The sequence below is a fragment of the Arenibaculum sp. genome, assembly GCF_035998295.1.
Lineage (GTDB): Bacteria > Pseudomonadota > Alphaproteobacteria > Azospirillales > Azospirillaceae > DASYHS01.
Map to the genome: position 1 here is coordinate 1 of NZ_DASYHS010000145.1, position 54,789 is coordinate 54,789.

Here is a 54,789-nt window from a genome sequence, read left to right on the forward strand (position 1 = left end):
AGGGTCGCGGCGGCGAGCAGGCTGCGGCGGATCGTCATGGTCTGGGTCTCCTTGCTTGTCCCGGGCCGGGGCACCTCGCCCCGACCTCGTGACCAGACCTTAGGACCTCCCCCCATCCCGCCGCTGTGAACCGCTCAACACTCCCACGTCGTTTTTCCGGCCGCACGGACCGGATCGCAAATCGGATCACGCGTCGGCGAGCGCGATCTCCTCGAGCGCCGCCCGGTCGCGGATCGTGACGTATCCGCCGTTCACCGCGACCAGCCCGCCGCGCTGCCAGTCCCCCATATGCTTGTTGATGCTCTCGCGCGAGATCCCGACCAGGTTGCCGATCTGCTGCTGCGACAGCTTGAGGTCCAGGACGAAGCCGCCGTCGGCCGCAGGCCGCCCGAAGGCTTCGCCCAGGCGCAGCAGAGCTCTCGCGAGGCGGGACGGCGCGTCCAGGAACAGCGTGTCCTCGAGATGCGCGCTCGTCTGCCGCAGCCGCTTGCACAGGACGGCGATCAGGCGCAGCGCGAGGTCGGGGCGTTCGGAGAGGAAGGGCAGGAACTGGGCGCGCCTCAGCACGAGCAGGTCCGCCTCCTCCAGCGCGACCGCGTCCGCGGTCCGGGGCTCGCCGTCGAGCAGCGCGATCTCGCCGAACAGGCCGCCCTTGTTGACGATGTTGAGGACGAGTTCCTTGCCGTCCGCGGAATGCGAGCAGATCTTCACCCGTCCCCGGATCACGGCCATCATCCCGTCGCCGGGATCGCCCTTCTGGAAGATCACCGACCCCGGCGCGTGGTGCGACAGCGCCGCCGATTGGGCCAAGCCGCGCAGCTCCTCCCGGCTCAGATGCCTGAGCAGGAAATGGCCGGCCAGTACGAGTTCCTTGTCGAAGGCAATGCGGACCATCGTTCATCTCCGTCGCATCCACTCTAAACCCTGGCGGACGCCCCGGCCCCTCGGGGAAAAGCGGTAGCTCCCTACGCCGGTGCCTTCAGGCCGGCAGCGAGAAAAAGGCGCGCAGCCGCGACAGGAAATCCTGGCGGGAAGCCGCAGGCTCATCGAGGCGGCGCTCGCCCTCCGCCGAGGCGCGGGCACGGTTGCGCCCCTGCCGCCGCGCCATCAGTTCGCACAGCCGTTCGGCGAGTTCCGGCCGTCTCCGCATGATCGGGTCGAGATGGCGGCTGTCGATCTCGAAGACCACCGCGTCCGTCGCCGCCTCGACGGTCGCGCTCCGGCGCTCCCCCGTCAGCAGCGACATCTCGCCGAACACGTCGCCCTGCCCCATGCGGTCAAGGGCCAGCGACACGCCGTCGGCCACCCGGCGGACGTCCAGGATGCCTTCCGCGACGACGAACAGCGACGATCCGTCTTCGCCCTGGCGGACGACCGCCTGCCCTTCCGGAACGAAGCGCTCGCGCGCCGAGGCGGCGATCTCGTCCAGTTCGGCCAGCTCGAAGGCCGAGAAGATCTCGACCTCCCCCAGCAGGCGGCAGGCCGGCCGGATGCCGGCATCCCCGCTCCCGCGCCGGCCCATGCGGCCCAGCCTGCGCTTCGGCACGGCGGGCTCGACGCCCGCACGCGCCAGGCGGTCGAGCACGCTCGCCAGCACCGCGTCGCGGCACATGATCTCGCCGCCGTGATCCGGCACCCAGAAACGGACGAGATAGCAGACGCCGCGCTCGTCTACCGCCTCGACCAGCACGTCGGGCCGGGGATGGCTCAGGATGCGCGGCGCGAGCAGGGCCCCGGAGAGGAGCAGCCGCTTCGCCCGTGTCACCGGGACCGCCGCGTCGAGACTGACGCGCACCGCGCACCGGTACCACGGGTCGGGCCGCGAATGGTTGATCAGCCTTTCGCCGGCCAGCAGCCCGTTCGGGACCACGAGCTGGCGCCCGTCGTTCGTGGCCAGCGTCGTCGCGCGCCAGTTGATCTCCACGACCTTGCCGCTCATCCCGGGCGCGGCCTCGATCCAGTCGCCGAGGTGATAGGGTCCCTCGATGCCGAGCGCGATGCCCGAGAACACGTCGGCGATGATGTTGCGCAGCGCGAAGCCCAGCACGGCGATCAGCACGCTCGACGTCGCCAGGACGCCGGTCGCCGACGGGCCGAGGACCGACGTCAGGATTCCGAGGACCGCCAGGCCGAAGATGCAGGCCCGGATCAGGTCCGACGCCAGCCGAGGCAGCGCGCGCGGGCCGCGCTGCGCGGCCCGGGCCAGCGCCAGGTCCGCCAGCCGCGACAGGAGCCAGGCCGCCGACAGCCATGCCATGACCACGGCCGCGACCCGCAGGCCGCGCGCCGCGGCCGCGCCGGCGGCGCGCGCGACCTCGGGCGCGATGCCCGGATGCGCCAGGAGCATCAGCAGCGCGCCCGCCAGCGCCGCCGCCGGGAGGATCAGCCGGGTCGCCCGCATCGCCCTCTGCCCGGACGAAGTGCCGGCGCCACTGGGAACCGCCGGTCGCGCCAGTGTCCGACAGCGGTGACGCCGCCGCAAGCCCGATCCCGTTCCGGGGACCGGCATGGCGGACGAACACCAAAGATCTCTTTGGCCGGGGCCCGCGAGGGCCGATCATCCCGGCAGCCGGGGTGAACCGCTTCACATCGCGCGGCCGGAAGACCCGGCATGCTTCGCGACGTCGACAACCGCTGCCGATGAGGAGGTCCGGGCCATGGATGCAGCTCGACGAGACCGGCGCGCACGCGCGTCATTCCGCTGGCTTGCCGCAGGCGTCGCCCTCGCCCTGGCAGGCTGCATGACCCCGCCCGAGAAGGCGACCGTCGTCCAGCAGCCCGGCACGGCGCCCGTGCGCACCGTCAGCAGCTTCACCGAAGCCCTGAACTGCATGGACACGCTGCTCTGGGACCACGGCAAGCGCGACATCTTCATCACCAGCAACGGCGTCCCCGACGCCACCGGCCGGGTCGCCGGCGGCACGAAGGAGATGCTCATCACCGCCGTGTCGCGCATGTCCGCGCGCAGCAACGCGTTCCGCTTCGTCGACTTCGAACCGGCCATGGACGACGTCAACGCGCTGTACTGGCTCGTGGGCGTCCAGCCCGACTTCAGGGCGCCGTCCTACTATATCCGCGGCGCGGTGACGCAGCTGGACGACAACGTGCTCAGCGAGGCCGCCGGCGCCGGCATCTCCCTGCCCGCGATCGACATCGGCGTCTCGCGCGACCAGATCGTCTCCGTGATCACCGTCGACCTCAATGTCGGCGAACTGGTCACGCGCCAGATCCTGCCCGGCATGTCTGCCAGCAACTCGATCGCGGTCGTCGCGTCGGGCGCCGGCGGCAGCACGGGCGGCATCATCAACAAGGCCGGGCTGTCCTTCAACGTCTCCCTGAACCGGTCGGAAGGCTTCCATCAGGCCCTGCGCACGCTGATCGAGCTGAGCGTGATCGAGGTGCTGGGCAAGCTGACGCGGACCCCCTACTGGCAATGCCTCGGGATCGAGCAGACCAACCCCGCCTTCATGGCCCAGGCGCGGGACTGGTACGACGCGATGCCGGCCGGGGAGCGGGACCGGTTCGTCGGGCGCGTGCTCGCCGCCGAAGGCTATCTCGACGCGGCGCCCGGCGCCGGCGGCGAACCGCTGCGCTCGGCGATCGGCCGCTACCAGGCCGACAACGGACTGATCGCGTCGGGGCGGGTCGACTTCGACCTCTACTACCACATGCTGGGTGCGCCGAAGACGACGGCGCTCGCACCGGAACAATCCGGTCCCGGTACGGCGGTCCCGGCTCCGCGGGCGGCACCCGCCGTCCCCGATCTGATCCTGGCGTCCGACCGCGGCCCGAGGCCGCGCTACCGCGTCGGCGAGACCGTCGCGATCACGGTGCAGCCGACGGGCGACGGCTACGTCTACTGCTTCTACGAGGACGGGCGCCAGCAGGTCGCCCGGATCTTCCCGAACCGCTTCCAGCCCGATCCCTTCGTCGAGGCCCGGCGCCGGGTCGAGATCCCGCCCGCCAACCAGACGGCCTTCAACATCAGGATGGATGCCCCGGGCGCGACCGAGAGGGTCGCCTGCATCGTCTCGCCGCAGGAACTCGGCCTCCATCTGCCCGAGCCGCTCAAGGCCGGCGATCTGGAGGCGATCCCGGGCGTGCGCCTGTCGGACGTGCTGACCGCCTTCGGCGGCCTGCCGGGGGCGACCCTGCGCAGCCGCGAGCTGCCGATCGCGGTCCTGCCCGCCGTCGGCGGCTGAGCGGGGCCGGAAAACCCGATCCGTTAAAACCCCGTCCGTTGTGGAGCGGTTCACAGCGGACGGGAGCGCGCGCGGACTAGGCTGCCTCCATCGACACCTCACCCGGAGACCAGCCATGACCAAGACGATGCGCTCCTTCCTCGGCCTCGCGCTGCCCGTCTTCGCGGCGCTCTGCGCCGGCGATGCCGCCGCCGACGGCGGCCCGGTCACGATCTTCGACCGCCCGCCCTCCGTCCAGGAACTGCGCAGCGTGGTCCGGCCCGACCGGCCGATCCTGACGCGCGGCATCGAGATCCTGGGCAAGGCCGTCGGCGCGGCCCAGCAGGCGGCGCCCGCCCGCCAGAGCGTGCCGGCCGCCTATGTGCCGCAGGAGCCGGAGGTCCAGCCGCAGGCCCCCCGGCCGCCGGCACCCACGGCCGCCGCCATGCCGCAGCCCGGGCCGCAGCCCGAACCCCGGCCCGAACCCCGGCCCGAATCCCGGCCGACGGCGACGCCCGAGGCAACTCCCACCCCTGCGGGCATCTTCGGGTTCCGCATCAACTTCGCGTTCAACTCCGCTGTTATTCCAAGTGAATTCTATCCCTTCATGGATTCCGTCGGCGAGCTGATGGCCCAGGAACCGGAGCTCGCGCTGCTGATCGAGGGGCATACGGACGCGGTCGGCAGCGACGCCTACAACCAGGCGCTCTCGGCCCTTCGGGCCCAGGCCGCGCAGGCCTATCTCGTCACCGTCCACGGCGTCGCGCCGGAGCGCCTCGTCGTCAGGGGCCGCGGCGAGGCGGAACCGATCCAGTCCGATCCCCATGACGGGAAGAACCGGCGCGTCGAGTTCGAGCGCGTCCGCTGAACGGGAGGGCATCACGATGCGCATCGCTTTCGTTGCCGCGACCCTGGCCGCCCTGGCCACCGGCCGGGCCGACGCCGCGGTGATCGAGGGCTCCGGCGACCCGCCGCCCGGTCCCGCGACCGGCGGCGAGGGCGTCCGGGTCCCGGAAGGACAGGTCCGCCTGGAATGCTGGCAGCACGGCCGGAAGATCATCGACGTGCCGGAACTCGTGATCAGCTCCATGAGCATCGCGAGCCAGGCGAACTCCGTCGGCTTCCTCGGCTCCGAGGACGGGAACGGACGAGGCGTGCTGTTCACCCAGGTCTGGACCGCCTGCCTGCTGACCCCGACCGACTGACGCCCCCGGCCGGGCACCACCGCCGGCATGACCGGACCCGGCATGCCCCAATTCTGGAGGACACGGACATGGTTTCGAGATTGATCGTTCCCGCGCTGCTCGCTCTGGTCCTCGGCGCCCCGGCCGCTTCCGCCCAGCAGCCCGGAGGGCTGTCCCCGGCCGGCTCGCCCGCCGCCGCGATGGCCATCTCCCGCGCCGTGGCGCCCGCCCGCCCCGTGCTCAGGGGGCCGCTGCCCTCGCGGGTGCCGACCAGCGTCGCGAGCCGCAACCCCGCCCGCGCCCGGCAGGCGGCCGATCAGGCCGCCGTCGCGCAGGTTCGCGGCGACCCCGGGTTCCTCGCCGGCTTCTTCCGCGGACAGCCGATCGCGCCGAGCCGGCGGCCGCCGCCGCCGCGCATCGTGCCCAACTTCACCTTCGTGAACGCGCCTTTCATCGTGAACACGTTCTCCAGCGACGTCGACATCCAGATCGGCGACGGCAGCGTCACCCGGCAGGAGGGCGACGAAGGCGAGCCGGCCCGCAACGAGGCTGCCCAGCCGCCGGTGCTTTCGGGCGGCATCCAGGTCAACAATGTCGCGAGCACCGTGAACGCCGCGATCGGCTCCGGGAACACGGCCGTCCAGCAGATCGTCACCGGCCGCTGACCGTGCCCCAGGGCACGGCGGAGCGCGCCGCGGCCGCCGCGCTCCGCCGCTCCGGCCGCGGCCGGCTGCCGATCACCTCGGCCGCCCGCAACGCCCACCAGATCGCCACCGGCTGGAACGCGAGGCGGACCCAGTAGTACCAGGCGGCGGCGGGCAGCCCGTCGACTGACAGGCCGTCGAGCGCGTTCTTGACGTTCGCCGGGAAGACGCAGACGAAATAGACCGCGAGCATGATGCCCGCCAGCCGGCGCGTCCGGCGCGCAAGCAGCCCCGCCGCCCCCGCCAGCTCGCACAGCCCGGTCAGGAACACGATCTGCTCGTGAAGCGGCAGGAAGGTCGGGATCATCGGCAGGTACCGCTCCGGCGTCAGCAGATGGTCGGTGCCGAAGAAGACCAGCGCGGCCGCCATGCCCCAGCGCATGCAGGCCGCCCGGCCCGCCATGCCAGGGATGCCGAGGCGGCCGGCCAGGCCGGCCGCGGCGCTGGCGACCAGAAGAAAGGCGAAGAACATCATGGCCCGTCGCTCCATGCTTGACGGCTCCGGCGCCGTCGTTACGTTGGCACCGTCAACATGAGCGGAGATGTGGGCATTGTCAACATCACCACGGGGACCGAACGCGCCGTTCCACCACGGCGACCTGCGGCAGGCGCTGGTCGAGGCGACGACCGGCCTGATCGAGCGCGACGGCCCCGCGTCGGTCAGCCTGCGCGAGGCGGCGCGGATCACCGGCGTGTCCCATAACGCGCCCTATCGCCATTTCCCGACCCGCGAAGCCCTGCTGGCCGCCGTCGCCGAGAACGGATTCCGGAGGCTGCGCGCGGCGTTCGAGGAGGCGGCCGCGGCGCCGGACGACCGGCTCCTCGCCCTCGGCCAAGCCTATGTCCGTTTCGCCTCCGCCAATCCCGGGCTGTTCCGCCTGATGTTCGGCGGCGACGTCGGGAAGGACGCGCATCCCGATCTCCGCCGGGCCGCCGGCGAGGCCTTCGCCCTGCTGCGGGAGGCCGGCGCGCAGGGCGGTTCGGACGCGCCTCGCGAGGCGGCGCTCGGCGCCTGGGCGCTCGTCCACGGCCTCGCCCATCTCGTCGTCGACGACCAGCTGTCCGACGACCTGCGCGAGGATGCCGCCGACGGCCGCCTGCTCGAGCGGATCGTGCAGGTCTTCGGCCCGCGGACCGCCGGAGTGCGGCGCCGGCCGTGACGGGACACGCCAAGGCCGGCACGCGCTCCCGATACCCGCGTCAGTCCCGGTCGCCGCCTTCCTCCCGGCCGTCGTCCCTGGCCTCCTCGTGCCCGTCCTCGACCGGCACCGTCGCATCCTCGTCCGGCTTCGCCGAGCCCGGCGGAAAGCGCTCGATGCGGCAGGACGACTTCCCGTTGATCGTCACGCAGGAAATGCTGCCGTTGCCTTCCAGGCAATGGGTCACGCCGTTGACGGTCTGGCAGGCGATGCTCTCCGCGCGCGCCGGGGCGGCGGCCAGCGCGATCATCAGGGACGCGGCGGCCGCCGCGACGGCGTACCGCAGGCATGCGTTGGGAATGCAGGGGATGGCGGTCATGATCCTCTCCATGGACGTTGGTGGCATCCGACGCTAACCTCCCGGCCGGTTCCGCCGCTGTTGACCGGCCGACACTTCTGCACCCGCTGCCGCAGGGGCGGAACGCGGCCAGACCGCCCGCTGTTGCCCCGCCAGCGCTGCAGGCGCCGCAGGATCGGGGAACGACCATGAACGCTCCGGACAACGCGCGCGACAAGGTCGATCGCCCGGCCTCGGACTGGCGGGCCTCCGCCCGCCGCTGGACCGGGCTCGTGCTCGGCCTCGCCGCCTTCGCGCTCCTGCTGTGGCTGCCGGGGCCCGCCGGCATGACGGACGCGGCATGGCGCGTCACGGCCGTCGCCTCGCTGATGGCGATCTGGTGGGTCACGGAGGCGCTGCCGCTCCCCGCCACGGCCCTGGTCCCGATCGTCCTGTTCCCCGTGCTGGGCATCGCCGGCGTCGGGGACGCCACGGCGCCCTATGCCAACCCCCTGATCTTCCTCTTCCTCGGCGGCTTCGTGCTGGGCCTGGCGCTCCAGCGCTGGAACCTCCACCGGCGGATCGCGCTCGGGATCGTGGCGCGGATCGGCACGCGGCCGGACAGCCTCGTCGGCGGCTTCATGGTCGCGACCGCCTTCCTCAGCATGTGGGTCAGCAACACCGCGACCGCGGTGATGATGCTGCCCGTCGCCCTCTCGGTGATCGGCCTGGTGGAGCAGCGCGCGCCCGACCGGGTGGACGGGCGCGCGCGCAACGCCTTCGCCGTCTCTCTGCTGCTGGCCGTCGCCTACGCCGCCAGCATCGGCGGCCTCGGCACGCTGATCGGGACGCCGCCGAACGCGCTCCTGGCCGGCTATTTCAGCCAGACCTACGGCGTGACGATCGGCTTCGCGCAGTGGATGGTCCTGGGCGTGCCCCTCGTCGTGCTGATGCTGGCGCTCGCATGGTGGCTGCTGACACGGGTGCTGTTCCGCGTCGAGGAGACGGCCCTCGCCGGGGCCGGGGACATCGTCCGCGCCGAACTGTCGGCGCTCGGCCCGATGTCGACGCCCGAGCGGCTCGTCGCGATCGTCTTCGCGGGCACCGCCGCCGCCTGGATCCTGCGCCCGCTGCTGGAGGGATGGGTTCCCGGGCTCGACGACACCGTGATCGCCATCGCGGCCGCCCTCGTCCTGTTCATCGTCCCGTCCGGCCGCGGCGGCGGGCTGATGGACTGGGACACGGCGCGCGAGCTGCCCTGGGGCGTGCTGCTGCTGTTCGGCGGCGGCCTGACCCTGGCGGCCGCGATCGCGGACAGCGGTCTGGCGACCTGGCTCGGCGACGCTCTCGGCGGCCTCGGCGCCTATCACGGCATCCTCATCGTCCTCGTGGCCACGCTCGGCGTCATCTTCCTGACCGAGCTGACGAGCAACACGGCGACGGCGGCCGCCTTCATCCCGATCGTCGGCTCGGTCGCGGTCGGGATCGGCATGAACCCGTTCCTGCTGACGGTGCCGGTGGCGCTCGCCGCGTCCTGCGCCTTCATGCTCCCGGTCGCGACCCCGCCGAACGCGATCGTGTACGCCAGCGGCCATCTCCACATCGCCCACATGGTCCGCGCCGGCCTGTGGCTCAATCTCGCCGCCACGGCGCTGATCGTTGCCCTGGCCTATGCGATCGCGGGCTGGCTGTTCTCCGCGCCGGAGATGCCGGGGCCGGTGACCCCGGCGACATGAGCATGTCCCGTTTTCCCATTGACCGGCACCCGAGAACCCGGAATGCTGGCGTAGCCGTCTCGCGCCGGATTCGGGTGTTATCATAACGGGTTATTAGTCTGGCCCCTCCGTCGACGCGCCGAGTTCGGGAAACCAGGAAAGCCAGCCGGGAGCCACGATGTCCGTCCCCCCCGACCACGACGCCGACCGGCGATTCGTGGACGCGAACAGAGACTTCATCGTCCAGGAGATGACGGAGCATGCGTCTCAGGAGGGCGTGTCGCCGCGCGCGGCGCTTCTGACGCTGGTGGGAGCCGCGGTCGGCTTCGCGCAGAAGCACCACATGGAGGCCCGGCTCGATGCCCTGGTGGCCGCGCTGCACGGCGACGGGCCGGCCCTGCCGGCGGAGCGCCGGAATTGAGGACACATCGCGCAGGAGGTGCCGGATGACCGTTCCGCCGGACCGCGAGCACGAGCATCTGTTCGTCGAAGCCAACGCGGGGCTCCTAATCGACGAGGTGACCGCGCGCGTCGCCAAGGAGGGGGCGTCCCTCGACGCCGGGCTGCTGACCCTGTTCGGCGCCGCCGTCGGCTTCGCCCGGCGGCACGAGCTGGAAACCGAGCTCGACGTGATGATAGAGCTGTTGCGCGACGGCGGCCTCACGATCGAAGAGGAAAGCGCCCACTGACCCGGGACGGCTAGGAACGGGAATAGCACCATGCGGGTGACGATATTCGGCGCCGGCGCCATCGGCGGTCTGCTCGCGGCCCGGTTCGCGGCGGCAGGCGCCGATGTCCGCCTGGTCGCTCGCGGCGCCCAGCTCGCGGCCCTGCGCTCGCGCGGGCTGACCCTGGTCACGTCGGCGGGGCGTTTCCGGCACGATCTGCCCGCGACGGACGACACCGCCGCGCTCGGCCCGCAGGACTGCGTGATCCTGGCGACGAAGGCCCATTCGATCCCGCTGGCGGTCCCTGCGATCCAGCCGCTTCTCGGCCCCGACACGGTCGTGGTGCCCGCCATCAACGGCATCCCGTGGTGGTACAATCACGCCGCCGACGGCACGCCGGGCCGCCCGCTGGAAAGCGTCGACCCCGGCGGCGCCGCATGGCACGGCATCGGCCCCGCCCGCGTCGTCGGCTGCGTCGTCCATGCCGCCGCGAGCGTGCCGGAGCCGGGCGTCGTCCAGCACGCCTTCGGCGACCGCTTCTTCCTCGGCGAGCCGGACGGCACGGACACGCCGCGCCTCGCCGCCCTCGTGGCGCTGTTCCGCGCCGCCGGGCTCGATGCCGTCGCGACGCCGCGCATCCGCGAGGAAGTCTGGCTCAAGGTATGGGGGAACCTGTCCTTCAACCCCTTGAGCGTCCTCACGGGCGCCACCATGGCGGCGATGCACGACGACCCCGCGATGCACGGCGTCCTCGTGCGCATGATGGAGGAAGGTGCGCGCGTCGCCGAAGCCCACGGCATACATCTGCCGATGAGCCTCGCGGACCGCCTCGCGCTGGCACGCAAGCTCGGCCATTTCAAGACATCCACGCTCCAGGACTTCGAGGCGGGCCGGAAGCTGGAGCTGGACGCGATCCTGGGCGTCGTCCTCGAACTGGCGCGGCTCCGGTCCGTGCCCACGCCGCTGCTGGACGCGATCGACGCGATCGTGCGCCAGCGCGCCGCCGTCGCCGGCTGCCTCTGACCCGCGGCGAAGGAACGCTCATGCATCGGGAAGGCACGCTCCTCGCCCGCATCCGCGCCGGCTTCCCGCGTCTGCGCAAGGCGGAAGCGAAGGTCGCGGCCGCCGTCCTGGCCGAGCCCGAAGCCACGATACGCTCCAGCCTCGCGACGCTGGCGGCCGCGGCCGGGGTCAGCGAGCCGACCGTCATCCGCTTCTGCCGCAGCCTCGACCTCGACGGCTTTCCCGACTTCAAGATCCGGCTCGCCCAGGACCTCGCGACCGGCGTCCCCTATGTCAGCCCCCACGTCGCCGCCGGGGACGACGCCGCCGCCTGCGCGCGCAAGATCTTCTCTTCGACCATAGCCGCCGTCCAGGCGACGGCGGCGACCCTGGACGCGGGCGCGCTGGAAGCCGCGGTCGCGGCCCTGGCGGCGGCACGACGGATCGTCGTCTTCGGGATGGGCGGCTCCGCCGCGGTCGCGCTGGACGCGTACCACAAGTTCGTCCGCCTGCGGTTCGAATGCCAGTGGGCGTCCGACCCGGTCATCGCCCGCATGCTGCTGCCCGCCATGGGCCGCGGCGACGTCCTGCTCGCCGCCTCCTACACCGGCCGGACCTCCGCGGTGCTCGACCTCGCCCGCGCGGCGCGCGAGCGGGGGATCGGGGTGCTGGCGCTCGCCGCTTCCGGCAGTCCCCTCGCCCGCCTCGCGGACGTCCCGCTTCCGGTCCCGCAGGCCGAGGACGGCGACGTGTTCACCCCGATGGCGGCGCGCATAGCGATGCTGGCGCTGGTCGACGTGCTGGCGACCGGCATGGCGCTCGACCGCGCCCCGCAATCCCTGGAGCACCTGGCCGAGGTCAAGCGCTCCCTGCGGCCGACCCGCGTCCCCGAGGAATGACCGGATTGCCGGCCCGGGCGAAATGTTGTAAAACTACCTGAACGCCCTCCGCGGAGGCGACATAAAGTAGGAAAGCTAGATTCAGCGCCACCTTTCCGTGCCGCATTTGTCATTCGCGCCGGCCCGCCGTCTGCCCTAGCTTTCCACCGCCCGCCCCCGCCCCGCACCGGAACCGCCTCCATGAGCCCGTCCATCCTCCCGGTCGACCCTTTCGACTATGTCGTCTTCGGCGGCACCGGGGACCTCTCGCTGCGCAAGCTCCTGCCGGCGCTCTACCAGCGCGACCGCGACGGCCAGCTGCCGTCCGCCGGCCGCATCATCGCGGTGTCGCGCACGCCGCTGACCTCCTCCGACTTCCGCGCGATGGTCGGGGACGCGCTGCGCCGCCACGTCCCCGCGAACGAGATCGATCCCGCCGTCTGGCAGCGCTTCAGCGCCAGGATCGAGCATGCCTCGCTCGACGCGACCGGCGCCGCCGGCTGGCCGGACCTCGCCGGGCTTCTGGCCGAGGGGGCGGACCGGGTCCGCGTCTTCTATCTCGCGACTTCGCCGGAGCTGTTCGGCCCGATCTGCAAGCGCCTCCAGGAGGCGGGGCTCGTCAGCGAGCGTTCGCGTGTCGTCCTCGAGAAGCCGATCGGCCGCGACCTCGCCTCGGCGCGGCGGATCAACGACGAGGTCGGCGGCGTGTTCGCCGAGCGCCAGATCTTCCGCATCGACCACTATCTCGGCAAGGAGACGGTCCAGAACCTGCTGGCGCTGCGCTTCGCCAACTCCCTGTTCGAGCCGCTGTGGCGCAGCGGCTCGATCGACCACGTCCAGATCACCGTGGCGGAGACGATCGGGATCGAGAACCGCGGCAGCTACTACGACCGCTCCGGCGCGCTGCGCGACATGGTGCAGAACCACCTGCTCCAGCTCCTGTGCCTCGTCGCGATGGAACCGCCGCTCTCGCTCGACCGCGAGTCGGTGCGCGACGAGAAGCTGAAGACCCTGCGCGCCCTGGTGCCGGTCGGGATCGAGGAGGTCGGCCAGAAGACGGTGCGCGGCCAGTACCGCGCCGGCGCGATCGCGGCCGGGCCGGTGCGCGGCTATCTCGACGAGACGGAGATCTCGGCCGACAGCACGACCGAGACCTTCGTCGCGATCAAGGCGGAACTGCACAACTGGCGCTGGGCCGGCGTGCCGTTCTACCTGCGCACGGGCAAGCGGCTGCCGGAGAAGGTCTCGGAGATCGTGATCCAGTTCCGTCCCGTCCCCCACTGCATCTTCCCCGCCGACGCCGGCGAGATCGTCCCGAACCGGCTGGTCGTGCGCCTGCAGCCGGACGAGCACATCCGCCTGCACCTCATGACCAAGGACCCCGGCCCGGGCGGCCTCCGGCTCCGGCCGGCCGCCCTCAACCTCAGCTTCGCCGAGACCTTCAAGCACCGCTTCCCCGACGCGTACGAGCGGCTGCTGATGGACGTCGTGCGCGGCAACCCGACCCTGTTCATGCGCCGCGACGAGGTCGAGGCGGCCTGGGGCTGGACCGAGCGCATCCTCGACGCCTGGGCGCTCCGCGGCGACCGGCCCAAGCCCTACACCGCCGGCACCTGGGGGCCATCGGGCGCGATCGCGATGATCGAGCGCGACGGCAGGACCTGGCACGACGAGCCGGGGGCGCTGGAATGAAGCCGGAGATCCGCGGCTTCGCCGATGCCGGCGCCATGGTGACGGCGCTCGCCGCCTCGGTCGCCGGCACGCTGGAAGGCGCGCTGCGCCGGACCGGGCGGGCGAGCCTCGTCGTCTCCGGCGGGCGGACGCCGGAACGGCTTTTCGGCCGGCTGGGCGTGCGCAGGCTCGACTGGGCGAACGTCTGGATCACGCTCGCCGACGAGCGCTGGGTCCCCGCCGGCGATCCGGCCAGCAACGAGGCGCTCGTCCGCTCGTCCCTGCTGGTCGGCCCGGCCGCGGCCGCCCGCTTCGTCCCCCTCCACACCGGCGACGCGACGCCGGAGGCCGGCGAGGCGGCCTGCGCCCGGCGCCTGGCCGCGATGCCGCGGCCCTTCGACCTCGTGCTGCTGGGCATGGGCGAAGACGGACATACCGCTTCCCTGTTCCCCGGTTCCCCCGACCTGCGGCGCGCGCTCGACGGGGCCGGCCCCTGCGCCGCCGTGGGCGCGCCCGGCCCGGCCCCGGCGCGCATGACCCTGACCATGCCGACGCTGCTGGATGCGCACCGGATCGCGATCCTCGTCACCGGCGACGCCAAGCGCGCCGTGCTCGACGCGGCACTCGCGCCCGGCCCGGTCGAGGACATGCCCGTGCGCGCCGTGCTTCGCCAGGACGGCGTCCCGGTCGAGATCTTCTGGGCTCCCTGAGGCCGCAAACCCGAGACCGCCATGCTGAACGACGCCGTCGCCGAGGTCACCGACCGCATCCGCGAGCGCAGCCGCGACCATCGCGCCGCCTATCTCGCCCGCATCCGCGCCGCCGGATCGCGCGGGCCGCAGCGCGGCAGCCTCGGCTGCGCGAACCTCGCGCACGGCTTCGCCGCCTGCCCGGCCGCCGACAAGGACGACCTGAAGGGCACGGCGAAGCCCAACGTCGCGATCGTGACCGCCTACAACGACATGCTCTCGGCCCACCAGCCGCTGGAGACCTATCCCCGGCTGCTCAAGCAGGCCGTGCGCGAGGCCGGCGGCATCGCCCAGGTCGCGGGCGGCGTGCCGGCGATGTGCGACGGCGTCACCCAGGGCCGGGCCGGGATGGAGCTGTCGCTGTTCAGCCGCGACGTGATCGCGATGGCGACAGCTGTCGCCCTGTCCCACGACATGTTCGACGCGGCACTCCTGCTCGGCGTGTGCGACAAGATCGTCCCGGGCCTGCTGATCGGCGCGCTGTCCTTCGGCCACCTCCCCACGATCCTGGTCCCCGCGGGGCCGATGACCTCCGGCATGTCCAACCCCGAGAAGGCCCGGATCCGCCAGCTCCACGCCGAGGGCAAGCTCGGCCGCGACGCCCTGCTGGAGGCCGAGGCCGCCTCCTACCACGGGCCGGGGACCTGCACCTTCTACGGCACCGCGAACTCCAACCAGATGCTGGTGGAGATCATGGGCCTGCATCTGCCCGGCGCCTCCTTCGTCAATCCCGGCACGCCGCTGCGCGATGCGCTGACCGCCGCCGCCGGCCGGCGCATCGTCGAGCTTTCGGCCCTCGGCCCGACGCCGGCTCCCATCGGCGAGGTCGTCGACGAACGCGCGGTCGTCAACGCGATGGTCGGCCTGCTGGCGACGGGCGGCTCGACCAACCACACCATCCACCTCGTCGCCGTGGCCGCCGCCGCCGGCATCCGGATCGCGTGGGACGATTTCGCCGACCTGTCGGCCCGGGTCCCGCTGCTGGCCCGCGTCTATCCCAACGGCACCGCCGACGTGAACCACTTCCATGCCGCCGGCGGCATGGCGTTCCTGATCGGCGAGCTGCTGGACGCCGGCCTGCTCCACGGCGACGTCCTGACCGTCGCCGGCGAGGGCGGGCTGGAGCGCTACCGCGCCGAGCCGCGCCTGGACGGCGACGCCGCCGTATGGCGGCCCGGCCCGCGCGACAGCCTGGACCCGGCGGTGCTGCGCGGCGTGGCGTCGCCCTTCGCCGGCGACGGCGGCCTCAAGATCCTGTCCGGCAATCTCGGCCGCGCCGTCGTCAAGACCTCCTCCGTAAAGCCGGAGCACCGCGTCGTCGAGGCGCCGGCCCGGGTCTTCTCCGACCAGGCGGGCCTGCAGGCCGCGTTCCAGGCCGGCGAGCTGGACCGCGACGTCGTGGCCGTGGTCAGGTTCCAGGGGCCGAAGGCCAACGGCATGCCCGAGCTGCACAAGCTGACGCCGGCGCTCGGCGTGCTCCAGGACCGCGGCTTCCGCGTGGCGCTCGTCACCGACGGCCGCATGTCCGGCGCGTCCGGCAAGGTCCCGGCGGCGATCCACGTGACGCCGGAATGCGCGGCCGGCGGCCCGCTCGCCCGCGTGCGGGACGGCGACGTGATCCGCCTGGACGCCGAGCGCGGCATCCTGCAGGCGCTCGTCGACCCCGCGGAGTTCGAGGCGCGCATCCCGGCCGCGCCCGACCTCTCCGGCAACGCCGCCGGCACCGGAAGGGAGCTGTTCGCCGCCTTCCGGCACGCCGTCGGCGGGGCCGAGACCGGCGCCAGCGTGTTTGGCGACTTTGATGGGAGATGAACGAATGACCGCTCCACGCCCGAGCGTCGCCCCGACCATCGCCGAAATCCTGCGGCTCTCCCCCGTGATCCCGGTGCTGACCTTCGAGGACCCGGACACCGCGGTCGAGGCGTCGCGCGCCCTGGTGCGCGGCGGCCTGCGGGTGCTGGAGGTGACGCTGCGCACGCCGGCCGCGCTCGCCGCGCTCGCCCGCATCGCCCGCGACGTCCCCGACGCCGTCGTCGGGGCCGGGACCGTTCTGCGGCCGGCCCAGTACGCCGAGGCCGAGGCCGCCGGCGCCATGTTCTGCGTCAGCCCCGGCTTCACCCCGGCCCTGCTCGACGCCGCCGCGCGCTCGGAGGTCCCGTTCCTGCCGGGCGCGTCGAGTGCCGCGGAGAGCATGACGCTGCTGGACGCCGGCTACGCGGCGCAGAAGTTCTTCCCGGCCGAGCCGGCGGGCGGCACCGCCATGCTGAAGGCGCTGGCCGCTCCGCTGCCGGCGATCACCTTCTGCCCGACCGGCGGCATCGACCTCGCGAAGGCGCGCGGCTACCTGGACCTGCCGAACGTCGCCTGCGTCGGCGGTTCCTGGCTCACGCCCGCCGACGCCATGGCCTCGGCCGACTGGGACCGGATCGAACGCCTCGCGCGCGAGGCTGCTTCCCTGCGGGCCTGAGCGTTTCCGGTTCGTGCGCCGGCGCTTGAGGAACACGAATTAACACCCGCCCGCTACCGCGACTTCGCGTCCCGCCAGTCCGCGCTGCGCAGCTCGGCGTCCCGGCTCTCGCTCCAGCCGTTCTCCCAGGCGAGGTGACGGTCCTGGTCCCAGGGATAGGGATTGTCCGCCAGCGACCTGCCCTCGCGGAACGCCGCGTATCCCTCGTCGTACTCGGGGGTCCTGCGCGCGGTCTCGGCGCGGCCGGGCACGCCCGTCTCGGCGCGGGGCGACCGCTCGACATGGGCGCGGTACTCCGGGAAGGCCATCAGCACGCTTTCGTCCACCCCCGTCGGATGTTCCTCCAGCACCGCCAGGCCGCGTTCCGTCGTCTGGTACCGGTCGCCCCCCGCCGCCTCGACCAGCCCGGCCTTCAGCAGTTGGAACCTGGCCCGGTCCAGATGGGCCAGAATGTCCTCGTCGGCGACCGGCGGCGCCTCGCCCGCGAGGTCGAGGGTGGCGCGGATGCGGGCGAGGCCGTCGGCCAGGGTCCCCGGCCCGTCGGCTGCGGACCGCAGGACGGCCAGCATCAGGTCCTGCGTGTGGAGAAGCGGATATTCGGTGAGTTCCATGGGTCAGCTTCCGTGGTCTTTCCTCGTAAACCGACGCAAGCGCCCGGCGTGCCCGATTGCCGTATCGCGGCTATCCCTTCTTGTCGAACCTGGCATTCACGACGGTCCAGCGTACCGTCCTGTCCATCAGCCAAAGGTTGAATTCGCCACCGAGGTCGATCTTCGAACCCGGCTTGATGCCCTGAACGGCCCCCACGGTGTTGGTCCCCGTCTCGCCGAGACCGAAGGACGACGCTCCGGACTCGGGCTTGGGATTGATCTTGTAGGTGTCGCGAAGGTGCTTGTGCAGCCAACCCGGCGACGGGGTCTTGAACTCCACGATGTATTTGGATGGGGACTTGTTGTTGAAATACTTTTTCACGTAGGAGCGGTTGGATGCGACGCCGCCGTAGGCCTCGTACATCGGCAGGATGCGGACGGCGTCCAGCGATCTGAGCTCTTCTTCGGTGATGGCGCGATACCAGTACTGGGTCGTCTCCGCATTTTCCTCGCCATCCGAACCGGCCGCCTTCTCGTAGAAGGCGAAATCCTTGTTCTCGTGAACCAGATGGAGACCGAACCTCGCCGCCGTTCTCTGGTCGCTCTCCGATATGGCCGGCGTGTCGAGCGCCGCCGCCCGCTGGATCGTCCTCGCGCGCGGCGGCGGGGCGTTCGGCACGGGGCTCCAGGCCGGACGCATCTGTACGCAGAGCGGCGATGCCGGCGACTGCCGGTGCACCGGAACCGGTGGAACGTGCGGACGATGGGCCGTCCCCGGGGCGGGCTTCATCTGCGCCACGGGCGGCGGGGCGTGGACGGCGGGTGCACGGGCCGAGGCAACCGGTGGCGGAGCGAAGATGCGGTGCTTGGTCATCGGGCACTTTCCATGACGGCCGGTTCGGACAAACCCGATCGACGGAAAGCGTAACTCCATACCTTCTAAGAAAGATTTTAATGGCTCGGGCGATTCGCGGTTCGAATGCGCCCTCAGCTCCGCGAACCGGCCTTGGTCTCGGCGAGCGGGCGCAGCGCCGAGGCCTCGAAGCGCCGCCTGCCCGGCTCCGGCTCGCTCAGCGGGTCGCACTCGACCAGCCCGTCGCGGCAGCGGCGCGCCAGCTCCTGGTAGGTGCGCGTGCCGTGCGCCTTCCAGGAGATCTCCTTCTCGGTGAGCGGCCTCAGGACGCGGGCCGGCACGCCGGCCGCCAGCATGCGCGGCGGTACTTCGAACTTGGCGCCGATGAAGGCCAGCGCCCCGACGAAGGCCTCCTCGCCGACGACGGCGCCGTCCATCACGACGGCGCCCATCCCGACCAGCGCGCCGCGCCCGATCCTGCAGCCGTGGAGGATCGCCCCATGCCCGACATGGCCGTCGGCCTCGACGACGGTGTCGCTGCCGGGAAAGCCGTGCATCACGCACGTGTCCTGGAGGTTGCTGCCCTCCTCGATCGCGACGCGGCCGAAATCGCCGCGCATCACGGCCCCCGGCCCGACATAGCATCCGGGACCGACGATCGCATCGCCGATCAGCACCGCCGTCGGATGCACGAAGGCCGACGGGTCGATCACGGGAACGATGCCGTCGAGCGCATAGACGCGGGCCATGCCGGTTTCCTTTCTCCCCGCGGGCCGCGAGCGGCGGCCCTCCGCGGGGAGAGTACAGGTCCCGGCGCCGCCGCGCACGGGGATCACGCGGCCCTGTCGACCTCCGCCCTCTCCACCTCCACGCGGCCGAGCTTCCGGCGCATTTCCGCGAGCATCGATGCCAGCCAAGCCGGATCGACCCGGTCGCGCCGCATCAGCGCGACCGCGATCGGATCGGAAAGCAGTTCCTCGACCGGCGGCTCCCGCCTGGTCCACGTGTGGTCCATCGTTCCCTCCTGGGGGTGTTCGCCCTCTTTTGCCCGTCCCGTGTTAAACGCCGGTGACGGGACGATGATTGATCCAGGACAAAACCTCAGGGAGTACGACGGAAGGCGGGCTCTAACAGTCGCTGTTTGCGGCGATGGAGCCGCCGCTGCTGACGATCTCGCCGTCGGTCGGCCGCGGCCGGTCGGCGCAACCTTTTTCCTCGGCCGCCGGCGCCGGTTCCTTCCGCTCGCCGGTCGCGGGGGCACGTTCGTTGCGGTCCTCGGCCATGATCTCCGCTCCTTCCGTCCGTTGCTCACCCCTACTCAACAGGCCGGACGCCCGAAGTCACGGTCATGGCGCCGCCGGCGCCGCTTCGCCTATCCTGCCGCCGCGCGCAGCCGCTCCACCACCACAGGGACCAGCCCCTCGTCGACATTCGCGAAGGCAAGGCGCAGGAATCGCTCCTGGCCGGGGCCGAACATGGTTCCAGGCAGGGCCAGGAGGTTGTGCTCGTCCACGAGGCGGCGGGCGACCACGTCCGAGCGCACGCCTTCGAGCGGGTGCTCCATATAGGCGAAATAGGCGCCGAGGCTGACCAGCCGCCATCCCCGAAGCGACGACAGCCCGGCGTGGAACGCGTCGGCGCGCCGGCCCATGGCGCGGGAATTGTCGGCGACCCAGTCGCCGAGGCTCGTCAGGCCGAACAGCGCCGCGTCCTGCCCTATCCGCGGCGCGCAGATCGCCATGGTGTCGAGCGCCTTCTCGACCTGGGCGACCATCCGTTCCGAGGCGATCAGCGAGCCGACGCGGTAGCCGGTCAGCGCGAACACCTTGGAGAAGCTGTAGAGCTGGATCAGCGTCCCGCCCCAGTCCGGGTCCGCGAACAGGCGGTGCGGCGGCTCGCCGCCGGCCACGAAGTCCTTGTAGGTCTCGTCCAAGATCAGCGCGATCCCGCGCTGGCGCGCGAGGTCGAAGAAGGCGCGGATCGTGGCCGGCGGCAGGACCGCGCCGGTGGGGTTGTTGGGGGTCACCAGCACGATCGCGCGCGTGCGCGGCCCGATCAGCCGCGCCGCCTGCTCGACGTCCGGCACCCCCGCCGCCTCCGGCCGGAACGGCAGGTGGACGGCCCCCACTCCCATCATCCCCAGCCACATGCTGTGATTGAAATAGTAGGGCAGCGGCAGGATCACATCGTCCCCGGCCCCTGCGACCGCCATGACCGCGAGGCAGAACGCCTGGTTGCATCCCGCCGTGATCGCGACCTGGCCCGGCGCGACCGGCGATCCGTAGAAGGTGCTCATGTGACCGGCATGCGCCTCGCGCAGCTCCGGCTCGCCGAGCACGTCGGTGTAGCGGTGGACCTGCGGGTCGCGCAGCCGCACCGCAAGATGGTCGATCAGCGCGTCGGCCGGCGGGTGGCCGGGCACGGCCTGGGCCAGGTCGACCAGCGGCCGGTCGGCCGGGAAGCTCCGGCCGCGCACCCAGTTGCGCGCCTCGGCGACGGGCGGGGTCTCGACGGCGGCGAGCAGGGGGTTCACGGGCGGGACGGGCGTCATGCGGCCACCGGCATCCTTATCGGGGGAGACGGCCGATTGAGCCACGCAACGCGCCCCGCGTCCAGATCCCTTCCCGCGTCCCGCGCCGCCGGGCCGGAGCCCCGGGCCTGCGGAACCCCGTCAGTCGAAGTGTTCGTGGCAGCGCGTGCACAGCGGAATCGCGCCGACGAGGCCGTCGAAGAACTCCGACGCCGTCGGGTCGACCCGCAGCCGCACCTCGGCCGCATGGTCGGTCGTATGGCAGTTCCAACAGGAACGCGTCTTGTCGCTGTCCATGGCGAGGGGCTCGTCGAGGGTCGCGGATTGGCAGGTCATGGCCCGATTCTTTGCCCAATCATGGTTAATATTCGGTAAATCAGCCGATTCGGCGCCCCGGGTTCAGGCGTTCCAGCTCGAGCGCCAGCGCGCTGTGGTCGAGGTCTCCGCCGTCATGCCCGACGAGGTCGCGGAACGCCGCCCGCACCGCCTCGGCCAGCGGCAGGGCGAGCCCCAGCGCGCCTGCTTCCGCCGCGACCGTGTCCAGGTCCTTGAGCTGCCAGCGCGACCGGCCGCCGGGCGCGAAGTCGCGGGCGATCATGCGGGCACCGTGCCCGCGCAGGATCGGGCCGTCCGCGAAGCCGCCCCGCAACGCGTCGACGACCGCGGCCGGGTCGGCGCCGCCGGAGGCCGCCAGCAGCAATCCCTCGGCGACGGCGCCGATCGTGACGGCGACGATCACCTGGTTGGCGAGCTTGGCGAGCTGCCCGGCGCCCGCCGGCCCCACCAGGGTCGCGCGGCCGAGCGGGGCCAGCACCGGACGCGCGCGCTCGAAATCCTCCGGCGTGCCGCCGGCCATGATCGCGAGCGTGCCGGCCTGCGCCCCGGCGGTGCCGCCGGAGACCGGCGCGTCCAGATGGCCGAGGCCGCGCTGCGCGCAGGCGGCGGCGTGGCGGCGCGCCAGCTCGGGCGGGATCGACGCCATGTCGATCACCAGCGCCCCCGGGCGGCACGCCTCCAGGACGCCGCCCGGCCCCAGCACCTCCGCGCTCGCCTGCCCGTCCGCCAGCATCAGCACGACGACGTCGGCGCCGGCCGCCGCCTCGGCGGGGCTCGGCGCGACCGGCACCTCCAGCCCGGCCGTGCGGCCGGGGCTGCGGTTCCACACCGTCAGCGGCAGTCCCGCCGCGGCCAGGTTGCGGGCCATCGGCAGCCCCATGTTGCCGAGCCCCAGCAGCGCCACCGCGGGCCTCGTCCCTTCGGTCGGGTGCATCCTCGTCCTCCGTCGTCCTCGCCGACGGTCAGGATACGCTCAACCGGCGGCCGCCAGCATCTCTTGGAGGGAGGTGAACTTTCGGCGCACGCGGCCGGGCGCCGCGCGGGCGCATTCCGCGGCGTCGATCCGGGTCCAGCCGCCATGGTCGACGACGCGCGTTCCCCGCCCGGCCAGCAGCGCCAGCAACCCCTCGCGTCCCGGCCGTCCGGAGGCGGCCGCCTCGCGCACGAGCCGCTCGGCGACGGCGTGGCTGTCGGCGCGGTTGGTCGCGATCGTGCCCGACGGGCCGCGCTTGGCCCAGCCGACGACATAGAGCCCGTCGCCGATCCGGCCGTCCACGTTGGCGAACACGCCCGCCTCCGCCCGCGCGCTGCAGCAGTCGGCCGCCGAATAGCCGATGCAGGTCACGACCAGGTCCGCCGGCAGCACCAGCTCGCCGCCCGCGCGCCGGGCGAAGCGCATCCGCTCGACCCTGGCCCCGCCGACGCATTCCGCAGGGACGGCGCCGAAATGGAAGCGGATGCGCACCGGCTTGCCCGCACCCGGCCGGCCGGCGAAGCCGCGCAGCACCTCCAGCGCCGCGGGATTGGCGGGCTCCCCCACGCCCTCCAGGTCCGCCGCCTCGACCACCGGCTCGGCCCGCGCCAGCGCGTCCAGCTCCTGCAGCTCGATGACGGAGAAGCTCGTCGACCCGGCGTCGCGCCGGCCGACGACATGGATCTCTTCCAGCGGGGCCGCCGCGACCGCCGCCTCCACCTCGGTGCCGACGTCGGACCGCTCCAGCTCCGCCGGCGTCTTGGCCAGCACGCGCACGACGTCGAGCGCGACGTTGCCGTTGCCGACCACCACCGCCGAGCGGACCGCCGGGAGTTCGGGCGACAGGTCCGGTACGGTCCGCTCCCCATGGCAGTTGTACCAGCCGACGAAGCCGCCCGAGCCGTGGACGCCGGCCAGCTCCTCCCCGGGAATGCCCAGCCGGCGGTCGATCCGGGCCCCGGTCGCCAGGACGACGGCGTCGTAGAGGCCGCGCAGCTCCTCCAGCGTAACGTCGCGCCCGACCTCGACATTGCCGAGGAAGCCGACGCCGGACCGCGTGAACAGGCGCTCGAACACGCGCGAGACGGCCTTGGTGCCCTGGTGGTCCGGCGCCACCCCGGCGCGCACCAGCCCATAGGGCACCGGCATCCGGTCGAGGACGTCGATCTCGGCCCCGGGCGCCTCGCGCACGAGCTTCTCGGCGGCGTAGCAGCCTGCCGGCCCGCTGCCGACGATGGCGACCTTCAGCGACATGGACGGGCTCCCGGGACGCCGTTCCCCCTCCCGCGCGGGCGGGAGGGGGACAGGCTCAGTTCAGGCGGACATACTCGTAGTCGACCGGCAGGTTGTTGACGCCGCGGTCGGGCGGGGCGATCCAGGCCGCGATCTTGCCCGGCTCCGTGACGCGCTGCATCAGGCTGTGGACGAAGGCCCTGTCGGCTTCCGAGGGGACCCACTCCGGGCTGCGCGCCGCCCATTCCTCGGCGGAGATCAGCCGCCCATCCGGCGCGGCGTGGCAGCCGGCCCAGCTCCCGATCGAGCGGCGGAAGCGGACGCTCGGCAGCTTCAGCTCGAACGCGACGCCGGACTTGGAGAGCAGGCGGTTCCAGCGCGTCACCCCGATGCCGCAGTCCTTGACGTAGGCGGCGCGGGTGACCTCGTTCATCGCGTTGCGCAGCGGCACCTCCTCGACCTTCACGCCGCCCTCGCCGTCCGGCTGCTCCAGCGCGTAGGTCTGGTCGACCGCCAGATGGTCCTCGTACTGGGGCTCGTCCGGCCGGCCCTTGAGGCCGTTCGCGAAGTAGCTGGCCGCGTTCGAGGACTGGTCGGCCCCGAACAGGTCGAGCGAGGAGCTGAACCAGAAGTTCAGGTAGCGCTGCATCGTCTGCAGGTCGATGGCGCCCGCGTTACGGATCGCGACCGGGTCGTCGGTGTCCAGCTCCTTCATGACCTCGATCGTGCGGCGCACGACGCGGCCGAGGCCGGTCTCGCCCACGAACATGTGGTGCGCTTCCTCGGTCAGCATGAACTGGCAGGTCCGCGCCAGCGGGTCGAACCCGCTCTCGGCCAGGCTCTTGAGCTGGTACTTGCCGTCCCGGTCGGTGAAGTAGGTGAACATGAAGAACGACAGCCAGTCCGAGATCGGCTCGTTGAAGGTGCCGAGGATGCGCGGCTTGTCGGCGTCGCCGGAATGCCGCTCCAGCAGCTCCTCCGCCTCCTCGCGGCCGTCGCGGCCGAAATAGGCGTGCAGCAGGTAGACCATCGCCCACAGGTGCCGGCCTTCCTCGACGTTGACCTGGAACAGGTTGCGCAGGTCGTAGAGCGAGGGGCAGGTATGGCCGAGCAGGCGCTGCTGCTCGACCGAGGCGGGCTCGGTGTCGCCCTGGGTCACGATCAGCCGGCGCAGCGTCGAGCGGTGCTCGCCCGGGACCTGCTGCCAGGCCGGCCTGCCGTATTCGTCGCCGAAGCCGATGCGCCGGTCGGGCTGCTGCTCGGCCAGGAAGATGCCCCAGCGGTAGTCCGGCATGCGGACATGCCCGTAGGTCGCCCAGCCCTTGGCGTCGACCGAGGTCGCGGTGCGCAGGTAGACGTCGGCGGCCATGTAGCCGTCGGGGCCGAGGTTCTGCCACCACTGCAGGAACTTCGGCTGCCAGTGCTCGAGCGCGCGCTGGAGAGCCCGGTCGTTGCCCATGTCGACGTTGTTGGGAATGCGATCCAGGTAGTTGATGCCCATGGTCAGACCCTCTCCCAGTCGAATTGCGCCCGCGTGCCCGAGCCGAACAGCTTCAGCGCACCGCGCTCGCCGACGGCGTTGGGCCGGTTGAATATCCAGTTCTGCCAAGCCGAGAGACGGCCGAAGATCTTGGTCTCCATCGTCTCCGTGCCGCCGAAGCGCAGGCTCGCCTCCATCCCCGTCAGCGCGTCCGGCGACAGGCTGCTGCGCTCCTCGATCGCGAGGCGGATCTCGTCGGCCCAGTCGATGTCGTCGGGCGTGAAGGTCACGAGGCCGAGCCCGGCCGCCGCGCCCGCGTCGAGGCGCTCGCCGATGCGCCCGCGCACCCGCTCCACCTCGCCGCCGCTCCCGTCCGCGTCGCCCCCGTCCGCGTCATTGAAGCGCGTCGCCAGCCGCGTGCGGCCGTTGACCATGGGGTACAGGCCGAAATTCGCCTCGCCTGCCGCGATCTCGGGCGCGCCGTCCGCACCCTCCTCCTCGATCAGCAGCATGAAGCTGCGGTCGGCGGCCAGCATCAGTTCCAGCAGCGTGCCCGCGAAGCACGAACCCTCGTCGACGATCGCGAACAGGCTGCGCGACGACACGTCGAGCCGCGCCAGCGTCCGGCGCAGCATGCCGATCGTCTCGCGCACGAACCAGTTCCCGGCATGGGCCGCCAGGATGCGGTCGCTTTCCAGCACGGCGTCGACGTCGCCCGCCGTGCGCACCACCAGCGTGCCCAGGTCCAGCTCGTTGGTGCGCAGCATCAAGATCGCGTCGTCCAGCTCGCGCGCCATCGCCAGCGGCCACCACGCCGCCCCCTGCGCCAGGATCGCGTCCAGGTCGCGCGGCAGCTCCTCCTTCGCGGGCGCGCGCACGGTCAGCCCGGCGACCCGCCCCTCGCGGTCGACCGCGACGTCGACCCAGCGGTAGTGGTAGCCGGCGTCGTCCACCACCCGCTCCAGCGGTGCTAGCGCCACGCCGCGCGCGTCGGCCGGGCGGTCGCTGGCCGCGGCCAACTCGCCCGCGCGGCGCATCACGTGGCCCATGAAGTCCTTGGGCGGCACGACCTCGTCGACGAGGCGCCACTGCTTCGCCCGCTCGCCCTTCACGCCCTCGGCCGTCGTGCAGAACACGTCGGCGAGGTCGCGCCGCACCCGGCGCTTGTCGATGACGCGGGTCAGGCCGCCGGTGCCGGGCAGCACGCCCAGCAGCGGCACCTCCGGCAGGCTGACCGTGCTGGACCGGTCGTCGACCAGCACGATCTCGTCGCAGGCCAGCGCCAGCTCGTAGCCGCCGCCGGCAGTCGTGCCGTTCAGGGCCGCGATGAACTTGAGCCCGGAATGCCGGCTCGAATCCTCGATGCCGTTGCGGGTCTCGTTCGTGAACTTGCAGAAGTTGACCTTCCAGGCATGGCTGGAGGTGCCGAGCATGTAGATGTTGGCGCCGGCGCAGAACATGCGGTCCTTGGCGCTCGTGATCACGACGCTCCGGGTCTCGGGATGCTCGAACCGGATGCGCTGGAGCGCGTCGTACAGCTCGATGTCGACGCCGAGGTCGTAGGAATTGAGCTTCAGCTTGTAGCCGGGCTTGAGGCCGCCGTCCTCGTCGACGTCCAGCGACAGCAGGGCGACCGGCCCGTCAAACGACAGCTTCCAGTGGCGATAGCGGTCGGGATGGGTGTCGAAGGTGATCATCGGCGTCTCTCTCCCAGGGCTCGGTCGCCAGGGCCTGGCCGCCGGGGCGTGGCCGGACGGAAGCCGCGACGGAATCCATTGATGGCACTATAGTGCCTGAGAGGGGAGCGTCAAGCAGTATAATGCGGGCTACTGCGTGTCCTTATGCATTATATCGCACATGCTCACGCCCGTTCCAGAAGCCCCGTCAGCTCGGCGACGCTCTGCTCGACGGTCTTGCCCGACGTGTCGACGACCGCGTCCGCCTTTCTGTAGAGCCCGACCCGCCCGGCCAGGATGCGGCGCAGATCCTCCATCGCCTCCTCGTTGTCGGCCATCGGGCGGTAGTCGCCCTGGGCGACGACGCGGCTCATGTGCTCCTCCGGCTGGGCCTTGATCCATACCGTGAAGCAGGCCGACAGCATCAGGTCGAAGGTCGCGGGCTCGGAGACGATGCTGCCCCCGGTCGCGATCACCGCGCGCTCGTGGCCCTCGATCGTCGCCTCCAGCGCGCGGCGCTCGTAGCGGCGGTAGGCGGACTGGCCGTACAGCGCGAAGATCTCGCTCAGCGTGGTGCCGGACTCGCGCTCGATCTCGCGGTCCAGCTCGACGAACGGATAGCCGAGCTGCTCGGCCAGGATCGCGCCCAGGGTCGATTTGCCCGCGCCTCGCAGCCCGATCAGGGCGATGCGGCTGCGCCGGCGGCTCTCGTCGGGCCGCAGCTCGCGGATCAGGAGCTGGCGGGCATGCGTCAGCTCCTTCGGCGACAGCCGGCCCAGGAACTGCAGCAGCAGCGTCAGCTCGACCGGCCGTTCCGGCCCCTCGCGCACGAGGTCGACCAGCGGCACGCCCATCGCATGCGCGAGCTGGCGCAGCAGGATGATCGAGATGTTGCCCTGCCCGCCTTCGAGCTGCGCCAGGTAGCGCTCGGAGATGCCGCTGTCGCGCGCCAGGATCTTGCGCGTCATGCCGCGGCGCGCGCGCGTCTCCCTGACCCGCTCGCCGAGCGTGCGCAGATAGTCCGCCTCGGACCCGTTGGGGTCGCGCCGGTTGCCGTGGCCCTCGGGCAAGGAATGCGCCATGCGGGGAACTCCTGACCTTCACCCATATGCATTATAATGCTTGCTACACATGGCAGGTGCATTATATTGGCGTCAAGATACGGACTGTCGCAGAGGAGGCCATGCGGATGAAGGTGACGATTCTGGTCGGAACCATGACTGGCACGGCGGAGATGGTTGCGCAAGAAGTTCAGGACTCCCTGGCGGCGGACGGACGCGAGGTCGAGACGGTGCTGATGGACGGTCTCGACGGCGGGGTCTTCGACCGGGACGGCGCCTTCCTGATCTGCACCTCCACCTATGGCCAGGGCGACGTGCCGGACAACGCGCAGGCCTTCTACTCCGCCCTGGAGGGCGGCCGTCCGGACCTGTCGGGCGTGCGCTACGGCATCATCGCGCTGGGCGACCGGACCTATACCGCCACCTACTGCCACGGCGGCCGGCGCTTCGACGAGCTGCTGCGCTCGCTCGGCGCCAGCCGCGTCGGCGACATGATGGAGCACGACGCCGGCTCGGGCACGATGCCCGAGGACGTGGCCGTGGAATGGTCCGGCGGCTGGGCGGAACTGCTCGACGCCCCGCAGCGCAGCGCCGCGGCCTGACGCCATGAACATCGAGAATTACGTCGCCGGCCGCTGGATCGCGGGCACCGGTGCCGGGCAGCCCCTGGTCGATCCGACCACGGGCGCCGAACTGGCGCGCGCCTCGACCGGGGGGATCGACTTCGCCGCCGCCCTGGCCCATGCGCGCGAGGTCGGCGGCCCGGCGCTGCGCCGCCTGACCTATGGCGGGCGGGCGCAGATGCTGCGCCGGATCGCCGACTGCCTCGCCGAGCGGCGCGCCGACTACGTCGGGATCGCGCGGGCCAACTCCGGCAACACCGACACCGACGCGGCGATCGACGTCGACGGCGCGATCGGCACCGTCGGCTTCTTCGCCCGTGCCGGCCAGAAGCTCGGCGACGCGCGCCTGATCGCCGATGGCGGCCTGATCCGCATGGGCAAGGACGAGGCGTTCCAGGCGCTGCACGTGATGGCGCCCGTGCGCGGCGCCGCGATCCACATCAACGCCTTCAACTTCCCGGCCTGGGGCCTGTGGGAGAAGGCGGCGGTCAGCCTGCTGGCCGGCGTGCCGGTCGTGGCCAAGCCCGCGACCGTGACCTGCTGGCTCGCCCAGCGCATGGTCCGCGACGTGATCGAGGCCGGCATCCTGCCGGACGGCGCGCTGTCGATCCTGTGCGGCGGCGCCGGCGACCTGCTCGACCACGTGGCCGAGGGCGACGTGATCGCCTTCACCGGCTCGGCCGACACGGCGGCGCGCATCCGCGGCCACCGCCGCGTCGTCGAGCGCTCCGTCCGCGTCAACGTCGAGGCCGACAGCCTGAACGCCTGCATCCTCGGCCCCGACATCCGCCCCGACGCGCCGGAGTTCGACCTGTTCGTCCGCGAGGTCGCGCGCGAGATGACGGTCAAGGCCGGCCAGAAATGCACGGCGATCCGCCGCGTCCTGGTCCCGGCCTCCGTCGCGGACGCGGCGGCCGAGGCGATCGCGGCACGCCTCGCGCGCACTCCCGTCGGCGACCCGCGCAACCCCGAGGTCCGCATGGGCCCGCTGGTCGGCCGCGACCAGCTCGCCGCCGCCCGCGACGGCCTCGCCGCCCTCGCCGCGGAGACCGGGACCGTGTTCGACGGCGCCGGCTCGGCGCTGGTCGACGCCGATCCGGACTGCGGCGCGTTCCTGTTCCCGACCCTGCTGCGCGCGAACGACCCCGCGGCCGCCCGTGCGGTCCACGAGGTCGAGGTGTTCGGCCCCGTCTCCACCTTGATGGCCTACCGCGACGCCGACGATGCCTTCGCGCTGGCCCGGCGCGGCCGCGGGTCGCTCGTCGCCTCGGTGTTCACCGCCGACCCGGGCTTCATGGCCGACGCCGCGATCGAACTCGCGGACATGCACGGCCGCATCCTCCTGATCGACGCGAGCGTCGGCAAGGCCAGCACCGGCCACGGCATCGTGATGCCGATGTGCCTGCATGGCGGCCCCGGCCGCGCCGGCGGCGGCGAGGAGCTGGGCGGGCTGCGCGGTCTCGCCTTCTACCACCAGCGCAGCGCGCTGCAGGGACCCGCTGCCCGGCTGGAGGCGATCGCCGCCGGGGCGGCCCGGATCGACGCCTGAGGGAGGACGCCGACATGACGCAGGACGAGTTCACGGCCCTGGTCGCCGGGGTCACCGCCCGCATCGCGGGCAAGCCGCTCGACGCCGCCCTGACGGCCGAGCTGAACGCCGCCTTCCCGCCCGGCGGCGAGACCTTCGGGCGCATCCGCGACGCCTGCCGCGAGGCGATCGCCGAGGGCTGGATGTGCAGCCGCGAAGCCGGCGGCATCCGCTACGGCCGCGTCGTGAAGCCGGGGCCGGCGACCCACGGCTTCAGCGTCGACGTCGTCGACATGAACGACCTGAAGGGCCCCCACCACGCGCACCCCAACGGCGAGATCGACATGATCATGCCGCTGAGCCCGGGCGCGACCTTCGACGGCCACGGCGAGGGATGGCTCGTCTACGGTCCCGGCACCGCCCACCATCCGACCGTCGCCGAGGGCCACGCGCTGGTGCTCTACCTGCTGCCCGAAGGCGCGATCGAGTTCACGAAGTCCTGACCGGACTCACGCACTATAAATCCCATCACAGCCAGGAGCATGCACAATATTTCTTGACGGGCCGAACCGTCACCTCGATAGTTGCGACAGGACGCCGCACGGCGCAATAAGAACCAAGAAGCACGGGGAGGACGCCATGACCGGACCCGGTCTGGCCGAAAGCGCACCGCGCGACTACAACGCCGCGGCCGACCTGATCGAAAGCAATCTCGCGGCCGGACGGGGCGGGAAGACCGCCTTCACGGACGACGCGGGAAGCTGCACCTACGCCGAGCTGGCGGAGAGGGTGGACCGCTTCGCGAACGCCCTGCTCGCCCTCGGGATCGAACCGGAGCAGCGCGTCGTCCTCTGCCTGCTCGACGGGATCGACTTCCCGGTCGCGTTCCTGGGCGCGATCAAGGCCGGCATCGTCCCCGTGCCGGTCAACACGCTGCTGACCCGCTCCGACTACGACTTCATCCTCTCCGACAGCCGGGCGCGCGCCCTCGTCGTGTCTGACGCGCTGCTGGACCGCTTCGAGGGCGCGGCGGACCGGCACCCCGGGCTGCGCCACGTGGTCGTCTCGGGTGCCGCCGCGCCGCAGGGCCGCCACCGGTTCGCCGACCTGCTGGCCGCCGCCCCGCCCCGGGCGGAGGCGGCGCGCACGACCCGGGACGACGTCTGCTTCTGGCTCTACTCCTCGGGCTCGACCGGCTCGCCCAAGGGGACGGTCCACGTCCATGCCAGCCTGCGCCGGACGGCCGACCTCTACGCCGTGCCGGTGCTGGGCATCCGCGAGGACGACGTCGTCTACTCCGCGGCCAAGCTGTTCTTCGCCTACGGGCTCGGCAACGCCCTGACCTTCCCGATGGCGGTCGGCGCGACCGCGGTGCTGACGGCCGAACGCCCCACCCCGGCCCTGGTCTCGCGCATCCTGCGCGAGCGGCGGCCGACGATCTTCTACGGGGTGCCGACGCTCTACGGCGCGCTGCTGGCCTCTTCCGAGCTGCCCGGGCGCGAGGAGCTGGCGCTGCGGCGCTGCACCTCGGCCGGCGAGGCGCTGCCGCCCGATCTCGGCCGGCGCTGGACCGAACGCACCGGCGTCGAGATCCTGGACGGCCTCGGCTCGACCGAGATGCTGCACATCTTCCTCTCCAACCATCCCGGCGAGGTCCGCTACGGCACCAGCGGCCGGCCGGTCGCCGGCTACCGGGTGCGCATCGTCGACGAGGCCGGCAACCCCGTGCCCCGGGGCGAGGTCGGGGAACTGCAGGTCGAGGGCCCCACCGGCGCGGCCTTCTACTGGAACAACCGCGAGCGCAGCCGGACGACGTTCCTCGGTCCCTGGACCAGGAGCGGCGACAAATATGTCGAGACCGAAGACGGGTATTTCGTGTTCTGCGGCCGATCCGACGATATGCTCAAGGTCGGCGGGATCTACGTCTCGCCCTTCGAGGTGGAGGGAGCCCTGCTGTCGCATCCGGACGTGCTGGAGGCCGCGGTCGTCGGACAGGCCGACGAGAGCGGCCTGATCAAGCCGAAGGCCTACGTCGTCCTGAAGCCGGGCGTGATCGCGCCGGACGCCGACATGGCCGAGGCGCTGCAGTGCCACGTCAAGGAGCGCCTCGCTCCCTTCAAGTATCCGCGCTGGATCGAGTTCCTGCCCGAGCTGCCGAAGACGGCGACGGGCAAGGTCCAGCGTTTCAAGCTGCGGGCTTCCGCAACGCCCGCGGTACAGGCGGCCGGCTGAACCGGCCTGATCCCGTTCCGGACCACCGGCGCGGGAGGCGACGTCTAGGGGAGGTGACATGACCGACAAACCCGTTCACTACATCAGCCGCCGCTTCGTCCTGAAGGGCGCGGCGGCCACCGCCGGCGCGGTCGTTGCCGCCGGCTTCCTGCCGACCCGCTTCGCGATCGGCCAGACCGCGCCGGTGAAGGTCGGCCTGATGCTGCCCTACAGCGGCACCTACGCCCAGCTCGGCAACAACATCACCGAGGCGTTCAAGCTCTACGTCGACGAGCGGGGCGGCAAGCTCGGCGGGCGCGCGGTCGAGTACGTCGCGGTTGACGACGAGTCCGATCCGGCCAAGGCGCCCGAGAACACGAACAAGCTCGTGCAGCGCGACGGCGTCGACGTGATCGTCGGCACGGTCCATTCCGGCGTGCAGATGGGCATGGTGAAGGTGGCGCGCGACACCGACACGATGATGATCATCCCGAATGCGGGCGTCGGCGCCGCCACCGGCCCGCTCTGCGCGCCCAACATCTTCCGCGCCTCGTTCAGCAACTGGCAGCCCGCCTACCCGATGGGCAAGGTGATGGCCGACCGCGGGGCCAAGACCGCGGTCACGCTGTCGTGGAAATACGGTGCGGGCGAAGAGTCGACCGGCGCCTTCAAGGAAGGCTTCGAGCAGCATGGCGGCCAGGTCGTCGAGGAGATGTTCCTGCCCTTCCCCGACGTCGAGTTCCAGTCGCTGCTGACCAAGATCGCCGACCTGAAGCCCGACGGCGTCTACGTCTTCTTCGCCGGCGGCGGCGCGATCAAGTTCGTCAAGGACTACCACGCGGCCGGCCTGCGCCAGCAGATCCCGCTCTACGGCGTCGGGTTCCTGACCGACGGCACGCTCCAGGCCCAGGGCGAGGCGGCCGAAGGGCTGCTGACGACCCTGCACTGGGGCGACGGCCTCACCCTGCCGAGGACGGTCGCCTTCACCGAAGCGTTCGAGAAGCGGACCAGCGCCGAGACCGACGTCTACGCGGTCCAGGGCTACGACAGCGCGCAGCTCCTCGCCGCCGGCCTCGACGCCGTGCAGGGCGACACCGCCGCCCGAGCCGAGATGGTCAAGGCGATGGAAGATGCCGAGATCGACAGCCCGCGCGGCAGGTTCACGATGTCGAAGGCGCACAACCCCGTGCAGGACATCTACCTGCGCGAAGTCCGCGACGGCAAGAACATGGTGATCGGCGTCGCCCACGAAGCCCTCGCCGACCCCGCCCGCGGCTGCAACATGGTCTGAATGACATCCCCCTCTCCCGTGCAACGGGAGAGGGAGGGGCCCGCCGCGTAGCGGTGGGAGGGTGAGGGTGGCACCCGTCCCTCACCCTCCCGACCTTCGGTTGGGCCCCTCCCTCTCCGACTTGCGCGGAAGAGGGGTCTCTATAAGGGCGCGGCCGACTTCATGGACCCCTTCATCTTCCTGATCCAAGTGCTCAACGGCGTCCAATACGGGCTGCTGCTGTTTCTGCTGGCCAGCGGGCTGACGCTGATCTTCGGCATCATGGGCGTGATCAACCTCGCCCATGGCAGCTTCTACATGATCGGCGCCTATCTGGCGTTCTCGCTGACCTCCCTGACCGGCAACCTCTGGATCGCGCTCCCGCTCGGCATCGCGATCAGCATCGTGATCGGGCTCGCGGTCGAATGGCTGTTCATCTCGCGGCTCTACCACCGCGACCACCTGTACCAGGTGCTGCTGACCTACGGGCTGATCCTGGTGTTCGAGGAGCTGCGCAGCATCGTCTTCGGCGACGACGCCCACGGCGTGCCGGTGCCCGACGTCCTGAACTTCTCGGTGCCGCTGACGGACACGCTCAGCTATCCGGTCTACCGGTTGTTCATCTCCGGCGTCTGCCTCGCGGTCGCGGTCGCGATGTACCTGCTGATCCAGCGGACCCGCCTCGGCATGATGATCCGGGCCGGCGCCTACAACCGCGAGATGGTTCAGTCGCTCGGCATCAACATCAAGCTGATCTACATGGGCGTCTTCGCGCTGGGCGTGGCGCTCGCCGCACTGGCCGGCATGATCGCGGCCCCGGTCGCCTCCGTGTTCCCGGGCATGGGCAACCAGATCCTGATCGTCTCCTTCGTCGTCGTCGTGATCGGCGGCATCGGCTCGGTCAAGGGGGCGCTGTTCGCCGCGATCCTGATCGGGCTCGCCGATACCTTCGGCCGGGTCCTGGTCCCGGAGCTTTCGGGAACCACCGTCTACCTGCTGATGGCGCTGGTCCTGCTGTGGCGCCCCGAGGGCATCTTCCGGAGGGCCGCCTGACATGCTGACCGACAAGCTCCCGGGCGTCGCCGCGCTGCTGCTGGCGGGGCTCGCCGCCCTCCTGCTGTTCCCGCTGTTCGGGTCCGCCTTCTACGTGCAGCTCGTCGCGAAGATCATGATCCTCGCGGTCTTCGCGATGAGCCTGAACCTGCTGGTGGGGTTCACGGGGCTGGTGAGCCTCGGCCATGCCGCCTTCTACGGGCTCGCGGCCTACATGCTGGTGTTCCTGTCGCCGGAATTCGAGGCGGCCGGCTTCTGGTGGACGCTCGGCGCCGCGGTGCTGGCCTCGGCCGGGGCGGCGCTGGTGATCGGCGTCTTCGTGCTGCGCACGACCGGCATCTACTTCATCATGGTGACGCTCGCCTTCGCCCAGATGCTCTACTACCTGTTCCACGACGGGCAGTTCGCGGGCGGGTCCGACGGCGTCTACATCTACTTCAAGCCGGACGCGACCCTGTTCGGCTTCCAGCCCTTCGACCTTGAGAACCAGCAGCATTTCTACTACGTGGCGCTCGGCGTCATGGTCCTGGCCTACCTGCTGCTGCGGGTGATCCTCCAGTCGCCTTTCGGCCACGTCGTCGCGGGCATCCGCACGAACGAGCACCGCATGCGCTCGCTCGGATACCCGACCTTCCGCTACAAGCTCGCGAGCTTCGTGATCGCCGGCGCGCTGGCCGGCGTGTCGGGCTACCTGTCGGCCGCCCAGTTCGGCTTCGTCAACCCGGAGCTGATGGGCTGGCACGTCTCGGGCGAGGTGCTGATGATGGTGATCCTGGGCGGCATGGGGTCGGTCTTCGGCCCGATCCTCGGCGCCTTCTCGATCGTGCTGCTGGAGGAGCTGTTCGCCGACCTGACCAAGCACTGGCTCCTGCTGATGGGCGGCTTCATCATCATGACCGTGCTGGTGCTGCCGCACGGGCTGTCGGGCCTGCTCGCCTCGGCGCTTTCGCGCGTCGGCGCCGGCCGGCGCAAGCCCGTGCCCGAGACCGGCCCGCCCGGTGCCGCTCCCGCCGCGGAGCAGGGAGGCCGGCAGTGAGCGAGGCGATCCTCTCCACCAGCGGGCTCAGCCGGTCCTTCGGCGGGCTGACCGCCGTCGACGGCCTGTCGATCGAGTTCCACATGCGGCGGATCCACGCCGTGATCGGCCCCAACGGCGCCGGCAAGTCGACCTTCATCAACCTGCTGTCGGGCGACCTGCCTCCCTCGGCGGGGACGATCCGCTTCGACGGGCGCGACGTCACCGGGCTCTCCGCCGACCGCGTCTCCCAGCTCGGCATCGGCCGCAGCTACCAGAAGACCAACATCTTCCCGGACTTCACCGCGTTCGAGAACTGCCGGCTGGCGGCACAGTCGCGCCTGACCTCCTCGATGCGCTTCTTCCGCCCGGCGCTGCGGCTCTCTCGCGTCAACGACGCGGCGCGCGCGGCGCTCGACGCGGTCGGGCTGGACGGCCGCGCCGAGGTCGTCGCCTCCGCGCTCAGCCATGGCGAGCAGCGCCAGCTCGAGATCGCGATGGTGCTCGCGACCGGGCCGAAGGTCCTGCTGCTCGACGAGCCGCTCGCCGGCATGGGGGCGGAGGAATCGGCCCGCATGGTGGCGCTGCTGGAACGCCTCGCGCGCGAGCACGCGATCGTCCTGGTCGAGCACGACATGGACGCCGTGTTCCAGCTCGCCGACCGGCTGACCGTGATGGTGAACGGCCGCCTGCTGGAGAGCGGCACGCCCGAGGAGATCCGCTCCAGCCCCGCGGTCCAGGACGCCTATCTGGGAACCGGCGAGCATGACTGACACCGACCTGATCCGCGCCGAGGGCCTCCACGCCTTCTACGGCGCCAGCCACGTCCTGCACGGCGTCGACTTCGCGGTCCGGCCCGGCGAATGCGTCGCCCTGATGGGCCGCAACGGCATGGGCAAGACGACGCTGCTGCGCAGCGTGCTCGGCCTGCTGCGCCAGCGTTCGGGCACGGTATGGGTCAAGGGCCGGCCGATGACCGGCGCCGCCCCCCATGCGATCGCGCGCGCCGGCATCGCCTACGTCCCCGAGGGGCGCGGCATCTTCGGCAATCTCAGCGTCCGCGAGAACCTGGTGATGGCCGCGCGCCCCGGCCTGGACGGCCGGCGCGACTGGACGTTCGAGCGGGTGCTGCAGACCTTCCCACGCCTGGCCGAGCGCCTGGGGAACGGCGGCAACCAGCTCTCCGGCGGCGAGCAGCAGATGCTGACGATCGGCCGCGCGCTGATGACCAACCCCGACCTCCTGATCCTCGACGAGGCGACGGAGGGCCTCGCCCCCCTGATCGCGCGCGAGATCTGGACGATCCTGCACCGCGTGCGCGCGACCGGCATCGCCAGCGTCATCGTCGACAAGAACTTCCGGGCGATCTCGGCGATCGCGGACCGGTGCGTCGTCCTGGTCAAGGGGCAGGTCGTGTTCGACGGGGCGAGCGACCGGCTGGCGCACGACCCCGACATCCTGAAGCAGCATCTGGGAGTGTGAGGGTGCCCTTCCTGACCGCCGCGGGCCGCCGCCTGGACTACCGCTGGATCGAGCCGGGGCGGCCGGGCCGGCCGGCCCTCGTCTTCCTGCACGAGGGGCTCGGCTCGGTCGAGCTGTGGAAGGACTTCCCCGACCAGGCCGCCGAGGCGACCGGCTGCGGCACGCTCGTCTACTCGCGCTACGGCTACGGCCGCTCCGACCGGCTGGAGGGGCCGCGCGGCGTCGACTACATGCACCGCGAGGCGCTGGACTCGCTGCCCGCGGTGCTGGACGCCCTGGACATCCGCGAGCCGGTGCTGGTCGGCCACAGCGACGGCGCCTCGATCGCCCTGATCCATGCCGGGACCGGCCGCTGGAGCCCCCGCGGGCTGGTCCTGGCCGCCCCCCACGTCTTCGTCGAGGACGTGACGGTCGAGAGCATCGCGGCCGCGAAGACGATATACCGCGAGACGGACATGCCACGGAAGTTCGCCCGCTACCACGACGATCCCGACGCGACGTTCCGGGGCTGGAACGACATCTGGCTCCACCCCGATTTCCGCGCCTGGAACATCGAGGAATACCTGCCCGGCGTCCGCTGCCCGATGCTGCTGGTCCAGGGCCTGGACGACGAGTACGGCACGCTGGCCCAGCTCGACGCGATCGAGCGCGGGGCCGGCGGCCCGGTCGAGCGGCTGGAGCTTGCGGACTGCCGCCATTCCCCTCACCGCGACCAGCCCGCCGCCACGCTCGCCGCGATCGCGCACTTCGTCGACGCGCTCGCCCCGGCCGGAGACCGGTCGTGACCGCCGCCCAGGGCCTGCCTCCGGTCCCTGCCCCGGGCACCATGGCCGAGGTCGCGCCGGGCATCCGCTGGATACGGATGCCCCTGCCCTTCGCGCTCGACCACGTGAACCTGTGGCTGCTGGAGGACGGGGACGGCTGGACCCTGGTCGACACCGGCCTCGGCAACGACGCGACGCGCGCGCTGTGGCACGAGATCCTGGAAGGCCCCGCCGCCGGCCGGCCGATCCGCCGGATCCTCGCGACCCATTTCCACCCCGACCATCTCGGCCAGTCCGGATGGCTGGTCGAGCGCACCGGGGCCGAGTTCCTGATGACGCGGACCGAATGGCTGACCGGGCGCATGCTCGTGGGCACGGGCGAGGAGGCCGGCGAGATCCAGGCCGCGTTCTTCCGCGGCCACGGCCTGCCGGGCGGGCAGGCCGACGGCCTGGCCCGGCGCGGCAACGTCTACCGGCGCCGGGCGCCGTCGGTGCCCGCGACCTACCGCCGGATCACCGGCGGCGAGGTGATCGCGATCGGCGAGCGGCGCTGGCAGGTCGTGATCGGCGAGGGCCACTCGCCCGAGCAGGCCTGCCTCTACAGCCAGGACGGCCGCATCCTGATTTCGGGCGACCAGATCCTCCCGCACATCACGCCCAATGTCAGCGTCCAGTGGTTCGAGCCGGAGGCGAACCCGCTGGCCGACTTCCTCGGCTCGGTCCGCCGCTTCGGCCAGATGCCCGAGGACACGCTGGTCCTGCCCTCCCACGGCCGTCCCTTCTGCGAGCTGGCGCGCCGCCTCGCCGCCCTGGAGCGCCACCACGCCGCCCGCCTGACCGACCTGATGGACGCCTGCGCGGACGAGGGATGCACCGCCTACGAGCTGCTGGACGTGCTGTTCCGGCGCAAGCTCGACGACCACCAGATCGTCTTCGCCATGGGCGAGGCGATCGCGCATCTGGCCTACCTGGAAAACGACGGCCTGCTCCGGCGCGAACGCGACGGCGACGGGCCGTGGCGCTACCGCGCTGTCGGCGGGTAGCGCCGCCTGGTTTCGCGTGAGGCCGGACACTCGCGTCGATTCCATGCTGGAAACGCGTCGCCAGAAGCCCACCCGCACCAGCGCTCCTTGCGTAGTTCCACTGTTTCCCACTCGACTTCAATATTTTCCTTTTGCAGCGCACCCTCTGGCGTGACGACGCACGCGCCGTCGCAGAAAAGCCGGAGGACCACGTCCTCGGGCCGCCGCAGGCGGCACTGCGGCGTGTATTTGGTTCGCGTGAAGGACGGGGAACGGCGCGTCGGTTCGCGCAGTTACACAGGATGCGCCACGGCCGGCGGGAAGCACCGCCGGAACGCGCCGCCGAAACGCGCCGCCGAAACGCATCGGGAAAAGGAGCGATGGTAGGAGACGACGCAATCCCAGTGGCCACACGCCGCCTGGTCCGGACCTGCGGCCTGATCGGCCTGTTCGGATGCCTCGTGGCCGTCGTGACGGACGTGATGGGCTGGATACTGGTCGACGGCTACGACCCGATCAGCCAGACCATCAGCAACCTGGCGGTCGGCCGGTGGAGCTGGCTTCTCGACCTCGGCCTCTACCTCCTCGCCACGGCCTGCTTCGCGACCGCGGTCGGGCTGGCGGCCCGGCGCCTCGGCGGCGCGTCCTGGACGTTCGCCGCCGCCGCCGTGGCGCTTCTCGGGATCGACGTCATCGTCGTCGCCGCCTTCGACGAGTATGCGGGCACCACCAATCCCGGTGCCGACGTGCATTCCGCCGCGGTCTACGCCCTGGGGGCGCTGTTCGCCCTCGCCTGCCTGCTGGCGGTCCCGGGGCTGAAGCGGCTACATGGCTCCCTCGGCCGGTTCAGCCTGGTGGTCGGCCTGGCCTGGATCGTCCTGGCGCCGCTCTTCTTCCTCGTCCCCAACGCCTGGGACGGCGCCTACGAGCGGTTCCTGGCGCTCATCCTGCTGGGATGGCTGGCGACGATGGCCTCGCGGGTCCTGCTCCGCGCGCACGACGGCGCCCTGGCGTAAGCCCCGCCACGGCACTCGGCACCCGATCTTTCGGGGAGTGCGGCGCCCCGCGCGCTGCTATACTCGTCCGCGATGCAGGACTGCCGAGGACGACCATGACCGCACGCTTCAGGCCGCCCCCGATCGCCCCGGTCCGGGGCGTGGCCCAGCCGCGCATGGCGCCGTCCGGCGCCGGTGCCAGGAACGGCGCGCCTCCGCCGCCGGCTGCCGCCGCTGCCCGGCACTTCGCGCCGCCTCCGATCGCCGGCGCCACGGGCGGCGCGCTGCGGGCCGGCATCGTCCAGGGCCGCTTCGTCGGCGCGCCGCGCGTCGCCCAGGCGCGCGGGGCCGGTGCGGGCGGGCGCCCCGGCGCCCTCGCCCTGCCCGACGAGGTCAGGCTCCCCGCCGGCGGCGGCGCGCCGCTGCCGGACGGGCTGCGCACGCAGATGGAAACCTTCTTCAAGGCCGATTTCTCGGCCGTGCGGGTCCATGTCGGGCCGCAGGCGCCGGCGATCGGCGCGCTGGCCTTCACGACCGGCACCAGCATCTTCTTCGCCCCCGGCCAGTACCAGCCCACGACCGTGCAGGGCCGCATGCTGCTGGGGCACGAACTCGCCCATGTCGTGCAGCAGCGCAGCGGCCGGGTGCGCAACCCGCTGGGGTCCGGGATCGCCATCGTCCAGGACGGGGCGCTGGAGGCCGAAGCCGACCGCCTCGGCCGGCAGGCCGCCCTGTCCTGCCCTCCCGCCCATGGCGGCGGACGGTCGGTGCAGGCCGCGACGGCGCCGGGCCGCCAGCTCCGCGGCGCGCCGGTCGTCCAGCGGATGCAGCACAACGCCCCGTTCTACGTCCCGACCGAGCAGGAGGCGCCCGTCTATTACGAGGTCCGCGACATGCGGACCAACAACGGCAACGTCCTCTCCGACAACAAGGTGCGCGGCAACCTGTTCGAAGCGGCGTCCAAGCAGGAGTTGGAGAGCATGGGCCTCTTCAACGCCGTCTACGACGCCAACCTGATCATCACCAACTGCCCGGCCGTGGACTTCATCTGCCTCGACTTCGACAACCAGCTGAAGTTTGCCCAGTGCAAGAACCATCAGAACGCGCAGGGCTACATAACGGATATCGGCGCCAGGGGCGACGATGCGATGCTCTTCGTCAAGAAGATGGTCTCGCGCACCCTCCAGGGCGTCGTCGTCGCCGAATCCCAGAGGATGAGGCAGTATGCCACAACCAACAACATTGGACCTCTGCAGGAATTCCTGAACTCAATCGATCAATATTACAACTTCAATCCCAATTCCAATAACGGCAACAGCGAATACGTCGACAAGAACGACGCGCCCGTCAAATGGATGAGGGACAGGATCTTCTTCCCCGTCCCCGAGGACATCGCGCTCCAGCTGCCCTCCCAGTATGCCTATTGCTGCATCATCCTCGAGCGGCGGACGCAGGACTTCTCCAAGATGCTGGACCTGATGAACTACAAGGTGACCCGGACGTCGAAGCAGGTCCGGATGGACGAGGAAAACGACGAGTATCGCCCCCCCGGCAACGGTCTCTAACGCCTGGATCCCGCGGTGCCATGGAACGTCGCCGCGGGGACATAGGCCTCCGGCAAATCGATGCCCGGCGGCAGGTCGTGCCCGAGGGCGAGCAGGTCGGGCAGCAGATGCGTATGCGGCCCCTCGGGAGAACGGCCGCCGGGAGGCGGGATCGGCGTGCCGATCTCCGCGCGGCCGATGCCGGTCTCGACGACGCGGGTCGGCCCCGCCTCGACGATCGCCGCCCCGGCCGCCGCCAGCACCTCGCCCAGCGGCGCGCCGGCGAGGCCGCGCAGCCGCGCGGCCAGCGCGGGTTCGGCGACACGGACCATGAAACGGGTCGCGGTGCGCCCGAGGCCGAGGTCGAACAGGACCTCGCCGCGCCGGGCCGGGTCGATGGCGGCGTGGTCGGGGCCGATCTCCGTCAGGCCCGACGCGACGGGTAGCGCCAGCCGGCTGCGATGCAGCGCCAGGATCACCGCCCGCACCCCGTCCCCTTCGGGGTCGTGCACCTGGATCGCCCGCGTCGTCTCCCCGATCGCCAGCCGCAGCGCACCGCCCGGCGCCGTCGCGACGACCGCATCCCCGTCGTCCGAGACGGCGCAGCCGGCCGCGACGAACTCGGCCGAGGCGCCATGGCAGCCCAGGACCCAGGTTCCGCCCGCCGCCATCGTTTCCCGCACGAAGGCGCGGATGTCCTCCGCCGTCCAGGCCGGCCGCCGCAGCCCGACGCCGAGCGCGCGCAGCCGCCCCGGCAGTTCCTCCCAGACCGCGCGCCGCCAGACCTCGCCGCCCGCGCGCCAGCCGCCGATCTCCGCCTCGCTCCGCCCGCAGCCGCGGCAATAGCCGGTCGCCGCGTCGTACTCGCACACGCCGATGCAGGGACTCGCGATCATGCGCCTCTCCGGTGCATTCCGTTTCGCCGGGCGAAGGTTGAGCACGGGGCGGCGGGTCGCCGCAACCGGAATTGCCCCGGACCGGCCGGGAACCACGCGCCATCCGTGCCATTGAAGACGCAGGACCGCCACCGCCGGAGACACGCATGCACGCCAGCCGTGCCCAACGGGCCGAACGGGCCGCCCGGGTGGTCGAGCGGACGTGCCAGGCCGGCATCGCCGTCCTGTTCGCCGGCGCCGCCTGGATCGGCACGCCCGACACCTCGGCCCTGGCGCGCGAGGCCAAGATCGTCGTGTTCCCGCTGGCGCTCGACCGGGCCGACCAGGTCCGCGCGGTCGCGGCCGCCTCGGGCCTGCCGCTCGCCACCGGCTGGCTGCCGAACGTCATCCTCGCCGTCCCCGGCGACGAGGCGTTCGCCGGCGGCGTGCGCGCCCGCGGCGCCTGGCTCGTGTTCGACGCGGCAGGCGTCGCCGGCTGCCTGGGTTGGTAGCCTCAGGCGGCTTCCAGCAGCACCGCGATCCCCTGCCCGCCCCCGGCGCACGCACTCGCCACGCCCAGTCCCTGTCCCGACCGGCGCAGCTCGCGCGCCAGCGTCAGCGTGCAGCGCACGCCGGTCACGCCGAGCGGATGCCCGATCGCGATCGCCCCGCCGTTGACGTTGACCCGCTCGCGCTCCAGGCCCAGCTCCCGCTCGACCGCCAGGTACTGCGCGCCGAACGCCTCGTTGATCTCGAACCGACCGATCCGGTCCAGCGGCAGGTCGGTCTTGCGCAGCAGCGCGCGGATCGCCGGCGCCGGTCCGATGCCCATCACCTCCGGCGGCACGCCGACCGACGCCCCCGCGACGATCCGGGCCAGCGGCTTCAGCCCGTGCCGGCGGACGAAGTCGCCGGACGCCACCAGCACCGCCGCGGCCCCGTCGACGATCGCCGAGCTGTTGCCCCCGGTCTGCACCCCGCCGAAGGCGGGCTTCAGCTTTGCCAGCACGTCGCGCGGCGTCGGGCGGACATGCTCGTCCTCGGCGAAGCTCTCGACCCCGCGCGGCAGGGCGAGGCGGCGCGGCCGGTAGCCCTCGGCCGCGAACTCCTCCGTCCTCAGCGGCACGATCTCGCCGGCATGGAACCCGCCGTCGCGCGCCGCGACCGCCGCGGCGAAGCTGCGCGCGGCGTAGTCGTCGACCTCCTCGCGCGTGATGGCATAGCGCTCGGCGAGTTTCTCCGCCGTCTCGCCCATGCGGATGCCGGGCGCGGTGTCGAGGGTCGCCTCCCACAGGAAGTCGCGGAAATCGACCTGCCCCATGCGGAAGCCGGAGCGGTGCGTGAAGGCCGCGACGGGGTTGCGCGACATCGACTCGGCCCCGACGCACAGCGCCAGATGCCCGCGGCCGAGCGCGATGTGGTCGGCGCCCTGTAGGATCGCCTCGAAGCCCGAGCCGCACAGCCGGTGGACGAGCAGCGCCGGCACCTCGACCGGGACCCCGGAATAGAGGCCGACATGGCGCGGCAGGTAATAGGCGTCGAAGCTGGCCTGCGCGACATTGGCGGCGATCACGGTATCGACCGCCGCCGGGTCGACGCCCGCGCGCCCGATCGCGGCGCGCGCCGCCGCGATCCCGAGATCGGTCGGCGAGACGGTGCCCAGCGTGCCGGCGTAGTCGGCGAAGCCGGTCCGCACGCCGTCGACCAGCCAGATGTCGTCATAGGTGGACGCGGTCACGGCGTCAGTCCTCCAGGCGGATGATGTCGGGGTCCGGATGCGCTGCGTGCAGCCGTTCGACCAGTGCCGCGCGGCAGGTCAGGACGGCGCGCTGGTTGATGTAGCCCTTGTCCGTGATCTCGTTGGCGTCGATCGAGGGCGGCTCGGTCGTCACCACGGCGCGCGCGACCCGGGTCGAGCTGCCGCCGCCCGCCGCCAGCGTCCCGAGCGCCCGGCGGATCGCGCCGCGCACCCGCTCGTCGCGCACCAGGTCGGCGATCGGCGCGTCGGCCCCCAGGTCCGGGCACAGCGCGCGGCAGCCGGCGGCACTCGGGAACACCAGCAGCCCGATCTCGTCCCGGTCGTGCCCGGTGACGACGGCGTCCTCGACCGCCGGCGCGGCCGCCGCGATCGCCGCGACCCTCAGCGCGCCGACATTGACCCAGGTGCCGCTGGCCAGCTTGAAGTTCTCGGCGATGCGGCCGTCGAAGACGATGCCCGCCCCCGGGTCCTCCGGATCGACGAGGCGGCCGGCGTCGCCGGTCCTGTAGAACCCCTCCTCGTCGAAGGCCGCCGCCGTCAGCTCGGGCTGGCGCCAGTAGCCGGGCGTGATGTTGGGGCCCCGCACCCGCAGCTCGAACTTGCCGCCGTCGGGGACCATCTTGACCTCGTTGCCCGGCGCCGGCACGCCGATGTTGCCGGCGCGCCCGATCGGGAAATGGACGCAGGTCACCATCGGCGCCGTCTCCGTGGCGCCCCAGGCCGAGACCATCGGCACCCGCCGCCCGAGCACGTCGTCGCCCAGGCGCTCCAGCCGCTCCCACAGGCTCTGCGGCAGGGCGGCCCCGGCATAGAAGATCAGGTCGAGGTCGCCGAAGAAGCGCCTCGCCAGGTCCCGGTCGGCCTCCAGATGGTCCAGCAGCATCGCGAAGCCGCGCGGGACGTTGAAGTAGACCGTGGGCGCCACCTCGCGCAGGTTCGCGACCGTCCGCTCGATCAGGCCCGGGACCGGCTTGCCCTCGTCGATATGCAGCGTCCCGCCGTTGCGCAGCACGAGGTTGAAGCAGAAATTGCCGCCGAAGGTGTGATTCCACGGCAGCCAGTCGACCAGCACCGGCGGGCGCCCCTCCAGGAACGGCCAGCACCGCGCCAGGCTCTCCTGGTTGGCGCACAGCATGCGCTGGGTGTTGACGACCCCCTTGGGCTGCGCGGTCGAGCCGGAGGTGAACAGGATCTTGGCGACCGTGTCCGGGCCGACCGCGGCATGGGCCTCGTCGACCGCCGCCGTCGGCGTCGCGCCGAGATCCGCGAACGCCGTGGCGCCGGCCGGCACGCCGGACGAGACGACCGGCTCCGCGCCGGCGAAGTCGACCGTCTCCAGCACGCGGCCGTAGCGCTCGCCGTCGTCGGCGAACACCAGGCCCGGCCGCACCAGCTCCGCGATGTAGCGGACTTTGCCGAAGTCCTGGGACAGGCGCGAATAGGCCGGCGAGACCGGCACGACCGGCACGCCGACATGCATCGCGGCCAGTGCCAGCAGCGCGTGGTCGATGCCGTTGTCGGACAGCACCATCACCGGGCGGTCGGGCGACAGCCGCCGGTCCAGCAGCGCCTGCGCGATCGAGCGCACGCGCGCCAGCGCCGCGGCGTAGCCGACTCGGCGCCACTGCCCGTCCGCGCCGCGCTGGGCGAGGAAGTCGCGGTCCGGCGTCTCGGCCGCCCAGCGGGCGAGATGGTCGTCCAGGCAGCGCGGGTCGGCGGTCACCCTGTCCGCCGAGCGCAGGAGCAGGCTGCCGTCGGGACGCCGCTCGACCCGGATGTCGGGCCGGGCGAAGGCGGATGTGGAGATGGTCTGCTGCAGCATCGCTAACCTCACAGGCCGATATAGGCGCGGCGCACTCCCGGGTCGTCGAGCAGGTCGGCCCCGGTCCCCGTCATCGCGATGCGCCCGCTCTCGAGCACGTAGGCCCGATGCGCGAGCGACAGCGACTGCGCGACGTTCTGCTCGACGAGCACGATCGTGAACCCGTCCGCGTTGAGCTGGCGTATGATCGCGAAGACGTCCTGGACGATGGTCGGGGCGAGGCCGAGCGACGGCTCGTCGAACATCACCAGCCGGGGCCGGCCCATCAGGCAGCGCGAGATCGCCAGCATCTGCTGCTCGCCTCCCGACAGCGTGCCCGCCGCCTGGCCGAGCCGCTCCGCCAGCCGCGGGAACAGCCCCAGCACCCGGTCCATCATCTCTCTTGCGCCCGACCGCGCGCGGGGCAGGCTGGCGCCCAGTTCCAGGTTCTCGCGCACGGTCATGGTCGGGAACACCTGCCGGCCCTCCGCGACCTGGCCGATGCCGAGATTGCAGACGCGGTGGCTCGGTTCGCCTGCGATCTCGGCGCCTTCGAACCGGATCGAGCCGCGGGCCGGGCGGTTCATGCCGGCGATGGTGCGGATCAGCGAGGTCTTGCCGGCGCCGTTGGCCCCGACGATCGCGACGATCTCCCCCTCGCCCACGTCGAGCGCCACGTCGTCGAGCGCCTGGGCGTCGCCGTAGAACAGGTCCAGGTCGCGCACTTCCAGCATCAATGCGCCTCCCCGAGATAGCATTCCAGCACATGGGGGTCGCGCGCGACGTCCTCGGGCGCGCCCTCCGCGATCTTCCGGCCATGGTGCAGGACGACGATGTGGCCCGACAGCGCCATCACCGCGCGCATCACGTGCTCGATCAGCAGGATGGTCAGGCCGGTGCGCGCCGACAGGTCCTTCAGCGTCTCCACCATCGCGTCGACCTCGACCGGGCGCAGCCCCGCCATCACCTCGTCGAGCAGCAGGATCTTCGGCCGCGTCGCCAGCGCCCGCGCCGTCTCCAGGCGCTTGCGGTCCGGCAGGGTCAGCCCGCTCGCGGGAAGATGCGCCTTCGACGACAGGCCGAGCAGGTCCAGGATGTCCATCGCCGCGCGGCGGGCCTCGCCGACGCCGGGGCTGCGGTGCAGCGCCCCGACCAGCACGTTCTCCAGCACCGACAGCGCGCCGAACGGCTTCACGATCTGGAAGGTGCGCCCGATCCCGGCGCGGCACGCCCGGTCCGGGCTGATCCCGGTCACGTCGGCCCCGTCGAGCACGACGCTGCCGCCGCTCGGCGGCAGCGCGCCCGCGATCAGGTTGAAGGTCGTCGTCTTGCCGGCGCCGTTCGGGCCGATCAGGCCGACGATCGCGCCGCGCGGGACCGAGAAGCTGACGTCGTCGACGGCGCGCAGGCCGCGGAAGCTCTTCGACAGCCCGCGGACCTCCAGCAGCGGCGCGGCGGCCCCCGCCGGGGCGCCCGCATGGATGCTCGGGACGGCGCTCATGGCCGCGCCTCCAGGCCCAGCCGCCGGCGCAACCACGGCCAGATGCCGGCCGGGCGCAGCGCCACGATCACCAGCAGCGCGACGCCGTAGAACCACAGCTTGATCCCGTCCACGCCCAGCCCCTCGGTCGCGACCGTCAGCCCCTCGCCCAGGATATGCAGCAGGAAGGCGCCGAGGATCGGGCCGAACAGCGTGCCCAGGCCGCCGACGATCGGGGCGAGGATCATCTCGATCGAGCGGTGCATCGCGAAGGTCGTCTCGGGGTAGAGGTTGTTGTAGTAGAAGGCGAACACGGCCCCGCCGACCGCCGTCATCGCCGAGGACACCGCGATCGCCGCCATGCGGTAGCGGAAGACGTCGATGCCCAGCGCCGCGGCCGCGTCGGGGTCCTCGCGGATCGCCTGCCAGTAGAAGCCGACGCGCCGGCGCAGCAGCGCGTGGCACAGCGCCAGCGCCCCCAGGGTCATGGCCACCAGCACGTAGTAGAACATCGTCGACGAGCCGCGCAGGTACAGCAGGTCGTTGTCGGCCCGGTTCGTCACCGGCAGGAACAGCCCACCCGAGCCGCCTACCCAATCGAAATGGTCGAACAGGATGCGCGTGAACTCCGCGAACGAGATCGTCAGAAGCGCGAAGTAGACGCCCTTGACCCCGAACCGGAAGCTGAGCGTGCCGATCAACGCCCCGGCGGCGGCCGCGACCGCCGCCCCCGCGGCCATGCCGAGCCAGGGCGGCAGGCCCCAGTGCACGAACAGGGCGGACGCCGTGTAGGCGCCCAGGCCGAAATACAGCGCATGCCCCAGCGACAGCAGGCCGGCGAAGCCCATCATCACGTTCCAGGCCTGGCCGAGATAGGCCGCCATCAGGATCACGACCATCAGCGAGATCAGGAAGTCGCCCGCGACCGACGGCAGCGCCAGCAGCGCCGCCACCAGCAGGCCGAGCGCCACGGCGGCGCGCGGCGTCAGGCCCCAGATCCCGCTCTGGCGCGAACGGATCGCGCCGACGGCTTCGGTCGTCATTGCCGGGCTCCCATCAGGCCCTGCGGCCGCAGCAGCAGGACCAGTATCAGCAGGCCGAAGCTGAACATGCTCTTGAGCGACGGCGCGATCAGGAAGCCGGACAGCGCCTCCGACAGCCCGACCAGCACGCCGCCGAGCAGCGCGCCCCAGAAGCTTCCCAGCCCGCCCAGGATCACGATGATGAAGGCGAGCAGCGTGTAGTCCGCCGCGAGATAGGGATGGACGTCGACCAGCAGCACCATCAGGCTGCCGGCCGCGCCGACGCAGGCGGCGCCGATGCCGAAGGTGACGGCGTAGAGCTTGAGCACGTCGAGCCCGATCACCTGCGCGCCGACCTGGTTGTCCGCGCAGGCCCGGATCGCCTTGCCGAGATGCGTGAAGCGGAAGAACGCCCACAGCGCGAGCGCCAGGAGGACGGCCCCGCTCGCCGCATAGACCCTGACCTTGTCCAGCAGCACCGGCCCGACCTCGAAGCTGTCGAAGGCGTAGTCCAGCGGCACGCCGCGGGCATCGGGGCCGAACAGCATCAGGTTGCTGCTGGTGAGGACCAGGCCGAGCGCCAGCAGCAGCAGGAACTGGATGTGGTCCGGCATCGCGACGTAGCGGTTGATCAGCCCGCGCTGCAGCCCGTAGCCGGCCACGAACAGGGCGCCGGCGACGATCGGCAGCGACAGCATCGGGTCCAGCCCGAAGGCGCCGTGCAGCAGGAAGGCGCCGAACATGCCGATGACCATCATCTCGCCATGGGCGAAGTTGACGACCCGCAGCACGCCGAAGATCACCGACAGGCCGAGCGCCATGAGGCCGTACACGGCGCCGGTCAGGCAGCCCGCGACGAGGATGTTGAGATAGATCGAGAGCATGGGTCCACCCGCTCGCCCGCAGGGACCCGGGGCCGGCGCCGCGCGCGCCGGCCCCGGGGAACGCCCGGCCTCAGCCCCGGCTGCCCCAGCCCGGCATCGGGAACACCGGTTCCATCGTCGCGTTGGGCGCCGGCAGCACCACCTCCGGCCGGCCGTCGCGGTTCTGGATCGCGGCCGACTTGATGTTGAGGTTCTGCCCCTTCTCGTCGAAGCTGATCGGCCCGCCCAGCATGACGCGGTTCGACAGGTTGGTCGCGCGCAGCGCCTCGGTCAGCGCCTGCGGATCGGTCGAGCCCGCCCGCTTCGCGGCGTCCGCCGCGACCAGCACCGCCTCGAAGGTGAAGCCGACGTTGAGCTCGTAGGTCTCTTCCGGATGCGCCGCCTCGAACGCGGACTGGAGGACGCCGTTCAGCTCCTGCTTGGGGTCGAACCACGCGACGTTGGTGATGCAGTAGTCGGCGTTCTTGCCCAGCGTCTTGAAGAACTGCTTCTCGTACATGCCCGGGCTGCCGGGGCTGATGATGCCCATCGGCTCGTAGCGCTGCTTCACCATCTCGCGGACCATCAGGATCGCGTCGTTCAGGCGGGTCACGACGAGATGCAGGTCGGCACCCGCGGCCTTGGCCTTCGCGACCTCGACCGACAGGTCGCGCGCCTTCGGGTCGTAGGCGATCGTCTCGACGATCTCGAACGGCAGGCCGATCTTGGGGGCGAGCGCGTTGATCCCGCCCAGCATCGACTGGCCGAAGCTGTCGTTGACGTGCATCAGCACGGCCGTCTTCGGCGTGGCGCCGGTCGCCTGGAACAGGTCGTTCAGCAGCGACAGCCCGCCCATGCCGAGCATGGCGCTGGTGGGGAAGTTGCGGAAGACGTAGCGGTAGCCCTGCTCGGTGATCTTCGGGTCGGCCGCGATGTTGACGACGAAGGGCACGCCGCGCTGCTCGGCGACCTGGGCCACCGCCGCCGTGGTCGCGCTGTCGAAGCAGCCCATCAGGACGTGGGCGCCCTCGCGGATCAGCTTCTCCGCCTGGGTGCGGCCGACGTCCGGGCTCGACTCCGTGTCGGCGTTCATCAGCTCGACCGCGTAGCCGAGATCGGCCAGGATCGGCACCGAAATGTCGGCGCCGCGCTGGCAGGCCTGCCCGATCAGCGCCAGATGGCCCGAGCGCGGCAGCAGCACGCCGACCTTCACCGGGTCAGCCGCCCGGGCGAAGCGCAGCGGGCTGGAGGCGGCGAGCGCGAAGCCGCCCGCGGCGAGCGTCCAGCGGCCGAGGTCGCGCCGCGACGGACCGGTCGGGCGCATGGTTCGAGTGTCGTCGGTCATGGCATTTCCCCCTGTGGTTCCCGGTCGTCGGCGTCGCCGCCGCTCCCGTTGTCTATGCGTCGTCCAGGTACGTCGATCATCACATGGGCGACCGGCCCCGCGCCACGGTCACATGCCGTCCGCGCGCGGCCCCGCTCCAACCTTTCCCGCCTTCTTGCCCAGGAAGTCCTCCAGGCGCTCCCGCGCGTCGCCGCCGGTCTGGACCAGCGCCGCGACGAGCGATTCCGTGAACAGCCCGTCGGCCATCGACATGTCCTCGATGCGGCTGATGGCGTTCAGGATCGCGTAGTTGGACAGCGGCGCGTTGGCCGCGACGCGCCCGGCCAGCTCCAGCGCCTTGTCGAGGGCGCGGCCCGGCTCCTCCAGGTAATGCGACAGCCCCAGCCGCAGCCCGTCCTCGGCGCCGTAGGCGCGGCCGGTGAGCATCATCTCCACCATCCGGCCGGCGCCGATCACACGGGCGACGCGCACCGTCGCCCCGCCGCCGACGAAGATCCCGCGCTGGCCTTCGGGCAGCGCGTAGAAGGCGGTCCGGTCGGCGACGCGCACATGGGTCGCCGCCGCCAGTTCCAGGCCGCCGCCGATCACGGCGCCGTGCAGGGCCGATATCACCGGAAGCCCGCCGAACTGGACGGCCTGGAACACCCGGTGCCAGGCCTGGGAATGCGCCATCACCGCGACCGCGTCCCGGTCCCGATGCTCCGACAGGTCGAGCCCGGCGCAGAAATGGTCGCCCGCGCCGTGCAGCACCGCGACGCGCACCCCGGGCGGGGGGGCACGGAAGAACCGCTCGATGGAGCCGATCAGCGCGTCGTTGACCGCGTTGCGCTTCTCCGGGCGGTCCAGGCGCAGGACGGCGACCGCCTCCCTGACCTCGACCGAGAGATGCGGAAGACCGTCCATGCCTCAGCCCTCCCCTTCGAAAAGCCGGACCACCTCCGTCGGGATCGGGACGGCGCGGATGCCTCCCGGACGGCTCGGGTCCTGCGCCGCCCAGACGCGGGTCTCCCACCCCTCGACGGCGAGCATGCCGGCCTTCAGCAGCCGGTGGTGGACCTTGAAGCTGCTGCGGCCCCATTCGACGATCGCGGCCTCGCAGTCGAGGACGTCGCCATAGGCGGACGCGACGCCGAAGCTGGCCCGCGCGTCGACGAGCGGCGTGCCGATGACGCCGTAGCGCCGCCGGATGGCATCCATGCCGAGCCCGAGGTTCCTGAGCAGCGCATGGGTGGAGCCGTCGAACCAGTTGAAGTAATTGGGATAGTAGACGATCTCAGCGCCGTCGCAGTCGCCCCACGCAACTTGGATCGTCCGCCGATGGGTCCGCATCCCGCCCCCTGTCCCTCACGCGAAGGAGCATGCCGCGGTTTCGTTCACCCGTCAAATTGTTCTATCGATGAACAATCGGCGCAGCCGGCCGGCCCGGTTCAGCCGCCCATCATCTTGCGCAGCAGGGCCAGCAGGGTCTCGTGCTCCGCCGGGGTCAGCGCCGCGGTCACGCGGGCCTCGTGCTCGCGGACGAGCCGCTCCAGGTCGCGCAGCACCGCCGTTCCCGTGGCCGTCAGGTGCAGCGCACGCGAGCGCCGGTCGCTGGCCGACGGCACCCGGATCGCGAGACCGAGTTCCTCCAGGTGGTCGATCAGCGGCACCATCGCCGAGCGCTCGATGGCGAGCGCGTTGGCGAGCACGGTCTGGATCACGCCGGGATTGGCCCCGATCACGACCAGCGCCGAGAACTGGGCCGGCGTGATCCCGGTCCCGGCGAAGCCGCGCAGGAAGTCCTGCCAGATCGCGAGCTGCGCGCGTCGCACGAGGTAGCCGCTCAGCTCGGTCAGCATGCCGAGGTCGAGCTCGCCCGGCTGGACCGCCTCATCCGCCTTGCCCACGCCGCGCCGGCCCTTCCTGCGCCCGCCCGCGGTCCCCTTGCCCGCGGCCCCGGCCTTGCCTGCAATCGCGTCAGACATGGTCTTCTCCCGGTCCATGTTCCGGAGAAGACGGGATCGGCCGGACCTCCGCAACCGAAATCGGCCCCGGCGCGGTGGTCGCCGGCCCCAGCGGCCACCCTTCCGGCCACTCCTCCGGCGGCCTGCCGGCGTCGATGCCGAGGGCGGCGAGCGCCGCGCCGAGTGCAGCCGGCACCGGCGCCACCGCGACCAGCGGCGCCCCGTCCGGGTCGAGGGGAACGCGGATCGCGCGGGCGTGGAGGTGCAGCGGGCACGGGGCGGGCCGTATCGGGCCGTAGATGGGGTCGCCGAGGATCGGCGTGCCAAGCGCGGCGCAGTGGGCGCGAAGCTGGTGGGTGCGCCCGGTCTCGGGCCGCAGCTCCAGCCAGGCCAGGCGGTCGGACCGCGCCAGCACCCGGTACTCGGTGACCGCGGACCGGCCCGCCGCGTCCACGACCATGCGCGCGCCGGTCTCGCCCGCGACCTTCAGCAGCGGCAGGTCGATGCGTCCCGCCGGCTGCGCCGGGACGCCCGCGACCGCCGCCCAGTAGACCTTGTCGACCTTGCGCAGCCGGAACAGCCGGCCGAGCGACACGACCGCGGCCTCGGTGCGGCCCAGGACGAGGCATCCGCTCGTGTCCTTGTCCAACCGGTGGACGAGCCGAGGCGGCCCGCCCGGGCCGAAATCGAGCATCGCGAGCAGTTCTTCCAGGTGCTGCTGGACCTTGGCCCCGGCATGGACCGGCAGGCCTCCTGGCTTGTCCAGGACGACCACGTCGGCGTCGGCATGCAGGATGCGGGCGAGAATGTCCTCGGGCGCCAGCGCCATCACGCCGCCATGCCGGCATCGGCCGGCACCACGGGCACGACGATCACGAACCGGGTGCCGCGGCCGGGCCGCTCGACCCGGAACTCGCCGCCGAGCTGGCGCACGAACATCAGCACGAGCCTCATGCCGATCGTGCCCGGCGTCGAGGCGTCGAAGTCCGCGGGCACGCCGCGGCCGTCGTCCTCGACCTCGAGGCGCACCCGGTCCCCCGCGAGCGAGACGCGGACGTTGACCGAGCCTTCCTCGCCGGGGCCGAAGGCGTGCTTGAAGGCGTTGGTCAGCAGCTCGTTCACGACTAGCGCGAACGGGACGAGGCTGTCGGCCGGCAGCCACGCGTCCCCCGCGCCGACGTCGCACCGGATCGTTCCGGCCGGCCTGCCGTGGACCGCCGCGACGTGGCGGCACAGCAGCTCGACCTGGTTGGCGATGCCGGCGCGCGACAGGTCCTCGTCCTGGTAGAGGGCCTGGTGGACCATGGCGACCGCCTGGATGCGGCCGACGGCGTCGTCGAACTCGCGCCGGGCCCTGCCGTCCTCGAGGCGGCGCGCCTGGATGCTCAGCAGGCTGGACACGGTCTGCAGGCTGTTCTTGACGCGGTGGTGTATCTCACGGAGCAGCGCTTCCCGCTGCTCGAACGCCGTCCGCAGCTCCGTCTCCATCCGCTTGCGGCCGGTGATGTCGACCGTCGTGCCGACGACGCGCGCGGGCCGCCCGGCGCCGTCCCGCGCGATCCAGCCGCGGTCCCACACGTCGACCCAGCGGCCGTCACGGTGGCGCACCCGGTACTCGAACGCGTAGTGGTCGCCCTCGCCGCCCAGCACGCCCTCCATCGCCGTCTGGACCCGCTCCAGGTCGTCGGGATGGATGCGCCCGAGCCAATCGTCCCGCGTCGCGGGCACTTCGTCCGGCGAGAACCCGATGACGTCCGCCAGCCCCTCGGAGCGGAAGGACTCGTCCGTGCGCGGGTTCCAGTCGTAGACCATGCCGATGGCCGCCCTGGCCGCGAGGCGGAAACGCTCCTCGCTTTCCTTCAGCGCCGCCTCCGCGCGTTTCTGCCGGGTGACGTCGAACACCACGCCCACGAACCGGCGCGGGATGCCGTCCACGGTCCGCTCGATCTCGCCGCGGCATGCGAGCCAGCGCACGTCCCCCGCCGGCCGGACGATGCGGAACTCGCTGTCGAGCGGCCGTTCGCCCCTGGCGGCGGCGACCATCTGGGCGCCGACGGCGCCGCGGTCGTCGGGATGGACCATCGCGAGCAGCGCCGCCGGCGACGGCACCGCCCCGTCGGCCGGCAGGCCGACCAGCCGGAACAGGCTCGGCGACCAGGCCATGCTGCCGTCGGCGAGATGCCATTCCCAATCGCCCACGTCGCCCGCGTTCTGCGCCCGCCTCAGCCGGGCTTCGCTCGCGTGCTGGGCGGCCGTCGCCTGCGCCAGCGCGCGGACGGCCCGGCGCAGCAGCTCGATCGGGAGGCAGCCGATGCCGACCGCGATCAGGAAGGCGGTCGGGCTCCACAGCTCGCTCGCACCCGCCGAGAAGAACGGGGGAACGAAGAAATAGGCGCCGGCGGCACAGGCCAGGACGGCGGCGAATGCCGCCGGGCCGACACCCCCGAGGAAGCAGGTCAGGATGACCGCCGGGAACAGCGTGACGAAGGGACTGCCCGCCTCGGCCGGCGCGAGCAGCAGCCGCATCGCGACGGCGAGCGCGACCAGCGCCGCGGCCGCGCCGTAGGCGCGCGCCGGATGCTCGAACACGCTCAGCCGCTCGAAGACCCTCGCGACGCGAATCATCTTCGGCGCCGCTCTCGGCGCGGGTGGTCCATGGCCGCACTCCTCCGGACGTGCATCGAAGTGTACATCACGCCACCATTCCGACAAGAAGACTGGACATGCCATCGTGTCCGCAACTCCGGCCGGCGCGCGCCGTTATTCC

General features: G+C 71.8%; 57 protein-coding genes. 28 read left to right on the top strand and 29 right to left on the bottom strand.

What is annotated here, in order from left to right; genetic code table 11:
* Positions 1-186: 186 nt before the first annotated feature.
* Both VGO20_RS14020 and VGO20_RS14025 read right to left on the bottom strand, forming a co-directional pair.
* A complete protein-coding gene (locus VGO20_RS14020) occupies positions 187-894 on the bottom strand; it encodes a Crp/Fnr family transcriptional regulator (protein ID WP_327502982.1) in 708 nt (235 codons plus the stop codon).
* An 85-nt stretch (positions 895-979) separates the two neighbouring features.
* Positions 980-2,401: a mechanosensitive ion channel family protein gene (locus VGO20_RS14025; RefSeq protein ID WP_327502983.1), complete on the bottom strand. Its 1,422-nt coding sequence runs from the start codon at positions 2,399-2,401 to the stop codon at positions 980-982.
* A 256-nt stretch (positions 2,402-2,657) separates the two neighbouring features.
* On the opposite strand from VGO20_RS14025, the gene VGO20_RS14030 reads away from it, so the two are divergent.
* The 4 genes from VGO20_RS14030 to VGO20_RS14045 all read left to right on the top strand — a co-directional run bounded on the left by VGO20_RS14030 (position 2,658) and on the right by VGO20_RS14045 (position 6,030).
* Entirely contained in the window at positions 2,658-4,202 is a 1,545-nt protein-coding gene (locus VGO20_RS14030) for a DUF4384 domain-containing protein (protein WP_327502984.1), read from the top strand.
* 115 nt (positions 4,203-4,317) lie between these two features.
* Positions 4,318-5,049 carry an OmpA family protein gene (locus VGO20_RS14035; RefSeq protein ID WP_327502985.1) on the top strand — a complete coding sequence of 244 codons (732 nt, stop codon included), beginning with the start codon at positions 4,318-4,320 and terminating at the stop codon, positions 5,047-5,049.
* Between the two features lie 16 nt (positions 5,050-5,065).
* Positions 5,066-5,386, top strand: a complete 321-nt coding sequence (locus VGO20_RS14040) for a hypothetical protein (RefSeq protein WP_327502986.1) — start codon at positions 5,066-5,068, stop codon at positions 5,384-5,386.
* Between the two features lie 68 nt (positions 5,387-5,454).
* The gene (locus VGO20_RS14045; RefSeq protein WP_327502987.1) at positions 5,455-6,030 is read left to right on the top strand and encodes a hypothetical protein; all 576 of its coding nucleotides are present in this window, start codon (positions 5,455-5,457) and stop codon (positions 6,028-6,030) included.
* Here the strand turns inward: VGO20_RS14045 and VGO20_RS14050 are convergent.
* Positions 6,017-6,559: a DoxX family protein gene (locus VGO20_RS14050; protein ID WP_327502988.1), complete on the bottom strand. Its 543-nt coding sequence runs from the start codon at positions 6,557-6,559 to the stop codon at positions 6,017-6,019. The genes VGO20_RS14045 and VGO20_RS14050 overlap by 14 nt on opposite strands.
* 61 nt (positions 6,560-6,620) lie before the next feature.
* Here VGO20_RS14050 and VGO20_RS14055 point away from each other — a divergent pair, with 61 nt between their 5' ends.
* On the top strand, positions 6,621-7,229 hold the full coding sequence (locus VGO20_RS14055; protein WP_327502989.1) for a TetR/AcrR family transcriptional regulator: 609 nt from the start codon (positions 6,621-6,623) through the stop codon (positions 7,227-7,229).
* A gap of 40 nt (positions 7,230-7,269) precedes the next feature.
* On the opposite strand, the gene VGO20_RS14060 is transcribed toward VGO20_RS14055, so the two are convergent.
* Positions 7,270-7,587 carry a hypothetical protein gene (locus tag VGO20_RS14060; protein ID WP_327502990.1) on the bottom strand — a complete coding sequence of 106 codons (318 nt, stop codon included), beginning with the start codon at positions 7,585-7,587 and terminating at the stop codon, positions 7,270-7,272.
* A gap of 167 nt (positions 7,588-7,754) precedes the next feature.
* On the opposite strand from VGO20_RS14060, the gene VGO20_RS14065 reads away from it, so the two are divergent.
* The 9 genes from VGO20_RS14065 (at position 7,755) to eda (ending at position 16,695) form a co-directional block, all read left to right on the top strand.
* Positions 7,755-9,281 carry an SLC13 family permease gene (locus VGO20_RS14065; protein WP_327502991.1) on the top strand — a complete coding sequence of 509 codons (1,527 nt, stop codon included), beginning with the start codon at positions 7,755-7,757 and terminating at the stop codon, positions 9,279-9,281.
* Positions 9,282-9,438: 157 nt separating this feature from the next.
* Positions 9,439-9,681, top strand: a complete 243-nt coding sequence (locus tag VGO20_RS14070; RefSeq protein ID WP_327502992.1) for a hypothetical protein — start codon at positions 9,439-9,441, stop codon at positions 9,679-9,681.
* Positions 9,682-9,706: 25 nt separating this feature from the next.
* Complete coding sequence (locus VGO20_RS14075; protein ID WP_327502993.1) at positions 9,707-9,949, top strand: hypothetical protein; 243 nt, start codon at positions 9,707-9,709, stop codon at positions 9,947-9,949.
* A 30-nt stretch (positions 9,950-9,979) separates the two neighbouring features.
* Entirely contained in the window at positions 9,980-10,951 is a 972-nt protein-coding gene (locus VGO20_RS14080) for a 2-dehydropantoate 2-reductase (RefSeq protein ID WP_327502994.1), read from the top strand.
* Between the two features lie 20 nt (positions 10,952-10,971).
* Positions 10,972-11,829: a transcriptional regulator HexR gene (gene hexR, locus VGO20_RS14085; protein ID WP_327502995.1), complete on the top strand. Its 858-nt coding sequence runs from the start codon at positions 10,972-10,974 to the stop codon at positions 11,827-11,829.
* A gap of 180 nt (positions 11,830-12,009) precedes the next feature.
* On the top strand, positions 12,010-13,500 hold the full coding sequence (zwf, locus tag VGO20_RS14090; protein WP_327502996.1) for a glucose-6-phosphate dehydrogenase: 1,491 nt from the start codon (positions 12,010-12,012) through the stop codon (positions 13,498-13,500).
* Positions 13,497-14,189, top strand: a complete 693-nt coding sequence (pgl, locus tag VGO20_RS14095; protein WP_327502997.1) for a 6-phosphogluconolactonase — start codon at positions 13,497-13,499, stop codon at positions 14,187-14,189. Before zwf ends, pgl begins: the two co-directional genes overlap by 4 nt.
* Positions 14,190-14,210: 21 nt before the next feature.
* Positions 14,211-16,040 carry a phosphogluconate dehydratase gene (gene edd, locus VGO20_RS14100; protein ID WP_327502998.1) on the top strand — a complete coding sequence of 610 codons (1,830 nt, stop codon included), beginning with the start codon at positions 14,211-14,213 and terminating at the stop codon, positions 16,038-16,040.
* Between the two features lie 4 nt (positions 16,041-16,044).
* Positions 16,045-16,695 (top strand): bifunctional 4-hydroxy-2-oxoglutarate aldolase/2-dehydro-3-deoxy-phosphogluconate aldolase, encoded by a 651-nt coding sequence (gene eda, locus VGO20_RS14105; protein WP_327502999.1) that lies wholly within the window; start codon positions 16,045-16,047, stop codon positions 16,693-16,695.
* Positions 16,696-16,748: 53 nt separating this feature from the next.
* Here the strand turns inward: eda and VGO20_RS14110 are convergent, their stop codons facing one another.
* From VGO20_RS14110 to VGO20_RS14165, 12 genes are all read right to left on the bottom strand, one after another.
* Positions 16,749-17,306, bottom strand: coding sequence for a ribosome modulation factor (locus tag VGO20_RS14110; RefSeq protein WP_327503000.1), 558 nt, complete (start codon positions 17,304-17,306; stop codon positions 16,749-16,751).
* Positions 17,307-17,376: 70 nt separating this feature from the next.
* Entirely contained in the window at positions 17,377-18,159 is a 783-nt protein-coding gene (locus VGO20_RS14115; protein ID WP_327503001.1) for a hypothetical protein, read from the bottom strand.
* Between the two features lie 113 nt (positions 18,160-18,272).
* Positions 18,273-18,887: a phenylacetic acid degradation protein PaaY gene (locus tag VGO20_RS14120; protein ID WP_327503002.1), complete on the bottom strand. Its 615-nt coding sequence runs from the start codon at positions 18,885-18,887 to the stop codon at positions 18,273-18,275.
* Positions 18,888-18,970: 83 nt separating this feature from the next.
* Positions 18,971-19,153, bottom strand: coding sequence for a hypothetical protein (locus VGO20_RS14125; RefSeq protein ID WP_327503003.1), 183 nt, complete (start codon positions 19,151-19,153; stop codon positions 18,971-18,973).
* A gap of 112 nt (positions 19,154-19,265) precedes the next feature.
* Positions 19,266-19,421 carry a hypothetical protein gene (locus tag VGO20_RS14130; protein WP_327503004.1) on the bottom strand — a complete coding sequence of 52 codons (156 nt, stop codon included), beginning with the start codon at positions 19,419-19,421 and terminating at the stop codon, positions 19,266-19,268.
* 89 nt (positions 19,422-19,510) lie between these two features.
* The gene (locus VGO20_RS14135; protein ID WP_327503005.1) at positions 19,511-20,689 is read right to left on the bottom strand and encodes an aminotransferase; all 1,179 of its coding nucleotides are present in this window, start codon (positions 20,687-20,689) and stop codon (positions 19,511-19,513) included.
* A 120-nt stretch (positions 20,690-20,809) separates the two neighbouring features.
* Entirely contained in the window at positions 20,810-21,004 is a 195-nt protein-coding gene (locus VGO20_RS14140) for a hypothetical protein (protein WP_327503006.1), read from the bottom strand.
* Between the two features lie 40 nt (positions 21,005-21,044).
* A complete protein-coding gene (locus VGO20_RS14145) occupies positions 21,045-21,938 on the bottom strand; it encodes an NAD(P)-dependent oxidoreductase (RefSeq protein WP_327503007.1) in 894 nt (297 codons plus the stop codon).
* Positions 21,939-21,977: 39 nt separating this feature from the next.
* Entirely contained in the window at positions 21,978-23,231 is a 1,254-nt protein-coding gene (locus tag VGO20_RS14150) for an FAD-dependent oxidoreductase (RefSeq protein WP_327503008.1), read from the bottom strand.
* A gap of 55 nt (positions 23,232-23,286) precedes the next feature.
* Positions 23,287-24,711: a benzoyl-CoA 2,3-epoxidase subunit BoxB gene (gene boxB / locus VGO20_RS14155; protein WP_327503009.1), complete on the bottom strand. Its 1,425-nt coding sequence runs from the start codon at positions 24,709-24,711 to the stop codon at positions 23,287-23,289.
* 2 nt (positions 24,712-24,713) lie between these two features.
* Positions 24,714-26,387 (bottom strand): 2,3-epoxybenzoyl-CoA dihydrolase, encoded by a 1,674-nt coding sequence (boxC, locus tag VGO20_RS14160; RefSeq protein ID WP_327503010.1) that lies wholly within the window; start codon positions 26,385-26,387, stop codon positions 24,714-24,716.
* Between the two features lie 164 nt (positions 26,388-26,551).
* Positions 26,552-27,448, bottom strand: a complete 897-nt coding sequence (locus VGO20_RS14165; protein ID WP_327503011.1) for a helix-turn-helix transcriptional regulator — start codon at positions 27,446-27,448, stop codon at positions 26,552-26,554.
* Between the two features lie 107 nt (positions 27,449-27,555).
* Between VGO20_RS14165 and VGO20_RS14170 the strand changes: the two genes are divergently transcribed.
* From VGO20_RS14170 to VGO20_RS14230, 13 genes are all read left to right on the top strand, one after another.
* Positions 27,556-28,029 (top strand): flavodoxin domain-containing protein, encoded by a 474-nt coding sequence (locus VGO20_RS14170; RefSeq protein ID WP_327503012.1) that lies wholly within the window; start codon positions 27,556-27,558, stop codon positions 28,027-28,029.
* 4 nt (positions 28,030-28,033) lie between these two features.
* Positions 28,034-29,599: a 3,4-dehydroadipyl-CoA semialdehyde dehydrogenase gene (locus VGO20_RS14175; protein WP_327503013.1), complete on the top strand. Its 1,566-nt coding sequence runs from the start codon at positions 28,034-28,036 to the stop codon at positions 29,597-29,599.
* A 14-nt stretch (positions 29,600-29,613) separates the two neighbouring features.
* A complete protein-coding gene (locus VGO20_RS14180; protein ID WP_327503014.1) occupies positions 29,614-30,081 on the top strand; it encodes a 4-hydroxylaminobenzoate lyase in 468 nt (155 codons plus the stop codon).
* Between the two features lie 136 nt (positions 30,082-30,217).
* Positions 30,218-31,810, top strand: a complete 1,593-nt coding sequence (locus VGO20_RS14185) for a benzoate-CoA ligase family protein (protein WP_327503015.1) — start codon at positions 30,218-30,220, stop codon at positions 31,808-31,810.
* Positions 31,811-31,868: 58 nt separating this feature from the next.
* On the top strand, positions 31,869-33,080 hold the full coding sequence (locus VGO20_RS14190) for an ABC transporter substrate-binding protein (RefSeq protein ID WP_327503016.1): 1,212 nt from the start codon (positions 31,869-31,871) through the stop codon (positions 33,078-33,080).
* A gap of 162 nt (positions 33,081-33,242) precedes the next feature.
* Entirely contained in the window at positions 33,243-34,112 is an 870-nt protein-coding gene (locus tag VGO20_RS14195) for a branched-chain amino acid ABC transporter permease (RefSeq protein WP_327503017.1), read from the top strand.
* Position 34,113: 1 nt separating this feature from the next.
* Positions 34,114-35,148 (top strand): branched-chain amino acid ABC transporter permease, encoded by a 1,035-nt coding sequence (locus VGO20_RS14200; RefSeq protein ID WP_327503018.1) that lies wholly within the window; start codon positions 34,114-34,116, stop codon positions 35,146-35,148.
* Positions 35,145-35,900 (top strand): ABC transporter ATP-binding protein, encoded by a 756-nt coding sequence (locus tag VGO20_RS14205; protein WP_327503019.1) that lies wholly within the window; start codon positions 35,145-35,147, stop codon positions 35,898-35,900. Before VGO20_RS14200 ends, VGO20_RS14205 begins: the two co-directional genes overlap by 4 nt.
* Positions 35,893-36,609 (top strand): ABC transporter ATP-binding protein, encoded by a 717-nt coding sequence (locus tag VGO20_RS14210; RefSeq protein WP_327503020.1) that lies wholly within the window; start codon positions 35,893-35,895, stop codon positions 36,607-36,609. The genes VGO20_RS14205 and VGO20_RS14210 overlap by 8 nt, the downstream gene beginning before the upstream one ends.
* 2 nt (positions 36,610-36,611) lie before the next feature.
* Positions 36,612-37,394, top strand: a complete 783-nt coding sequence (locus VGO20_RS14215; protein ID WP_327503021.1) for an alpha/beta fold hydrolase — start codon at positions 36,612-36,614, stop codon at positions 37,392-37,394.
* Positions 37,391-38,416 (top strand): MBL fold metallo-hydrolase, encoded by a 1,026-nt coding sequence (locus tag VGO20_RS14220; RefSeq protein WP_327503022.1) that lies wholly within the window; start codon positions 37,391-37,393, stop codon positions 38,414-38,416. The genes VGO20_RS14215 and VGO20_RS14220 overlap by 4 nt, the downstream gene beginning before the upstream one ends.
* Positions 38,417-38,799: 383 nt before the next feature.
* On the top strand, positions 38,800-39,411 hold the full coding sequence (locus VGO20_RS14225; RefSeq protein WP_327503023.1) for a DUF998 domain-containing protein: 612 nt from the start codon (positions 38,800-38,802) through the stop codon (positions 39,409-39,411).
* Between the two features lie 95 nt (positions 39,412-39,506).
* Positions 39,507-40,955 carry a DUF4157 domain-containing protein gene (locus VGO20_RS14230; protein WP_327503024.1) on the top strand — a complete coding sequence of 483 codons (1,449 nt, stop codon included), beginning with the start codon at positions 39,507-39,509 and terminating at the stop codon, positions 40,953-40,955.
* Here VGO20_RS14230 and VGO20_RS14235 read toward each other — a convergent pair.
* Positions 40,952-41,830 carry a DUF1289 domain-containing protein gene (locus VGO20_RS14235; RefSeq protein WP_327503025.1) on the bottom strand — a complete coding sequence of 293 codons (879 nt, stop codon included), beginning with the start codon at positions 41,828-41,830 and terminating at the stop codon, positions 40,952-40,954. The genes VGO20_RS14230 and VGO20_RS14235 overlap by 4 nt on opposite strands.
* A 146-nt stretch (positions 41,831-41,976) precedes the next feature.
* Between VGO20_RS14235 and VGO20_RS14240 the strand changes: the two genes are divergently transcribed.
* The gene (locus tag VGO20_RS14240; protein ID WP_327503026.1) at positions 41,977-42,321 is read left to right on the top strand and encodes a hypothetical protein; all 345 of its coding nucleotides are present in this window, start codon (positions 41,977-41,979) and stop codon (positions 42,319-42,321) included.
* A 2-nt stretch (positions 42,322-42,323) separates the two neighbouring features.
* Here the strand turns inward: VGO20_RS14240 and VGO20_RS14245 are convergent, their stop codons facing one another.
* The 12 genes from VGO20_RS14245 to VGO20_RS14300 form a co-directional block, all read right to left on the bottom strand.
* Positions 42,324-43,547: a thiolase family protein gene (locus tag VGO20_RS14245; RefSeq protein ID WP_327503027.1), complete on the bottom strand. Its 1,224-nt coding sequence runs from the start codon at positions 43,545-43,547 to the stop codon at positions 42,324-42,326.
* Positions 43,548-43,551: 4 nt separating this feature from the next.
* A complete protein-coding gene (locus tag VGO20_RS14250) occupies positions 43,552-45,390 on the bottom strand; it encodes a feruloyl-CoA synthase (RefSeq protein ID WP_327503028.1) in 1,839 nt (612 codons plus the stop codon).
* Between the two features lie 8 nt (positions 45,391-45,398).
* Positions 45,399-46,103, bottom strand: coding sequence for an ABC transporter ATP-binding protein (locus tag VGO20_RS14255; RefSeq protein WP_327503029.1), 705 nt, complete (start codon positions 46,101-46,103; stop codon positions 45,399-45,401).
* On the bottom strand, positions 46,103-46,870 hold the full coding sequence (locus tag VGO20_RS14260; RefSeq protein ID WP_327503030.1) for an ABC transporter ATP-binding protein: 768 nt from the start codon (positions 46,868-46,870) through the stop codon (positions 46,103-46,105). The genes VGO20_RS14255 and VGO20_RS14260 overlap by 1 nt, the downstream gene beginning before the upstream one ends.
* Complete coding sequence (locus tag VGO20_RS14265; protein WP_327503031.1) at positions 46,867-47,892, bottom strand: branched-chain amino acid ABC transporter permease; 1,026 nt, start codon at positions 47,890-47,892, stop codon at positions 46,867-46,869. Before VGO20_RS14265 ends, VGO20_RS14260 begins: the two co-directional genes overlap by 4 nt.
* Complete coding sequence (locus VGO20_RS14270) at positions 47,889-48,755, bottom strand: branched-chain amino acid ABC transporter permease (protein ID WP_327503032.1); 867 nt, start codon at positions 48,753-48,755, stop codon at positions 47,889-47,891. The genes VGO20_RS14265 and VGO20_RS14270 overlap by 4 nt, the downstream gene beginning before the upstream one ends.
* A 70-nt stretch (positions 48,756-48,825) precedes the next feature.
* Entirely contained in the window at positions 48,826-50,079 is a 1,254-nt protein-coding gene (locus VGO20_RS14275) for an ABC transporter substrate-binding protein (RefSeq protein WP_327503033.1), read from the bottom strand.
* A gap of 108 nt (positions 50,080-50,187) precedes the next feature.
* Entirely contained in the window at positions 50,188-50,982 is a 795-nt protein-coding gene (locus VGO20_RS14280) for a crotonase/enoyl-CoA hydratase family protein (RefSeq protein ID WP_327503034.1), read from the bottom strand.
* A gap of 3 nt (positions 50,983-50,985) precedes the next feature.
* On the bottom strand, positions 50,986-51,408 hold the full coding sequence (locus VGO20_RS14285) for an acyl-CoA thioesterase (RefSeq protein ID WP_327503035.1): 423 nt from the start codon (positions 51,406-51,408) through the stop codon (positions 50,986-50,988).
* A gap of 98 nt (positions 51,409-51,506) precedes the next feature.
* Positions 51,507-52,043, bottom strand: coding sequence for a MarR family winged helix-turn-helix transcriptional regulator (locus VGO20_RS14290; protein WP_327503036.1), 537 nt, complete (start codon positions 52,041-52,043; stop codon positions 51,507-51,509).
* On the bottom strand, positions 52,036-52,851 hold the full coding sequence (locus tag VGO20_RS14295) for an RluA family pseudouridine synthase (RefSeq protein ID WP_327503037.1): 816 nt from the start codon (positions 52,849-52,851) through the stop codon (positions 52,036-52,038). The genes VGO20_RS14290 and VGO20_RS14295 overlap by 8 nt, the downstream gene beginning before the upstream one ends.
* Positions 52,851-54,647, bottom strand: coding sequence for a sensor histidine kinase (locus VGO20_RS14300; RefSeq protein WP_327503038.1), 1,797 nt, complete (start codon positions 54,645-54,647; stop codon positions 52,851-52,853). Before VGO20_RS14300 ends, VGO20_RS14295 begins: the two co-directional genes overlap by 1 nt.
* Positions 54,648-54,789: the final 142 nt, after the last annotated feature.

Bases quoted from the DNA above. Each gene is read 5' to 3' on its own strand.
- VGO20_RS14020 (WP_327502982.1), bottom strand. From the start codon at position 894: ATGGTCCGCATTGCCTTCGACAAGGAACTCGTACTGGCCGGCCATTTC.
- VGO20_RS14025 (WP_327502983.1), bottom strand. From the start codon at position 2,401: ATGCGGGCGACCCGGCTGATCCTCCCGGCGGCGGCGCTGGCGGGCGCG.
- VGO20_RS14030 (WP_327502984.1), top strand. From the start codon at position 2,658: ATGGATGCAGCTCGACGAGACCGGCGCGCACGCGCGTCATTCCGCTGG.
- VGO20_RS14035 (WP_327502985.1), top strand. From the start codon at position 4,318: ATGACCAAGACGATGCGCTCCTTCCTCGGCCTCGCGCTGCCCGTCTTC.
- VGO20_RS14040 (WP_327502986.1), top strand. From the start codon at position 5,066: ATGCGCATCGCTTTCGTTGCCGCGACCCTGGCCGCCCTGGCCACCGGC.
- VGO20_RS14045 (WP_327502987.1), top strand. From the start codon at position 5,455: ATGGTTTCGAGATTGATCGTTCCCGCGCTGCTCGCTCTGGTCCTCGGC.
- VGO20_RS14050 (WP_327502988.1), bottom strand. From the start codon at position 6,559: ATGGAGCGACGGGCCATGATGTTCTTCGCCTTTCTTCTGGTCGCCAGC.
- VGO20_RS14060 (WP_327502990.1), bottom strand. From the start codon at position 7,587: ATGACCGCCATCCCCTGCATTCCCAACGCATGCCTGCGGTACGCCGTC.
- VGO20_RS14065 (WP_327502991.1), top strand. From the start codon at position 7,755: ATGAACGCTCCGGACAACGCGCGCGACAAGGTCGATCGCCCGGCCTCG.
- VGO20_RS14070 (WP_327502992.1), top strand. From the start codon at position 9,439: ATGTCCGTCCCCCCCGACCACGACGCCGACCGGCGATTCGTGGACGCG.
- VGO20_RS14075 (WP_327502993.1), top strand. From the start codon at position 9,707: ATGACCGTTCCGCCGGACCGCGAGCACGAGCATCTGTTCGTCGAAGCC.
- VGO20_RS14080 (WP_327502994.1), top strand. From the start codon at position 9,980: ATGCGGGTGACGATATTCGGCGCCGGCGCCATCGGCGGTCTGCTCGCG.
- hexR (WP_327502995.1), top strand. From the start codon at position 10,972: ATGCATCGGGAAGGCACGCTCCTCGCCCGCATCCGCGCCGGCTTCCCG.
- zwf (WP_327502996.1), top strand. From the start codon at position 12,010: ATGAGCCCGTCCATCCTCCCGGTCGACCCTTTCGACTATGTCGTCTTC.
- pgl (WP_327502997.1), top strand. From the start codon at position 13,497: ATGAAGCCGGAGATCCGCGGCTTCGCCGATGCCGGCGCCATGGTGACG.
- edd (WP_327502998.1), top strand. From the start codon at position 14,211: ATGCTGAACGACGCCGTCGCCGAGGTCACCGACCGCATCCGCGAGCGC.
- eda (WP_327502999.1), top strand. From the start codon at position 16,045: ATGACCGCTCCACGCCCGAGCGTCGCCCCGACCATCGCCGAAATCCTG.
- VGO20_RS14110 (WP_327503000.1), bottom strand. From the start codon at position 17,306: ATGGAACTCACCGAATATCCGCTTCTCCACACGCAGGACCTGATGCTG.
- VGO20_RS14115 (WP_327503001.1), bottom strand. From the start codon at position 18,159: ATGACCAAGCACCGCATCTTCGCTCCGCCACCGGTTGCCTCGGCCCGT.
- VGO20_RS14120 (WP_327503002.1), bottom strand. From the start codon at position 18,887: ATGGCCCGCGTCTATGCGCTCGACGGCATCGTTCCCGTGATCGACCCG.
- VGO20_RS14125 (WP_327503003.1), bottom strand. From the start codon at position 19,153: ATGGACCACACGTGGACCAGGCGGGAGCCGCCGGTCGAGGAACTGCTT.
- VGO20_RS14130 (WP_327503004.1), bottom strand. From the start codon at position 19,421: ATGGCCGAGGACCGCAACGAACGTGCCCCCGCGACCGGCGAGCGGAAG.
- VGO20_RS14135 (WP_327503005.1), bottom strand. From the start codon at position 20,689: ATGACGCCCGTCCCGCCCGTGAACCCCCTGCTCGCCGCCGTCGAGACC.
- VGO20_RS14140 (WP_327503006.1), bottom strand. From the start codon at position 21,004: ATGACCTGCCAATCCGCGACCCTCGACGAGCCCCTCGCCATGGACAGC.
- VGO20_RS14145 (WP_327503007.1), bottom strand. From the start codon at position 21,938: ATGCACCCGACCGAAGGGACGAGGCCCGCGGTGGCGCTGCTGGGGCTC.
- VGO20_RS14150 (WP_327503008.1), bottom strand. From the start codon at position 23,231: ATGTCGCTGAAGGTCGCCATCGTCGGCAGCGGGCCGGCAGGCTGCTAC.
- boxB (WP_327503009.1), bottom strand. From the start codon at position 24,711: ATGGGCATCAACTACCTGGATCGCATTCCCAACAACGTCGACATGGGC.
- boxC (WP_327503010.1), bottom strand. From the start codon at position 26,387: ATGATCACCTTCGACACCCATCCCGACCGCTATCGCCACTGGAAGCTG.
- VGO20_RS14165 (WP_327503011.1), bottom strand. From the start codon at position 27,448: ATGGCGCATTCCTTGCCCGAGGGCCACGGCAACCGGCGCGACCCCAAC.
- VGO20_RS14170 (WP_327503012.1), top strand. From the start codon at position 27,556: ATGAAGGTGACGATTCTGGTCGGAACCATGACTGGCACGGCGGAGATG.
- VGO20_RS14175 (WP_327503013.1), top strand. From the start codon at position 28,034: ATGAACATCGAGAATTACGTCGCCGGCCGCTGGATCGCGGGCACCGGT.
- VGO20_RS14180 (WP_327503014.1), top strand. From the start codon at position 29,614: ATGACGCAGGACGAGTTCACGGCCCTGGTCGCCGGGGTCACCGCCCGC.
- VGO20_RS14185 (WP_327503015.1), top strand. From the start codon at position 30,218: ATGACCGGACCCGGTCTGGCCGAAAGCGCACCGCGCGACTACAACGCC.
- VGO20_RS14190 (WP_327503016.1), top strand. From the start codon at position 31,869: ATGACCGACAAACCCGTTCACTACATCAGCCGCCGCTTCGTCCTGAAG.
- VGO20_RS14195 (WP_327503017.1), top strand. From the start codon at position 33,243: ATGGACCCCTTCATCTTCCTGATCCAAGTGCTCAACGGCGTCCAATAC.
- VGO20_RS14200 (WP_327503018.1), top strand. From the start codon at position 34,114: ATGCTGACCGACAAGCTCCCGGGCGTCGCCGCGCTGCTGCTGGCGGGG.
- VGO20_RS14210 (WP_327503020.1), top strand. From the start codon at position 35,893: ATGACTGACACCGACCTGATCCGCGCCGAGGGCCTCCACGCCTTCTAC.
- VGO20_RS14230 (WP_327503024.1), top strand. From the start codon at position 39,507: ATGACCGCACGCTTCAGGCCGCCCCCGATCGCCCCGGTCCGGGGCGTG.
- VGO20_RS14235 (WP_327503025.1), bottom strand. From the start codon at position 41,830: ATGATCGCGAGTCCCTGCATCGGCGTGTGCGAGTACGACGCGGCGACC.
- VGO20_RS14240 (WP_327503026.1), top strand. From the start codon at position 41,977: ATGCACGCCAGCCGTGCCCAACGGGCCGAACGGGCCGCCCGGGTGGTC.
- VGO20_RS14250 (WP_327503028.1), bottom strand. From the start codon at position 45,390: ATGCTGCAGCAGACCATCTCCACATCCGCCTTCGCCCGGCCCGACATC.
- VGO20_RS14255 (WP_327503029.1), bottom strand. From the start codon at position 46,103: ATGCTGGAAGTGCGCGACCTGGACCTGTTCTACGGCGACGCCCAGGCG.
- VGO20_RS14260 (WP_327503030.1), bottom strand. From the start codon at position 46,870: ATGAGCGCCGTCCCGAGCATCCATGCGGGCGCCCCGGCGGGGGCCGCC.
- VGO20_RS14265 (WP_327503031.1), bottom strand. From the start codon at position 47,892: ATGACGACCGAAGCCGTCGGCGCGATCCGTTCGCGCCAGAGCGGGATC.
- VGO20_RS14270 (WP_327503032.1), bottom strand. From the start codon at position 48,755: ATGCTCTCGATCTATCTCAACATCCTCGTCGCGGGCTGCCTGACCGGC.
- VGO20_RS14275 (WP_327503033.1), bottom strand. From the start codon at position 50,079: ATGACCGACGACACTCGAACCATGCGCCCGACCGGTCCGTCGCGGCGC.
- VGO20_RS14280 (WP_327503034.1), bottom strand. From the start codon at position 50,982: ATGGACGGTCTTCCGCATCTCTCGGTCGAGGTCAGGGAGGCGGTCGCC.
- VGO20_RS14285 (WP_327503035.1), bottom strand. From the start codon at position 51,408: ATGCGGACCCATCGGCGGACGATCCAAGTTGCGTGGGGCGACTGCGAC.
- VGO20_RS14290 (WP_327503036.1), bottom strand. From the start codon at position 52,043: ATGTCTGACGCGATTGCAGGCAAGGCCGGGGCCGCGGGCAAGGGGACC.
- VGO20_RS14295 (WP_327503037.1), bottom strand. From the start codon at position 52,851: ATGGCGCTGGCGCCCGAGGACATTCTCGCCCGCATCCTGCATGCCGAC.
- VGO20_RS14300 (WP_327503038.1), bottom strand. From the start codon at position 54,647: ATGATTCGCGTCGCGAGGGTCTTCGAGCGGCTGAGCGTGTTCGAGCAT.